The organism is Streptomyces sp. NPDC102258 (assembly GCF_055584685.1).
On sequence record NZ_JBVJLO010000017.1, the window covers coordinates 71,735 to 128,410 of the forward strand.

51 protein-coding genes (2 of these 51 only partly in view) are annotated in these 56,676 nt (G+C 72.4%); 33 read left to right on the plus strand and 18 right to left on the minus strand.

Features of this window, described 5'->3' with window-relative positions:
* From ACZ6ZT_RS25715 to ACZ6ZT_RS25730, 4 genes are all read left to right on the plus strand, one after another.
* On the plus strand, positions 1-632 hold the 3' end of the coding sequence (locus ACZ6ZT_RS25715; RefSeq protein WP_469722267.1) for a YifB family Mg chelatase-like AAA ATPase. The gene continues 997 nt to the left of window position 1, outside the view; 632 of the gene's 1,629 nt are visible here — the last part of the coding sequence; its start codon lies beyond the left edge, outside the window; the stop codon is at positions 630-632.
* Positions 633-844: 212 nt separating this feature from the next.
* On the plus strand, positions 845-2,089 hold the full coding sequence (gene dprA / locus ACZ6ZT_RS25720) for a DNA-processing protein DprA (RefSeq protein WP_469722356.1): 1,245 nt from the start codon (positions 845-847) through the stop codon (positions 2,087-2,089).
* Positions 2,090-2,298: 209 nt separating this feature from the next.
* Positions 2,299-3,135 (plus strand): RNA polymerase sigma factor WhiG, encoded by an 837-nt coding sequence (gene whiG, locus ACZ6ZT_RS25725; RefSeq protein WP_469722268.1) that lies wholly within the window; start codon positions 2,299-2,301, stop codon positions 3,133-3,135.
* A 70-nt stretch (positions 3,136-3,205) separates the two neighbouring features.
* Positions 3,206-3,772: a TetR/AcrR family transcriptional regulator gene (locus tag ACZ6ZT_RS25730; RefSeq protein ID WP_469722358.1), complete on the plus strand. Its 567-nt coding sequence runs from the start codon at positions 3,206-3,208 to the stop codon at positions 3,770-3,772.
* Here ACZ6ZT_RS25730 and ACZ6ZT_RS25735 read toward each other — a convergent pair.
* Positions 3,769-4,239, minus strand: a complete 471-nt coding sequence (locus ACZ6ZT_RS25735) for a M23 family metallopeptidase (protein WP_469722269.1) — start codon at positions 4,237-4,239, stop codon at positions 3,769-3,771. The genes ACZ6ZT_RS25730 and ACZ6ZT_RS25735 overlap by 4 nt on opposite strands.
* Positions 4,240-4,489: 250 nt before the next feature.
* Between ACZ6ZT_RS25735 and rpsB the strand changes: the two genes are divergently transcribed.
* The 9 genes from rpsB (at position 4,490) to ACZ6ZT_RS25780 (ending at position 14,387) form a co-directional block, all read left to right on the plus strand.
* Positions 4,490-5,440: a 30S ribosomal protein S2 gene (rpsB, locus tag ACZ6ZT_RS25740; protein ID WP_469722270.1), complete on the plus strand. Its 951-nt coding sequence runs from the start codon at positions 4,490-4,492 to the stop codon at positions 5,438-5,440.
* 139 nt (positions 5,441-5,579) lie between these two features.
* The gene (tsf, locus tag ACZ6ZT_RS25745; protein WP_469722271.1) at positions 5,580-6,416 is read left to right on the plus strand and encodes a translation elongation factor Ts; all 837 of its coding nucleotides are present in this window, start codon (positions 5,580-5,582) and stop codon (positions 6,414-6,416) included.
* 162 nt (positions 6,417-6,578) lie between these two features.
* Positions 6,579-7,358, plus strand: a complete 780-nt coding sequence (gene pyrH, locus ACZ6ZT_RS25750; protein WP_469722272.1) for a UMP kinase — start codon at positions 6,579-6,581, stop codon at positions 7,356-7,358.
* 96 nt (positions 7,359-7,454) lie between these two features.
* Positions 7,455-8,012 carry a ribosome recycling factor gene (gene frr, locus ACZ6ZT_RS25755; protein WP_008737589.1) on the plus strand — a complete coding sequence of 186 codons (558 nt, stop codon included), beginning with the start codon at positions 7,455-7,457 and terminating at the stop codon, positions 8,010-8,012.
* Positions 8,012-9,088: a phosphatidate cytidylyltransferase gene (locus ACZ6ZT_RS25760; protein WP_469722273.1), complete on the plus strand. Its 1,077-nt coding sequence runs from the start codon at positions 8,012-8,014 to the stop codon at positions 9,086-9,088. Before frr ends, ACZ6ZT_RS25760 begins: the two co-directional genes overlap by 1 nt.
* Positions 9,089-9,225: 137 nt before the next feature.
* Entirely contained in the window at positions 9,226-10,338 is a 1,113-nt protein-coding gene (rlmN, locus tag ACZ6ZT_RS25765; RefSeq protein WP_469722274.1) for a dual-specificity RNA methyltransferase RlmN, read from the plus strand.
* A gap of 250 nt (positions 10,339-10,588) precedes the next feature.
* A complete protein-coding gene (locus ACZ6ZT_RS25770; protein WP_469722275.1) occupies positions 10,589-11,689 on the plus strand; it encodes a thiamine ABC transporter substrate-binding protein in 1,101 nt (366 codons plus the stop codon).
* A 56-nt stretch (positions 11,690-11,745) separates the two neighbouring features.
* Positions 11,746-13,362, plus strand: coding sequence for an ABC transporter permease (locus ACZ6ZT_RS25775; protein ID WP_469722360.1), 1,617 nt, complete (start codon positions 11,746-11,748; stop codon positions 13,360-13,362).
* Positions 13,362-14,387, plus strand: coding sequence for an ABC transporter ATP-binding protein (locus tag ACZ6ZT_RS25780; protein WP_469722276.1), 1,026 nt, complete (start codon positions 13,362-13,364; stop codon positions 14,385-14,387). The genes ACZ6ZT_RS25775 and ACZ6ZT_RS25780 overlap by 1 nt, the downstream gene beginning before the upstream one ends.
* Positions 14,388-14,401: 14 nt before the next feature.
* On the opposite strand, the gene ACZ6ZT_RS25785 is transcribed toward ACZ6ZT_RS25780, so the two are convergent.
* The 10 genes from ACZ6ZT_RS25785 to ACZ6ZT_RS25830 form a co-directional block, all read right to left on the minus strand.
* Positions 14,402-15,649: a cytochrome P450 gene (locus ACZ6ZT_RS25785; RefSeq protein WP_469722277.1), complete on the minus strand. Its 1,248-nt coding sequence runs from the start codon at positions 15,647-15,649 to the stop codon at positions 14,402-14,404.
* A 9-nt stretch (positions 15,650-15,658) separates the two neighbouring features.
* Positions 15,659-17,053, minus strand: coding sequence for an NAD(P)/FAD-dependent oxidoreductase (locus ACZ6ZT_RS25790; RefSeq protein ID WP_469722278.1), 1,395 nt, complete (start codon positions 17,051-17,053; stop codon positions 15,659-15,661).
* The gene (locus ACZ6ZT_RS25795; protein ID WP_469722279.1) at positions 17,043-17,309 is read right to left on the minus strand and encodes a ferredoxin; all 267 of its coding nucleotides are present in this window, start codon (positions 17,307-17,309) and stop codon (positions 17,043-17,045) included. Before ACZ6ZT_RS25795 ends, ACZ6ZT_RS25790 begins: the two co-directional genes overlap by 11 nt.
* Positions 17,310-17,398: 89 nt before the next feature.
* Positions 17,399-18,004 (minus strand): hypothetical protein, encoded by a 606-nt coding sequence (locus tag ACZ6ZT_RS25800; protein ID WP_469722281.1) that lies wholly within the window; start codon positions 18,002-18,004, stop codon positions 17,399-17,401.
* A gap of 116 nt (positions 18,005-18,120) precedes the next feature.
* Complete coding sequence (locus ACZ6ZT_RS25805) at positions 18,121-19,026, minus strand: DMT family protein (protein ID WP_469722282.1); 906 nt, start codon at positions 19,024-19,026, stop codon at positions 18,121-18,123.
* 79 nt (positions 19,027-19,105) lie between these two features.
* Positions 19,106-20,197, minus strand: coding sequence for an LOG family protein (locus ACZ6ZT_RS25810; protein WP_469722283.1), 1,092 nt, complete (start codon positions 20,195-20,197; stop codon positions 19,106-19,108).
* A gap of 23 nt (positions 20,198-20,220) precedes the next feature.
* Entirely contained in the window at positions 20,221-21,303 is a 1,083-nt protein-coding gene (locus tag ACZ6ZT_RS25815) for a hypothetical protein (RefSeq protein ID WP_469722284.1), read from the minus strand.
* On the minus strand, positions 21,285-22,055 hold the full coding sequence (locus ACZ6ZT_RS25820; protein ID WP_469722285.1) for an ABC transporter ATP-binding protein: 771 nt from the start codon (positions 22,053-22,055) through the stop codon (positions 21,285-21,287). The genes ACZ6ZT_RS25815 and ACZ6ZT_RS25820 overlap by 19 nt, the downstream gene beginning before the upstream one ends.
* A 182-nt stretch (positions 22,056-22,237) precedes the next feature.
* Positions 22,238-23,599, minus strand: coding sequence for an aspartate aminotransferase family protein (locus tag ACZ6ZT_RS25825; RefSeq protein ID WP_469722286.1), 1,362 nt, complete (start codon positions 23,597-23,599; stop codon positions 22,238-22,240).
* A gap of 3 nt (positions 23,600-23,602) precedes the next feature.
* Positions 23,603-24,106, minus strand: coding sequence for an Lrp/AsnC family transcriptional regulator (locus ACZ6ZT_RS25830; protein WP_351818306.1), 504 nt, complete (start codon positions 24,104-24,106; stop codon positions 23,603-23,605).
* Positions 24,107-24,277: 171 nt separating this feature from the next.
* On the opposite strand from ACZ6ZT_RS25830, the gene ACZ6ZT_RS25835 reads away from it, so the two are divergent.
* From ACZ6ZT_RS25835 to ACZ6ZT_RS25845, 3 genes are all read left to right on the plus strand, one after another.
* Positions 24,278-25,717: a gamma-aminobutyraldehyde dehydrogenase gene (locus ACZ6ZT_RS25835; protein WP_469722287.1), complete on the plus strand. Its 1,440-nt coding sequence runs from the start codon at positions 24,278-24,280 to the stop codon at positions 25,715-25,717.
* 116 nt (positions 25,718-25,833) lie between these two features.
* The gene (locus ACZ6ZT_RS25840) at positions 25,834-27,012 is read left to right on the plus strand and encodes a polyamine ABC transporter substrate-binding protein (protein WP_469722288.1); all 1,179 of its coding nucleotides are present in this window, start codon (positions 25,834-25,836) and stop codon (positions 27,010-27,012) included.
* 98 nt (positions 27,013-27,110) lie between these two features.
* Entirely contained in the window at positions 27,111-27,584 is a 474-nt protein-coding gene (locus tag ACZ6ZT_RS25845; RefSeq protein WP_469722289.1) for a hypothetical protein, read from the plus strand.
* A 48-nt stretch (positions 27,585-27,632) separates the two neighbouring features.
* On the opposite strand, the gene ACZ6ZT_RS25850 is transcribed toward ACZ6ZT_RS25845, so the two are convergent.
* The 3 genes from ACZ6ZT_RS25850 to ACZ6ZT_RS25860 form a co-directional block, all read right to left on the minus strand.
* Positions 27,633-27,773: a hypothetical protein gene (locus ACZ6ZT_RS25850; protein WP_469722290.1), complete on the minus strand. Its 141-nt coding sequence runs from the start codon at positions 27,771-27,773 to the stop codon at positions 27,633-27,635.
* Between the two features lie 94 nt (positions 27,774-27,867).
* Positions 27,868-28,557: a glycerophosphodiester phosphodiesterase gene (locus ACZ6ZT_RS25855; RefSeq protein WP_469722292.1), complete on the minus strand. Its 690-nt coding sequence runs from the start codon at positions 28,555-28,557 to the stop codon at positions 27,868-27,870.
* 36 nt (positions 28,558-28,593) lie between these two features.
* Positions 28,594-29,622: an adenosine deaminase gene (locus ACZ6ZT_RS25860; protein ID WP_469722293.1), complete on the minus strand. Its 1,029-nt coding sequence runs from the start codon at positions 29,620-29,622 to the stop codon at positions 28,594-28,596.
* A 108-nt stretch (positions 29,623-29,730) separates the two neighbouring features.
* Here ACZ6ZT_RS25860 and ACZ6ZT_RS25865 point away from each other — a divergent pair, with 108 nt between their 5' ends.
* Entirely contained in the window at positions 29,731-30,513 is a 783-nt protein-coding gene (locus tag ACZ6ZT_RS25865) for a DUF4190 domain-containing protein (RefSeq protein ID WP_469722294.1), read from the plus strand.
* A 49-nt stretch (positions 30,514-30,562) separates the two neighbouring features.
* On the opposite strand, the gene ACZ6ZT_RS25870 is transcribed toward ACZ6ZT_RS25865, so the two are convergent.
* Both ACZ6ZT_RS25870 and ACZ6ZT_RS25875 read right to left on the minus strand, forming a co-directional pair.
* On the minus strand, positions 30,563-30,805 hold the full coding sequence (locus ACZ6ZT_RS25870; protein WP_469722295.1) for a hypothetical protein: 243 nt from the start codon (positions 30,803-30,805) through the stop codon (positions 30,563-30,565).
* Entirely contained in the window at positions 30,802-31,359 is a 558-nt protein-coding gene (locus tag ACZ6ZT_RS25875; RefSeq protein WP_469722296.1) for an NADAR family protein, read from the minus strand. The genes ACZ6ZT_RS25870 and ACZ6ZT_RS25875 overlap by 4 nt, the downstream gene beginning before the upstream one ends.
* A gap of 182 nt (positions 31,360-31,541) precedes the next feature.
* On the opposite strand from ACZ6ZT_RS25875, the gene ACZ6ZT_RS25880 reads away from it, so the two are divergent.
* The 8 genes from ACZ6ZT_RS25880 (at position 31,542) to ACZ6ZT_RS25915 (ending at position 41,336) form a co-directional block, all read left to right on the plus strand.
* Entirely contained in the window at positions 31,542-33,056 is a 1,515-nt protein-coding gene (locus tag ACZ6ZT_RS25880) for a gamma-aminobutyraldehyde dehydrogenase (RefSeq protein WP_469722361.1), read from the plus strand.
* Positions 33,057-33,103: 47 nt separating this feature from the next.
* Positions 33,104-34,354 carry a polyamine ABC transporter substrate-binding protein gene (locus ACZ6ZT_RS25885; protein WP_469722297.1) on the plus strand — a complete coding sequence of 417 codons (1,251 nt, stop codon included), beginning with the start codon at positions 33,104-33,106 and terminating at the stop codon, positions 34,352-34,354.
* 78 nt (positions 34,355-34,432) lie between these two features.
* Positions 34,433-35,584, plus strand: coding sequence for an ABC transporter ATP-binding protein (locus ACZ6ZT_RS25890; RefSeq protein WP_469722298.1), 1,152 nt, complete (start codon positions 34,433-34,435; stop codon positions 35,582-35,584).
* On the plus strand, positions 35,581-36,510 hold the full coding sequence (locus tag ACZ6ZT_RS25895) for an ABC transporter permease (protein ID WP_469722299.1): 930 nt from the start codon (positions 35,581-35,583) through the stop codon (positions 36,508-36,510). The genes ACZ6ZT_RS25890 and ACZ6ZT_RS25895 overlap by 4 nt, the downstream gene beginning before the upstream one ends.
* Positions 36,511-37,317, plus strand: a complete 807-nt coding sequence (locus tag ACZ6ZT_RS25900) for an ABC transporter permease (protein WP_469722300.1) — start codon at positions 36,511-36,513, stop codon at positions 37,315-37,317. It begins immediately after the preceding gene.
* Between the two features lie 30 nt (positions 37,318-37,347).
* Positions 37,348-38,766 carry an NAD(P)/FAD-dependent oxidoreductase gene (locus tag ACZ6ZT_RS25905; protein ID WP_469722301.1) on the plus strand — a complete coding sequence of 473 codons (1,419 nt, stop codon included), beginning with the start codon at positions 37,348-37,350 and terminating at the stop codon, positions 38,764-38,766.
* A gap of 203 nt (positions 38,767-38,969) precedes the next feature.
* Entirely contained in the window at positions 38,970-39,437 is a 468-nt protein-coding gene (locus ACZ6ZT_RS25910) for a hypothetical protein (RefSeq protein ID WP_469722302.1), read from the plus strand.
* An 87-nt stretch (positions 39,438-39,524) separates the two neighbouring features.
* Positions 39,525-41,336, plus strand: a complete 1,812-nt coding sequence (locus tag ACZ6ZT_RS25915; protein WP_469722303.1) for a chitinase — start codon at positions 39,525-39,527, stop codon at positions 41,334-41,336.
* On the opposite strand, the gene ACZ6ZT_RS25920 is transcribed toward ACZ6ZT_RS25915, so the two are convergent.
* Together ACZ6ZT_RS25920 and gabT are read right to left on the minus strand one after the other, a co-directional pair.
* Complete coding sequence (locus tag ACZ6ZT_RS25920) at positions 41,321-41,893, minus strand: phosphatase PAP2 family protein (RefSeq protein ID WP_469722304.1); 573 nt, start codon at positions 41,891-41,893, stop codon at positions 41,321-41,323. The two genes, ACZ6ZT_RS25915 and ACZ6ZT_RS25920, sit on opposite strands and share 16 nt — an antisense overlap.
* A gap of 382 nt (positions 41,894-42,275) precedes the next feature.
* Positions 42,276-43,610, minus strand: coding sequence for a 4-aminobutyrate--2-oxoglutarate transaminase (gene gabT, locus ACZ6ZT_RS25925; protein WP_469722305.1), 1,335 nt, complete (start codon positions 43,608-43,610; stop codon positions 42,276-42,278).
* A 237-nt stretch (positions 43,611-43,847) separates the two neighbouring features.
* On the opposite strand from gabT, the gene ACZ6ZT_RS25930 reads away from it, so the two are divergent.
* The 8 genes from ACZ6ZT_RS25930 to ispG all read left to right on the plus strand — a co-directional run.
* On the plus strand, positions 43,848-46,265 hold the full coding sequence (locus tag ACZ6ZT_RS25930; protein WP_469722306.1) for an ATP/GTP-binding protein: 2,418 nt from the start codon (positions 43,848-43,850) through the stop codon (positions 46,263-46,265).
* Between the two features lie 86 nt (positions 46,266-46,351).
* Positions 46,352-47,932 (plus strand): PucR family transcriptional regulator, encoded by a 1,581-nt coding sequence (locus ACZ6ZT_RS25935; protein WP_469722307.1) that lies wholly within the window; start codon positions 46,352-46,354, stop codon positions 47,930-47,932.
* Between the two features lie 168 nt (positions 47,933-48,100).
* Entirely contained in the window at positions 48,101-49,546 is a 1,446-nt protein-coding gene (locus ACZ6ZT_RS25940; RefSeq protein ID WP_469722308.1) for an aldehyde dehydrogenase family protein, read from the plus strand.
* A gap of 214 nt (positions 49,547-49,760) precedes the next feature.
* A complete protein-coding gene (locus tag ACZ6ZT_RS25945) occupies positions 49,761-51,713 on the plus strand; it encodes an acyl-CoA dehydrogenase family protein (protein WP_469722309.1) in 1,953 nt (650 codons plus the stop codon).
* A gap of 116 nt (positions 51,714-51,829) precedes the next feature.
* Positions 51,830-53,140 carry a hypothetical protein gene (locus ACZ6ZT_RS25950; RefSeq protein WP_469722310.1) on the plus strand — a complete coding sequence of 437 codons (1,311 nt, stop codon included), beginning with the start codon at positions 51,830-51,832 and terminating at the stop codon, positions 53,138-53,140.
* 12 nt (positions 53,141-53,152) lie between these two features.
* Positions 53,153-54,415 (plus strand): 1-deoxy-D-xylulose-5-phosphate reductoisomerase, encoded by a 1,263-nt coding sequence (gene dxr, locus ACZ6ZT_RS25955; protein WP_469722312.1) that lies wholly within the window; start codon positions 53,153-53,155, stop codon positions 54,413-54,415.
* Positions 54,412-55,713 carry a M50 family metallopeptidase gene (locus ACZ6ZT_RS25960; protein WP_469722313.1) on the plus strand — a complete coding sequence of 434 codons (1,302 nt, stop codon included), beginning with the start codon at positions 54,412-54,414 and terminating at the stop codon, positions 55,711-55,713. The genes dxr and ACZ6ZT_RS25960 overlap by 4 nt, the downstream gene beginning before the upstream one ends.
* A 175-nt stretch (positions 55,714-55,888) precedes the next feature.
* On the plus strand, positions 55,889-56,676 hold the 5' portion of the coding sequence (gene ispG / locus ACZ6ZT_RS25965) for a flavodoxin-dependent (E)-4-hydroxy-3-methylbut-2-enyl-diphosphate synthase (protein WP_469722315.1). 370 nt of this gene lie beyond the right edge of the window; the window shows 788 of its 1,158 coding nt (coding positions 1-788); the start codon lies at positions 55,889-55,891; the stop codon falls past the right edge of the window.

A 56,676-nucleotide genomic window follows, 5' to 3' on the forward strand; every position in this document is an offset into this window, starting at 1 on the left:
TCAGCGGCAAGGCGCTGGACGCCCTGCGGCAGCCCCTCGAAGCGGGGCACGTGGTCATCGCCCGGGCCGCGGGGGTGGTAAGGCTGCCGGCCCGCTTCCTGATGGTCCTCGCGGCCAACCCCTGTCCCTGCGGCCGGTACAGCCTCCAGGGGGCGGGCTGCGAGTGTCCCGCCTCCGTGGTCCGGCGCTACCAGGCCCGGCTGTCGGGGCCGCTGCTCGACCGGGTCGACCTCCGCGTCGAGGCGGAGCCGGTCACCCGCTCCGACCTGCTGGGGCGGGGTGGCCGGGGCGAGGCCACCGCCACCGTCGCGGACCGGGTACGCGAGGCCCGCGACCGGGCCGCCGCCCGGCTGGCCGACACCCCGTGGCGGCTCAACTCCGAGGTGCCCGGGCATGAGCTGCGCACCCGCTGGCCGGCCGGTCCCGGGGCGCTGGCCCTGGCCGAGCGGGACCTGGAGCGCGGACTGCTCACCGCCCGGGGGCTGGACCGGGTGCTGCGCGTCGCCTGGACCGTGGCCGACCTGCGGGGGCGCGACCGCCCCGACGCGCTGGACGTGGCCGTCGCACTGGAGCTGCGCACCGGCATCGCCCGCGGGGCGGTCCTGGCGACTGGAGCGGAGGCAACGCCATGACGACCGACGACGTCACCCGCGAGCCCGCCCCGGACGCCCTCACCCCACGGGCAGGGCCGGGCCAGCAGATGCCAGTGCGGCGGGAGAACGCCGGACCGGAGCCACCCGCCCACCCGGAAGAGCCCGGGCGGGAGGCGCCCGCGGGGGCAGAGGCCTTGCCGAAGCCGCTGGCCGGGGCGGAGCGACCCGGGCCGGAGGAGCCGGTGCCGGACGTGCCGGCCAGCGCGGATGGGGCCCGTGCGGGGACATCGGCTCCGGAGAAGGAGTGTGGGCCGGAGGGGGGCGCGGGGGAGGTGGGGGATGAGGGGCTTGCGCGGGTTGCGTTGACGCGGGTGTTGGAGCCCGGGGACGAGCATGGGGGGCGTTGGCTGCGTGAGTTCGGTGCCGTCGGGCTGATGCGTCTGCTGACCGGGCCCGGGGCGGAGTGCCGGGTGCTGACCGGGGTGGGTTCCGAGCGGCTCGCCGGGTACCGGAGACGGGCCGCCGTCGCGGACCCCCGGCGGGACCTGGCGGAGGCCGCCCGGGCGGGCTGCCGGTTCGTCTGTCCGGGGTCGGCGCAGTGGCCGACCCAGCTGGACGACCTCGGGGACGCTCGGCCCGTCGGGCTGTGGCTGCGGGGCCACCCCGACCTGCGGGCCTGGGCGCTGCGCTCGGTCGCCGTAGTCGGGGCCCGCGCGTGCACCCCGTACGGGGCCCACATGGCGCAGACCCTCGCCGCCGGGCTCGCCGAGCGCGGCTGGGTGGTGGTCTCGGGGGCCGCCTACGGGATCGACGGCGCCGCGCACCGGGGCGCCCTCGCCTCCGGCGGGGCCACCGCCGCGGTGCTGGCCTGCGGGGTCGACGTCTGCTATCCGCGCGGCCACGCCGGGCTCCTCGGCGGGATCGCCCGCGCGGGGCTGGTGCTGGGGGAGCTGCCGCCCGGCAGCCATCCCACCCCGAGCCGGTTCGTGCTGCGCAACCGGGTCATCGCCGCCCTGACCCGGGGGACCGTCGTCGTGGAGGCGGCCCACCGCAGCGGCTCACTGGTCACCGCCCGCCGGGCCCAGCAGCTCGGGCGCCTCACCATGGGCGTCCCCGGGCCCGCCACAAGCGGTCTGTCGGCCGGCGTCCACGAACTGCTGCGCGGCGGGGCGGAGCTCGTCACCGACGCCGCCGAGATCGTCGAACTCGTCGGAGCCATCGGCGAACTGGCCCCCGCCCGGCGGGGACCCGTACTCGCGAGGGACCTCCTGCACCCGGCCGCCGCACGGGTGCTCGAAGCCCTCCCGGCGGGCCGGGCCGCCGCACCGGAGGAGATCTCGCTCGCCGCGGGCACCGGCACCGATGAAGTCATCGGCAGACTGTACGAACTTCACTCCCTGGGGTTCGTCGAACGGCAGGGCGACGGCTGGCGGTTGACTCCGCGTACGCCGGGAGAGGGGGAGCAATCCCGGACCGACCGGCGGGGCGGTCGTTGACCTGGGGTGTTCCGGTGAAAGAGTGAAGGCGATGAGAGACGCGGTCTTCCCGGTGGCCCTAGCCGGGACCGAGCGCCAGGCGCCGGTCCCGGGCCGCCCGCGCGAGTCCGGGCGCCGCCCGGCCCCCGGGTCATCCCGTACTCTTCGCGCACCGCGACACTTCCGTCACGCTACGCTCCCAAGGAATCCCGCTCCGGCAAAGGCGAAGCATGCCCCAGCACACCTCAGGGTCCGACCGCGCTGCGGTGCCCCCCGCTGCCCGTGGCGGCGTGCGGTCCACCGCGCCCTCGTCCCTGGAGCTGCTCTGGCGCTCATACAAGGAGTCGGGTGACGAACGCCTGCGGGAGCAGCTGATCCTGCACTACTCGCCGCTGGTGAAGTACGTGGCGGGCCGGGTGAGCGTCGGCCTGCCGCCCAACGTCGAGCAGGCCGACTTCGTCTCCTCCGGGGTCTTCGGACTCATCGACGCGATCGAGAAGTTCGACATCGAACGCTCCATCAAGTTCGAGACGTACGCGATCACCCGCATCCGCGGCGCGATGATCGACGAGCTGCGGGCGCTGGACTGGATCCCGCGCTCGGTACGCCAGAAGGCGCGGGCCGTGGAGCGCGCCTACGCCACGCTGGAGGCCCAGCTGCGGCGGACCCCCACCGAGAGCGAGGTCGCGGGCGAGATGGGGATCGGGGTGGAGGATCTCCACACCGTCTTCAGCCAGTTGTCCCTCGCCAACGTGGTCGCCCTCGAAGAACTGCTGCACGCCGGCGGGGAGGGCGGCGACCGGCTGTCCCTGATGGACACCCTGGAGGACCACGCCGCCGACGACCCGGTGGAGGTGGCCGAGGACCGCGAGCTGCGCCGGCTGCTCGCCCGGGCCATCAACACGCTCCCCGAGCGGGAGAAGACGGTGGTCACCCTCTACTACTACGAGGGCCTCACCCTCGCCGAGATCGGCAACGTCCTGGGCGTCACCGAGAGCCGGGTCAGCCAGATCCACACCAAGTCGGTGCTCCAGCTGCGGGCCAAGCTCGCCGACGTCGGCCGCTGACCGCCGCACGGGCACGGACCTTGCGCGCCCTCCGTACAGTGGTGGCGTGCCCAGGATTCGAGCGGCCTCCGTGGCCGAGCACCGGTCGATGCAGCGCGGCGCCCTGTTGGACGCGGCGCGTTCCCTGCTGTCCGAAGGCGGGACCGACGCCCTGACCTTCCCCGCCCTCGCGGAGCGCACCGGGCTCGCCCGGTCGTCCGTGTACGAGTACTTCCGGTCGCGCGCGGCCGTCGTCGAAGAGCTGTGCGCGGTGGACTTCCCCGTCTGGGCCGCCGAGATCGAGGCCGCGATGGAGGCCGCGCGGACGCCGGAGGCCAAGATCGAGGCGTACGTGCGCAGCCAGCTGGGGCTGGTCGGGGACCGCCGCCACCGTGCGGTGGTGGCGATCTCGGCCAGTGAGCTGGACGCGGGGGCGCGCGAGAAGATCCGCGCCGCGCACGGGAGCCTGGTGGCGATGATCGTCGAGGCCCTGGGCGCCCTCGGCCAGGCGGAGCCGCGGCTGGCCGCGATGCTCCTGCAGGGCGTCGTGGACGCCGCCGTACGCCGCATCGAGCTCGGCGCCGCCGAGGATCCCGCGGTGGTGACCGAGACCGCCGTCGCCATGGCCCTGCGGGGCGTGCGGGGCGGCCCGTCCTAGCCGCCCGGTGCCGTCGGCGCGGGCAGCAGCCGGGGGGTGGGGCGGGGGAGCAGGGTGAGCGGGTCGAGGTAGACGTCCGCCCCGGTCAGCAGGCCCCAGTGCAGGCAGGGGCCCGGGCAGTGGGAGCCGTCCGTCAGCACCGCCACCTCCTGCCCCGCCGTGACCGCCTCCCCCTCCGCCACCAGCGGCCGCACCGGCTCGTACGTCGTACGCAGGCCTCCCGGAAGGGTGAGCGAGAGCACCCCGCGGCCCGCGACCTGCCCGGCGTAGTGCACCCGCCCGGGGCCGACGGCCCGTAGCCGCGCCCCCACCGGGGCCGACAGGTCCACCCCGCGGTGACCGGCCGCGTACGGCGTCGGCGGCGGGTCCCACCAGCGGGCGACGGACAGCGGCGCGGGCAGCGGCCGGACTCCCGGGAGGAGGGTCTGGGAGAGCGCCAGGATCACGGTGAGCAGCAGTGTCGTCATGCCCTCAGGGTCGCGCGCGGCCGGCGGCGGACGGCCGCGCCTGTGGATGACCGAAGGGGTGTGGACAACGGCGTCACCCGGCATACCGCCGGGTCCCGTACACTTCTTGTGGCGATCCGGGTCACCGGGTCGACTTCGCACGCCCCAGCATCGGCCGGAAACGGCCTGGTGAAAGCGTCTCTCGGTCCCTTCTGCGGGGCAGGGCGCGGCGGGGCGTCAGGAACCAAACCGAGAAAACAAGGAGATGGCCATGGCCGTCGTTACGATGCGGGAGCTGCTGGAAAGCGGCGTCCACTTCGGTCACCAGACCCGTCGCTGGAACCCGAAGATGAAGCGCTTCATCTTCACCGAGCGCAACGGCATCTACATCATCGACCTGCTCCAGTCGCTGTCGTACATCGACCGCGCCTACGAGTTCGTGAAGGAGACCGTCGCGCACGGTGGCTCCATCATGTTCGTCGGTACCAAGAAGCAGGCGCAGGAAGCCATCGCCGAGCAGGCGACGCGCGTCGGCATGCCGTACGTCAACCAGCGGTGGCTCGGTGGCATGCTCACCAACTTCTCCACCGTCTACAAGCGCCTCCAGCGTCTGAAGGAGCTTGAGGCGATCGACTTCGAGGACGTCGCCGCCTCGGGTCTCACCAAGAAGGAGCTCCTGGTCCTCTCCCGCGAGAAGATCAAGCTGGAGAAGACCCTCGGTGGTATCCGCGAGATGTCGAAGGTTCCCAGCGCCGTCTGGATCGTCGACACCAAGAAGGAGCACATCGCGGTCGGTGAGGCGCGCAAGCTGCACATCCCCGTCGTCGCGATCCTCGACACCAACTGCGACCCCGACGAGGTCGACTACAAGATCCCGGGCAACGACGACGCGATTCGCTCCGTCACCCTGCTCACCCGCGTGATCGCCGACGCCGTCGCCGAGGGCCTCATCGCCCGCTCCGGCGCTGCGACCGGTGACTCGAAGCCGGGCGAGAAGGCCGCCGCCGAGCCGCTCGCCGAGTGGGAGCGCGACCTGCTCGAGGGTGAGAAGAAGGCCGACGACGCCGAGGCCCCGGCCGCCGACGTCGACGCCGCCAAGGTGGACGCCGACGCCGCCGCCGAGGTCGCCGCCGAGGTCACCCCGGCCGCCGAGGCCACCGAGGCTCCGGCCACCGAGGCTCCGGCCGTCGAGGCTCCGGCCGCCGACGCCGAGCAGGCCTGACCCACCCACTGAGGGAGCCCGGCGTTCATCCGCCGGGCACCCGCAGCACGGACGATGACGGCGGGGGAGCCGCGCCACGAGCGCGACTCCTCCGCCGTTCACCCGTAGATCCACGACTTCGAGAGAGAATCACAGACTCATGGCGAACTACACCGCCGCTGACGTCAAGAAGCTCCGCGAGCTCACCGGCGCCGGCATGCTGGACTGCAAGAACGCGCTCGTGGAGGCCGACGGCGACGTCACCAAGGCCAACGAGATCCTGCGCGTCAAGGGCCTGAAGGGTGTCGCCAAGCGCGAGGGCCGTTCCGCCGAGAACGGTGCCGTCACCTCCCTGATCGCCGACGACGCCACCTCCGGTGTGCTCGTCGAGCTGAAGTGCGAGACCGACTTCGTCGCGAAGAGCCCGAAGTTCCTGGCCGTCGCCGACCAGCTCGCCGCCCACGTGGCCGCCTCCAAGCCGGCGGACATCGAGGCGCTGCTGGCGTCCGAGATCGAGCCCGGCAAGACCGTCCAGGCGTTCGTGGACGAGGCCAACGCCAACCTCGGCGAGAAGATCGTCCTGGACCGCTTCGCGGCGTACGAGGGTGCCTTCGTGGCCTCCTACATGCACCGCACCATGCCCGACCTGCCCCCGCAGATCGGTGTCCTGGTCGAGCTGGACAAGGCCGACGCCGAGCTGGCCAAGGGCATCGCCCAGCACATCGCCGCCTTCGCGCCGAAGTACCTCACCGCCGACGAGGTCCCGGCCGAGATCGTCGAGTCGGAGCGCCGCGTCGCCGAGGAGACCACCCGCGCCGAGGGCAAGCCCGAGGCCGCGATCGCCAAGATCGTCGAGGGTCGCGTCAACGGCTTCTTCAAGGACGCCACGCTGCTCGGCCAGCCGTACGCGCTGGACAACAAGAAGTCCGTCCAGAAGGTCCTGGACGAGGCCGGTGTCACCCTGAAGCGCTTCACCCGCATCAAGGTCGGCATCTGAGTCCGTCCGTACGCGACGGACACCGGACCCCGGTAGGGTCTGAAGCAGTCGTCCGCGTCCGCGCGAGGCGACCGCAGATCTGACGAGGAGGCCATTGCCGTAGAGGGAACCGCGAGGACCCACCGGCAATGGCCTTCTTCGTATGTGCACGAGGAGATCTCCATGAATCAGGGCGTGGACCCCCACACCGCTTCCCACGACAAGAGCGACCACGAGAAGAAGGGTCGCCGCTTCATGCTGAAGCTGTCCGGCGAAGCCTTCTCGGGCGGCGGCGGGCTGGGTGTCGACCCCGACGTCGTGCACGCCATCGCCCGCGAGATCGCGGCCGTGGTACGAGACGGCGCCGAGATCGCGATCGTGATCGGCGGCGGCAACTTCTTCCGCGGCGCCGAGCTGCAGCAGCGCGGCATGGACCGGGCCCGGTCCGACTACATGGGCATGCTCGGCACCGTCATGAACTGCCTCGCCCTCCAGGACTTCCTGGAGAAGGAGGGCATCGACAGCCGGGTGCAGACCGCGATCACCATGGGCCAGGTCGCGGAGCCGTACATCCCGCTGCGCGCCGTCCGGCACCTGGAGAAGGGCCGCGTCGTGATCTTCGGCGCCGGCATGGGCATGCCGTACTTCTCCACCGACACCACGGCCGCCCAGCGTGCCCTGGAGATCGACGCCGAGGCCCTCCTCATGGGCAAGAACGGTGTCGACGGGGTCTACGACTCCGATCCGAAGACCAACCCGGACGCGGTGAAGTTCGACGCGCTGGAGTACAGCGAGGTGCTGTCCCGGGACCTCAAGGTCGCCGACGCCACGGCCATCACGCTGTGCCGCGACAACGCGCTGCCGATCCTGGTCTTCGAACTGCTCGCCGAGGGCAATATCGCCCGCGCCGTCAAGGGTGAGAAGATCGGCACGCTCGTGAGCGACCAGGGCACCCGGGCCTGAGCCCCGCCGCGGCCCGGCTCCGGCCGGGCCCGGTCCGGGCGGCTCGCACCGCCCCGCCAGCCTGAACCATCCATATCTGACATGCAGGAGCACGTGGTGATCGAAGAAATCCTCCTCGAAGCCGAGGAGAAGATGGAGAAGGCCGTCGTCGTCGCCAAGGAAGACTTCGCCGCGATTCGCACGGGACGTGCGCACCCGGCGATGTTCAACAAGATCGTGGCGGACTACTACGGCGCCATCACGCCCATCAACCAGCTCGCGTCCTTCGCGGTGCCCGAGCCGCGCATGGCCATCGTGACGCCGTTCGACGCGTCCGCCCTGCGCAACATCGAGCAGGCCATCCGCGACTCCGACCTCGGCGTCAACCCGAGCAACGACGGCCGCATCATCCGGGTGACCTTCCCCGAGCTGACGCAGGACCGCCGCAAGGAGTACATCAAGGTCGCGCGCACGAAGGCCGAGGACTCCAAGGTCTCCATCCGCGCCGTCCGCCGCAAGGCCAAGGACGCCCTCGACAAGCTCGTCAAGGACAAGGAAGCCGGCGAGGACGAGGTGCGCCGCGCGGAGAAGGAGCTCGACGACACCACCGCGAAGTACGTCGCGCAGGTGGACGAGCTGCTGAAGCACAAGGAAGCCGAGCTGCTCGAAGTCTGATGAACGACTCTCCCTGGGCCGCGGAGCCGGTCGCGGCGGGTCCCGCATACGATGCGCTGGTGGGCCCGCAGACTCGGCCCATGCCCATCGTGCCCGATGCCGCCGGCCGTGACTTCGACGACCGGGAAGCACGCGATCGGGGGGCCGCCGCATTCGGCGGCCCCCCGTTCCGCGCCGAGACGCCGCCGCAGGAGCCCATGCCCAGCCCCCCGCCTCCGCCATCGCAGGCACCGCAGGACGCCTCCCCGCCACCGCCGAAGAAGCGCGCGGGCCGGGATCTGCGGGCCGCCATAGGGGTCGGTGTCGGCCTCGGTGCGGTGATCTTCGCTTCGCTGTTCATCGTCAAGGCGGTCTTCGTCGGCGTGATCGTCGTCGCCGTCGTGGTCGGCCTGTGGGAGCTCACCTCCCGGCTCCAGGAGAAGAAGGGCATCAAGGCCCCGCTCGTCCCGCTCGCGGTCGGCGGCGCGGCCATGGTCATCGCGGGATACGTCCGCGGGGCCGAGGGCGCCTGGGTGGCGATGGCGCTCACCGCGCTGGCGGTGCTCGTCTGGCGGATGACCGAACCGCCCGAGGACTACCTCAAGGACGTCACGGCGGGCGTCTTCGCGGCGTTCTACGTGCCCTTCCTGGCCACCTTCGTCGCGATGCTGCTCACCGCCGACGACGGCCCCCAGCGGGTCGTCACCTTCCTGGTGCTGACCGTGGTCAGCGATACGGGTGCCTACGCGGTGGGCTGGCGCTTCGGCAAGACCAAGCTGGCTCCGCGCATCAGCCCGGGGAAGACCCGCGAGGGCCTCGCCGGGGCGGTGGCCTTCGCGATGGCGGCCGGCGCGCTGTGCATGGAGTTCCTGGTCGACGACGGTGCCTGGTGGCAGGGCCTGCTGCTGGGCCTCGCGGTCGCGGTCAGCGCCACCCTGGGCGACCTGGGCGAGTCGATGATCAAGCGGGACCTCGGGATCAAGGACATGGGCACGCTGCTCCCGGGCCACGGGGGGATCATGGACCGGCTCGACTCGCTGCTGCCGACCGCCCCGGTGGTCTGGCTGCTGCTCGCGGCCTTCGTGGGCACCGGCTGACCCGCCGGACCCCATCGACCGGCTGCCCCGCCTGACCTGCCCGACCTGTGAAAAGGCGGCGTGATACGCCGGGCGGTTACCCTTGAAGGGCGCGCTGCTTCTGCGGCGCGCCTTTCGTCTTACAAGGAGTACCTGCCATGGCCCGCCCCGTTCCGGGTGAACTCACCTTCGTCGCGCCTCGCGGGGCCAAGAAGCCGCCCCGGCACCTCGCCGACCTGACCCCGGCCGAGCGCCGGGAGGCGGTGGCCGCGATCGGCGAGAAGCCGTTCCGGGCCAAGCAGCTCTCCCAGCACTACTTCGCCCGTTACGCGCACGACCCGGCCGAGTGGACCGACATCCCCGCCGGATCGCGCGAGAAGCTCCAGCAGGAGCTGCTGCCGGACCTGATGTCGGTGATCCGGCACATCTCGTGCGACGAGGACACCACCCGCAAGACCCTGTGGAAGCTGCACGACGGCACGCTCGTCGAGTCCGTGCTGATGCGCTACCCCGACCGGGTCACGATGTGCATCTCCTCGCAGGCCGGCTGCGGGATGAACTGCCCGTTCTGCGCCACCGGCCAGGCCGGTCTGGACCGCAACCTCTCCACCGCCGAGATCGTGCACCAGATCGTCGACGGCATGCGCGCCCTGCGCGACGGCGAGGTCCCCGGCGGCCCGGCCCGGCTGTCGAACATCGTCTTCATGGGCATGGGCGAGCCGCTGGCCAACTACAACCGCGTCGTCGGCGCCATCCGCCGCCTCACCGACCCGGAGCCCGACGGCCTCGGCCTGTCGCAGCGCGGCATCACCGTCTCCACCGTCGGCCTGGTCCCGGCCATGCTGCGCTTCGCCGACGAGGGCTTCAAGTGCCGCCTCGCGGTCTCGCTGCACGCGCCCGACGACGAGCTGCGCGACACCCTCGTCCCGGTCAACACCCGCTGGAACGTCCGCGAGGTCCTCGACGCGGCCTGGGAGTACGCGGAGAAGTCCGGCCGCCGCATCTCCATCGAGTACGCCCTGATCCGCGACATCAACGACCAGGCCTGGCGCGGTGACCGGCTCGGCCGGCTGCTCAAGGGCAAGCGCGTACACGTCAACCTGATCCCGCTGAACCCGACCCCGGGCTCGAAGTGGACCGCCTCGCGCCCCGAGGACGGCAAGGCCTTCGTCGAGGCCATCGCGCGGCACGGCGTACCCGTGACCGTACGGGACACCCGCGGTCAGGAGATCGACGGGGCGTGTGGCCAGCTGGCCGCCTCGGAGCGCTGAGTTCCGGCCAGGAACGGCCGCAATCGGCCGCGGGGTACCCTGTGGCCGGACAACTTCATCATTCCGACAGGGGAGCGCCACAGCGCTGAGAGTGCGGTAAGCATCCGCAGACCCTCTGAACCTCGCCCCGGTCATTCGGGGTAGGAAGTTCGGTCATCACTCAAGCTGTTGCGCCCTGCCCGGCGTCCGCTTCCGCGGAGCGCCGGGCGGGGCCGCGTCTTCTCCTGGACATCCCAGGAGGAATTCACCAGTGAGCACCACCAAGAAGATCGCGGGCGCCGCGCTCGCGGCGGCGCTGGGCGTCAGCACGCTCACCGCCTGCGGCGGCGGCGACGCCAAGGACAAGCCCGCGGGCGCGGGCGACGCCCCGAAGTCCAAGACGATCACCCTGGTCTCCCACGACTCCTTCAACGTGACCCAAGCGGTCCTCAAGGAGTTCGAGCAGCAGAGCGGCTACACCGTCAAGGTCCTGAAGTCCGGGGACGCCGGCGCCGCCCTCAACCAGGAGATCCTCACCAAGGGCTCCCCGCGCGGCGACGTCTTCTTCGGTGTCGACAACACGCTGTTCTCGCGCGCGCTCGACAACGGGATCTTCACCCCGTACCAGGCCAAGGGACTGGACCAGGTCAAGCCGGAGTTCCTGCTCGACCAGCAGCACCGCGTCACCCCGGTCGACTCCGGTGACATCTGCGTCAACTACGACAAGCAGTACTTCGCCGACAAGAAGACCGCCCCGCCGCAGACGCTGGACGACCTGGTCAAGCCGGAGTACAAGAACCTGCTGGTCACCGAGAACGCCGCGACCTCCTCGCCCGGCCTCGGCTTCCTGCTCGCCTCCGTCGGCAAGTACGGCGAGGACGGCTGGAAGGACTACTGGAGCAAGCTCAAGGCCAACGGCGTCGAGGTCGTCGACGGCTGGGAGCAGGCCTACAACGAGCGCTTCTCCGGCTCCGCGGGCGGCAAGAAGGCCAAGGGCGACCGGCCGCTGGTCGTCTCGTACGCCTCCAGCCCGCCGGTCGAGGTCCTCTACGGCGAGCCGCAGCCGGCCGAGGCCCCCACGGGCGTGGCCACCGGCACCTGCTTCCGCCAGGTCGAGTTCGCGGGCCTGCTCAAGGGCGCGAAGAACGAGGAGGGCGGCAAGGCCCTCATCGACTTCCTGGTGAGCAAGAAGTTCCAGGAGGACATGCCGCTCCAGATGTTCGTGAACCCGGTGGTCAAGGACGCGAAGCTGCCGGAGCTGTTCACGAAGCACGGCGTGGTCGTCGAGAAGCCGGAGACGGTCGCCCCCGACGCCATCGCCAAGAACCGTGAGCAGTGGGTCAAGGCATGGTCTTCGCTCGTCGTGAAGTAGCGCGGCAGGACTCCCCGAAGGAGGGCGGGCGCGCCACGGCCGTCCGGCTGGCCCTGATGGCCGTGCCGCTCGCCTTCTTCGGGCTGTTCTTCGCCTATCCCGTGGCCGCGATCGTCGGGCGCGGCCTGAAGACGGACGCGGGCTGGCAGTTCGGCCGGGCCGGCGAGGTGCTGACCCGGCCCGACATCGCCGGGGTGCTGTGGTTCACCACCTGGCAGGCGCTGGCCTCCACCGCGCTGACCCTGCTGATCGCGCTGCCCGGCGCGTACGTCTTCGCCCGGTTCGACTTCCCGGGCAGGCAGCTGCTGCGCGCCCTGGTCACCGTGCCGTTCGTGCTGCCGACCGTGGTCGTCGGCACGGCGTTCCTGGCGCTGGTCGGACGGGGCGGGCTGCTGGACGAGCTGTGGGGGGTGCGGCTCGACACCACCGTCTGGGCGATCCTGCTCGCGCACGTCTTCTTCAACTACGCCGTCGTCGTCCGGACGGTCGGCGGGCTGTGGGCCCAGCTCGACCCGCGCCAGGAGGAGGCCGCCCGGGTGCTGGGCGCGGGCCGCTTCGCCGCCTGGCGGCGGGTGACCCTGCCCGCGCTGGCACCGGCCGTGGCCGCCGCCGCGCTGATGGTGTTCCTGTTCACCTTCACCTCGTTCGGCGTCGTGCAGATCCTCGGCGGGCCCGCGTACTCCACCCTGGAGGTGGAGGTCTACCGGCAGACCGCGCAGCTCCTGGACCTGCCGACGGCCGCCGTGCTGACCATGGTGCAGTTCGCCGCCGTCGGCCTGATCCTCCTCGTGCACGCCCGGACCGTGCGCGGGCGCGAGAGCGCGCTGCGGCTCGTGGACCCGGCGCGCACCGCGCACCCGCCGCGCGGGTGGGCGCAGCGCGGCCTGCTCGGCGGGGTGCTGCTGACCGTGCTGCTGCTGATCGTGGCGCCGCTGGCGGTGCTGGTGGAACGGTCCTTCGACGCGCCCGGCGGATACGGGCTGGGCTTCTACCGGGCGCTCCAGGACGCGGGCGCCGGGGGCGGGACGTTCCTGGTGCCGCCGCTGGAGGCGATCTGGAACTCCCTCCAGTACGCGCTCGCCGCCACCGCCATCGCCCTGCTGATCGGCGCCCTCGCGGCCGCCGCGCTGACCCGGCGCGGGGGGAGGTTCGTACGGGGCTTCGACGCGCTGCTGATGCTGCCGCTCGGGGTGTCCGCCGTGACGGTGGGCTTCGGCTTCCTGATCACCCTGGACGAGCCCCCGCTGGACCTGCGGACCTCCTGGATCCTGGTGCCGCTGGCGCAGGCGCTCGTCGGCGTCCCCTTCGTGGTGCGCACCATGCTGCCCGTGCTGCGGGCCGTGGACGCCCGGCTGAGGGAGGCGGCGGCCGTGCTCGGCGCCTCGCCGCTGCGGGCCTGGCGGGAGGTGGACCTGCCGCTGGTGCGGCGGGCGCTGCTGATCGCGGCGGGCTTCGCCTTCGCGGTCTCGCTGGGCGAGTTCGGGGCGACGGTGTTCATCGCGCGGCCGGACCACCCGACGCTGCCGGTGGCGGTGGCCCGGCTGCTGGGGCGGGCCGGGGAGATGAACTACGGGCAGGCCATGGCCCTGAGCACGATTCTGATGCTGGTGTGCGCGGTGTCCCTGCTGGTGCTGGAGCGGCTGCGCCCGGCCACGACCTCGGGAGAGTTCTGATGACCCTGCTCCGGCTCGAAGGGGTGACGGTCCGCTTCGGCGACCGGGCGGTCGTGGACGCGGTGGACCTCGCGGTCGCCGAGCACGAGACCGTCTGCGTACTGGGGCCGAGCGGCAGCGGCAAGTCCACCCTGCTGCGGGTGGTGGCCGGGCTCCAGCCGGTGTCCGGCGGGCGGGTGCTGCTCGGCGGCGCCGACCAGGCCGCGGTGCCGGTGCACCGGCGGGGGGTGGGCCTGATGTTCCAGGACCACCAGCTGTTCCCGCACCGGGACGTCGGCGGCAACGTCGCCTTCGGGCTGCGCATGCGGGGGGTGGCGGGCGCGGCCCGGGCGGCCCGGGTCACCGAGCTGCTGGAGCTGGTCGGGCTGCCGGGCGCCGGGGGCCGGGCGGTGGCCTCGCTGTCGGGCGGCGAGCAGCAGCGGGTCGCCCTGGCCCGGGCGCTGGCGCCGTCGCCACGGCTGCTGATGCTGGACGAGCCGCTGGGGCAGCTCGACCGGGGGCTGCGGGAGCGGCTCGTCGTGGAACTCCGCTCGCTCTTCTCCCGGCTGGGCACCACCGTGCTCGCCGTCACCCACGACCAGGGCGAGGCCTTCGCGCTGGCCGACCGGGTCGTGGTGATGCGGGAGGGGCGCATCGCCCAGGCCGGCACCCCGCTGGAGGTGTGGCAGCGGCCGGCGTCGGAGTTCGTGGCGCGCTTCCTCGGCTTCGAGAACGTGGTCCCGGCGACGGTGGCGGCGGGCGCGGCGGCGACCCCGTGGGGCAAGGTGCCGGTGCCGGCCGGAGCCCCGGAGGGCGAGCGGCAGCTGCTGGTCCGCCCGGCCGGAGTGGTCCTCGGGCCGGACGGGCTGCGCTGCGAGGTGGTCTCCCGTACGTTCCGCGGCGCCCATGTGGCGCTGCTGCTGCGGCCGGAGAGCGGCCCCGTGCTGGAGGCCGAGTGTGAGCTGGCGGGGGCCCCGGCAGTGGGCGACCGGGTCTCGGTGGGGTTCCGCCCGGCCGAGGTGGTCGTCCTGCCCGGGGCCCCGTAACGCGGGGCCGGACGTCAGGGCCTGATGCCGTCGCAGGCGATCGGCAGGTGGCGCGGGCCGCGGAGCACCGCGTTCTGGCGGTACACGGGCGGGTCCGCGAGCAGCCGGGGGTTCTCCAGCCTGCGGGCCAGCTCGCTCAGGGCCAGCTGCGCCTCCTGCCGGGCCAGCGGCGCACCGAAGCAGCTGTGGATGCCGCTGCCGAGGCCCAGGTGCTGGACGTCCCGCCGGTCCGGGTCGAAGCGGTCGGGGTCCTCGAACCGCAGCGGATCGCGGTTTCCCGCGGCCAGGATCAGCCAGAGCGAGGCGCCCTTGGGCACCGTGACGCCCCGTACCTCGACGTCGGTGAGGGTGGTGCGCTGCGGGACCAGCTGCACGGGGGGCTCGTAGCGCAGCAGTTCCTCCACGAGCGGGACGGACAGTTCCGGGTCGTCGCGCAGCCGTTCCAGGACCTCGGGGTGGCGCAGCAGCGTCAGCATGCCGTTGGTGATCAGGTTGACGGTGGTCTCGTGACCGGCGATGAGCAGCAGCGCCGCCGTGCTCAGTACCTCCATCGTGGTCATCGTGCCGTCCGGGCCACTGCCGGTGGCCAGCTCCGAGAGCATGTCGCCGGTCGGGTGCTTGCGCCGCTCCTCGATCAGTCCCGACAGGTACATGCCGAGTTCCATACGGGAGTCGTGCGTACGCCTCTCGCGCTCCCTCGGGTCGGCGTCCGGATCCGGGTCCAGACTCGCCGCGAGGGTGTCCGCCCACACGTGGAACTTGGGCTCGTCCTCGCTCGGTACGCCCAGCAGCCGGCAGATCACCGTCACGGGGAAGGGGTACGAGAACTGCTCGACCAGATCGATCTCGCGCGCGTCGCCCGTCTGCTCGATCCGGTCGATCAGCCCCTTGACGATGTCGTGCAGCTCGCCGCGCATGTCGTGGATCCGGTGCGGGGAGTGCGGCGGTCCGAAGGGCCGGTTGGTCATGCGGCGCAGCCGGTCGTGCTCGGGCGGGTCGAGCTTGAGGAAGGACGGCGGCAGGACCGACTCCTCCTCCCCGCCCGGCTCGGCCAGCGGATCGTGCGCCGACGCGGCCAGGTTGCGGGCGTCGGAGCTGATCCGCGGGTCGTGCAGCAGGCCCTGGATGTCGTAGTACGTACTGACGACGAACGGCCCGGAGCCGTCGTGGTAGACCGGCGTCTTGCGGAGCTCCTTGTAGAGCGGGTACGGATCGGCCCGGTGGGAGTAGTCCAGGATCTGCCGCAGGATGTCTTGGGTCATGGGGGATCCTCAGTGACGGGCGGGCGTGAACGTGATGCGCCGGTCTGCGGGCGAGTAGCCCGAGAGCGTGATCGTCGGGCCGTGCGTGGGCACCGACGGGTCCGGGAAGTCCGCGGGCAGCGGCTTGTTGCCCTCGGGGCGCCGGTCCATCGTGGGGAACGGCGGCGGGAACGGCGCGGTCTCCTCGATCTGCCGCTCGTAGAACTGCAGCCAGCGGGAGTTGTCGAAGGTCACCGCCGCGATGACCCGGCCCTGGTAGCCGTAGACGCCGGTGAAGCGCCGCTCGTCCCGGGACCCCTGGGTGATGACGATCTCCGTGCCCATCGACGGGACCCCGACCGACTTGATGCTGACGCCGAACTGGGAGGACCAGAACGCCGGGACCCACAGGTGGGGCCGCCGGTCCACGCTCTCGCTGAGCATGTTGTGCGCGGCCGTCTCGGCCTGCGCGACGGCGTTGCCCCAGTGCTCCAAGGAGAGGAACTGGTAGCCGAACAGCGCGTGCGGGGAGCGTGCCACGTCACCCGCCACGTAGATGTCGTCCGTGACGATGCCCCGGATGTCGAACGCCCGGCAGCCGGCGTCGCAGGCGATGCCGCGCGGACCCGCCCCGAGGCCGGACCCGGCCAGCCATTCGGTGTTGCGCATCGCGCCGAGCGAGACGATGACCACGTCGGCTTCGAGCGAGGTGCCGTCAGAGAGGTGCGCCGCGCGGACCCGCCCCGAGGAGTCGCCCTCCAGGCCGGTCACCATGACCCCGGTCCGCAGGTCGACGCCGTGCTCCCGGTGCATCTGCGCCGCCACCTCGCCGATCACCCCGCCGAGCGCGCCGACCAGCGGCGCCGCCCCGCGCTCGGCGACCGTCACGGGGATGTCGCGCTCACGGCAGGCGGAGGCGATCTCCGAGCCGGTGAACCCGGCGCCGATCACCAGCACCCGGCGCGGGCCGGCCGCCAGCGCCCGCTCCAGGCCGACGGCGTCGTCGCGAGTGCGCAGTACGAAGACCCCGCGCAGCGACGCCTGGTCCTCGTGCGGCCACGGGCGGGCCCGTACGCCGGTGGCGATCAGCAGCCGGTCGTACTCCACCGCGTCGCCGTCGTCGAGCAGCACCGTGCGGGCCGCCATGTCCAGGCCGCTCGCCGGGACCCCGAGCCGCCAGGTGGCGTCGATGTCGCGGCGCCGGGGGAGCAGGGTCCGCTCCGCGGCGGCCTTGCCGAGCAGCACCTGCTTGGACAGCGGGGGCCGGTCGTAGGGCTCGTACGGTTCGTCGCCGATCATCGTGAGGGAACCGGCGAACCCCTTCTCGCGCAGGGTCTCGGCGGCCCGCAGACCGGCCAGCGAAGCGCCGACCACCACGATGCGCCCCTCGCGCCTGAGCCGCTCCAGGGTCCCGTCACCGGTCACGGTGCGCCTCCGGTGCGGACGGGGCCTGCGGTGCGGACGCGGCCTGCGGTGCGGAGAGGGATCCGTTGACCGCGTCGACCAGGATGGCCCGTACGGGGCAGGCGTGGACGGCGCGCTCGACGTTCTCCCGCTGCTCGTCGGCGGCCTGCGGATCGTAGAGCAGGGACTCCTCGCCGTGCATGGTGAACACCTCGGGCGCGAGGAACGCGCACTGCGCGTAGCCCTGGCAGCGGTTGAGGTCGACGACAAGCCTCATGAGGCATCAGCCCTTCCGTGGCCCGATCACCCCCGTCACCCCCGACTTCCAGCATGCACGGACCGGGCGGGGGCCGCCTGCCGGGAGCCCTACCGCCGGCTCGCCCGCAGGATGTACAGGCTGACGAGCAGCGACCAGGCCGGGAAGACCAGCTCGGACCAGGGCACCCGGGAGCCAGCGGCGAGCAGGACGAGTCCCACGGCGTAGCCCAGCAGGGCGAGCGGGCGCGGGAAGACGCCGAGGCGCCTGCCGATGGTCGAGGTCGCGAAGACGAAGACGGCCGCCATCCGCATCCCGTACGTCATCAGCACCGTGTACGCGAACGAGCGGCCGAAGCCGGAGGGCGCCGCGGTCTCCGCGAGGACGGTGCCGGCCGCCGCGGCGGCGACGAAGAGGGCGGCGGTGAAGACGAAGCCGCTGCCCAGGAAGACGGTGGCGACGAACCGGTCCTCGGCCGCTCCGGTGTGCGCCCGCAGCGCGCCCATGAACCACAGGAAGAAGATCCCGGCGAACGGGACGAGCTCCAGCGCCGTGCTCACCGCCCAGCGGCGGTCCGGGTCCACGGGGGCGTGGGCGGCGTCCGACGGGAGCGCGTAGCGCATCAGCACGATCGAGGCCGCCAGCAGCAGCGCGAAGACGACCCCCACCGCACCCGCGGCGCGTGGCGTCTCCATCCGGGCGGTCGTGGTGTCCATGCACCCAGCAAGCGCCGCCGGCCGCGGCCCCGCCACCCCGCACACCCCGTGAGAGTGAACGCGGGGGCCGGGCCGCGACCGCTCGTACGGGTCCGGCCGGCCCGGCCGCCCTCCGGTCAGGACACCGGCGCCGGAACCTGTTCCTCCGCCGCGGCTTCGGCCCCGTCGTGGTTGCCGTACCAGGCCACCGCCACCGCGCCCGTGACCGCCAGGACGAAGCCCAGCACCGCGAGCCAGGCCAGCCCCGGCCGGGAGGCGTCCCCGAGCCACAGCACGCCGATGGCCCCCGGCAGCACCGTCTCGCCGACGACCAGAGCCGCCGTGGCGCCGTTCACGGAGCCGATCTGCAGGGCCACGGTGTGCAGGTACATGCCGCCGGCCCCGGCCAGCACGATCGCGTACAGGGCCGGGTCCGCGAGCAGCGTGCCGAGCGCGAAGGGCTCCACGCCGTTCAGGATCCGCACCCCGACGCCCAGGGCCCCGAAGGCCAGCCCCGACAGCAGGCCCGCCAGGATCGCGGCCCGCGCCCCGAGGAACCGTACGGCGACCGTGCCGCCGACGATGATCAGCCCCGTCACGCCCAGCAGCCACCAGTGCGTGGCCATCGGGGCGTGATGGCCGCCCTCGTGGCCGGCCGCCGTGGCGAGCAGCACCAGCGCCGCGCAGACCACGCCGATGGAGGACCACTCCTTGCGGGTCAGCCGGATCCCGAGCAGCTTGACGCTCAGCACGGCCGTGATGACCAGGTTGGCGCTGATCACCGTCTGCGACAGGAACAGCGGGAGCAGCCGGGCGGCCAGCGCGCCCAGCCCGAAGCCGACGAAGTCGAGGACCGTGCCGACGATGAACTCCCACGTCATCGCGGCCTTGGCGGTGGAGGCCAGGTTCGGTCCGCCGTGCGCGGTCACCCCGGCGGCGGCCGGGGAGGTCCGGGCCGCCCGGCGGGAGCCCACGGCTTGCAGGACGGATCCCGTTCCGTAGCAGATGGACGCCGCGACAGCGGTCAGCAGGCCTATGAGCACAGAGGGCTCCGTTCACGTCTGGCAGGTTTTGCGTACCTCTGCCAGACGTGTGAACGGCCCCGGAAGTTGCCTGGGGGAGTCAGCGCATTGCGGCGAGGGCGGCCGGAACCTCGTCCACCGAGTCCACCAGGGCGATCCGCGACTCCATCGCGCGCCCGCGCGCCAACGCCTGGAGCAGGGGCCAGGCGGGCAGGTGCCCGGTCCAGTGGGCGCGGTCGACCAGGACCATCGGCGTCGGTTCGCCGCGCGAGGCGTAGTAGTTGGCCGTCGCGTTGTCGAATATCTCCTGCACCGTGCCCGCCGCGCCCGGCAGGAACACCACACCCGCCGTGCACCGGGCGAGCAGCCCGTCCTCGCGGGTGGCGTTCGCGAAGTACTTGGCGATCTGGCCCGCGAAGGCGTTCGGCGGCTCGTGCCCGTAGAACCAGGTCGGAATGCCGACCGAATCGCCGCCCGCGGGCCAGCGTTCCCGTACGGCGAAGGCGGCGCGCGCCCAGTCGGAGACGGACGGGGTGAACGAGGGGGCCTTCGCCAGCAGTTCCAGGGCTTCGGCGAGGGCCTCGTCGGGGGCGGGCGACAGGTAGGCGCCGAGGTTGGCCGCCTCCATCGCGCCGGGGCCGCCGCCGGTGGCCACCGTCAGGCCCGACCGGGCGAGGGTGCGGGCGAGTTCGGCGGCGCCCTGGTAGGCGGCGCTGCCGCGGGTCATCGCGTGGCCGCCCATCACGCCCACCACGGGGGCTCCGGCGAGGTGTTCGTCGAGGGCGTCGGAGACCGCGTCGTCGTGGATGGAGCGCAGCATCGAGGAGAAGACGTCGCCGTCGGCCTTCGTCTCCTGGAACCAGGCGTAGGCCTGGGCGTCCGGGGTGGCCTCGTAACCCTCGTCGAGCCCGGCGAACAGTTCGTCCGGCGTGTAGAGCAGACCCCGGTACGGGTCGAACGGCAGGTCCGGGACGGGCGGGAAGACGAGCGCGCCGTCCGCCCGGACCTTCGCCGACGCGTCGGCCTCCATCGCGCAGCCGAGGAAGACGGCGGCGGACGTGTCGGCGGACAGCAGGGCGAAGGTGCGTTCGAGCAGGTTGACCGACTGGACGCGGTACCCGCTCAGCGAACCCCGGGCGGCGACCCGGTCGAACTCCGCGAGCGTCTCGATCTCGATGTCTGCGTTGACCATTCGGCCCACCCTAAGGGCTCACCTCAGCGGGTCAACGCCAGTGAAGTGAGCTGCGCCACAGCCCAGCTGACCGGGAGGCACACGGCGAGCAGGGCGGCCGCCCGCAGGGTGACGGCCGTACGCAGCACCGTTCCCGGGGTTCCGAGGTCCAGCAGGGCCGCCCGGGCGGCGGCGCGGGAGCGGCGCGATTCGGCGGCCGATGTGAGAAGGGTCGCGGCCGCACAGAGGGCCACCAGCGCCGCGGCCGGCCCGGTCAGCGGGCCGAGCGGGACCGGCGGCCCGCCCTGGTCGCGCAGGGCCACCGCGGTGAGCGAGGCGGCCCCGACGGCGCACAGCACCCCGAGGGGCCGGCCGACCCGGGGCGCGTCCTCCTGGAGGGCCCGCCCGGCCAGCAGCCGCAGCGCGCCGGGGCGGGCGGCCTGCACCAGGGTCCCGCAGGCGTAGGCCAGACCCGGTCCGGCCAGGGCCAGGCCCGTCGCGGTCAGGATCCAGCCGGCCGGGAGGGCCGCCCCGCGCGGGCCGGCGGCGCTCTCGACGGCGAGCCCGCAGGCGGCGAGCGCCACCCCCCAGGGCACCCCGGCCTGCGGGCTGAGCCCGGCGTGCGGCGGCCGGGGGCGCAGGGCGAGGGCGGTGGCGGCGGAGGCGGTGAGCGGGATCAGGGCCAGCAGGGTGAAGGCGGCGGCGACCGGGAGCGGCCGGCCGGCGTGGAGCAGCCGGGCCCCGGCGCCGTCGAAGGGGAGGCCGGTCAGGTCGCCGCGCAGGTGCAGGAAGGCGGCCAGGGCCAGGGCGCTGCCCAGGGCGCAGGCGACGGCGGTGGAGACCGCGGCGGCCAGGGTGAGCCGTACGGGTCCCAGCCCGACGGCGTCGAGTCCCTCGCGGGGCCGGGTCGCCGGGTCGGTCCGGGCCACGGCCACCGCGAACTGGACGGTGGCGGCGAGCGGCACCAGCGCCCACAGCAGCCGCAGTGACGATCCGGCGGGCCGGGCCGTCGCCTCGGCGAGGACGTACAGCAGCAGGAAGCCGGTACCGGCGCAGGCGGCGGCGACGAGCAGTCGGCGCAGCTGGACCGCGGGGCGGGAGCCGCGGGTCAGGCGGAGAGCGAGCACGCGGCCTGGTCCTCCGTGGTCCGGGGGGAACCGGCGGCCGCGGTCGCGGCTCCGGCCGGGCGGCCGTCGAGCAGGCCCAGCGTACGGTCGGCCGCGGCGGCGGTCTCCTCGTCGTGGGTGGCCAGCACCACGGTGATCCCGTGCGAACGGGCGGCCGTGGTCAGCGTACGGAGCAGCAGGGTGCGTTCGGAGCGGTGCAGCGGGGCCGTCGGCTCGTCGGCGAAGAGCACGGCCGGCTCCGCGACCAGGGCCCGGGCGAGCGCCACGCGCTGGCATTCGGCCCGGGTCAGGGCGCCGGGGCGCTTGCGGGCGAAGCCGCCGATGTCGAGGCGGTCGAGCCAGGCGCGGGCACTGTGCCGGGCGGCGCGGCCGGGGGAGCCGGTGAGCAGCAGCGGCAGGGCGACGTTCTCCCACACCTTGAGCTCGGGCAGCAGCCGCGGTTCCGGGCCGATCCAGGAGAACCGGTCGCGGCGCAGCCGCTCGCGGGCCGACGTGCCCAGCTTGTGGAGGGGGACGCCGTCGAACCAGACCTCGCCCTGCTCGGGGACCAGCCGGCCGGCCAGACAGTGCAGCAGGGTGGACTTCCCGCAGCCGCGCGGGCCGGTCACCGCCAGGATCTCGCCGGGGCGCACGCCGGCGCTGACGCCGATGAGGCCGGGGGAGCCGTCGTGGGAGTAGTGCAGCGACCTGGCCCACAGCACGTCTTCTTCGGGTGGGGCCTGCTCCGGGGCACTGTCCGATGGAGCCACCATGGCGTACACCTCCGTCCGGGGGAACGAAGCGGAGCCCTTTTCGGTCACTGGCGCCGCACATGAGATGTAATGAGATAAACGTCTTGGATGCGGACGACACACGGCCCGGACCCCCGCGTTCTCACTCGAACGGGGGATCCGGGCCGTGTGTTCGGACCAGCGGACCGGCGTAGTGCTCCTGCTTACAGCTTGGTCCAGGCCTCGGTGAGGACCGAGCGCAGGATGCCCTCGATCTCGTCGAAGGTGCCCTGGTCCGCGATCAGCGGCGGAGCCAGCTGGATGACCGGGTCGCCACGGTCGTCGGCGCGGCAGTACAGGCCGTTGTCGAAGAGCGCCTTGGAGAGGAAGCCGTAGAGCACGCGCTCGGTCTCCTCGTCCGTGAAGGACTCCTTGGTGACCTTGTCCTTCACGAGCTCGATGCCGTAGAAGAAGCCGTTGCCGCGGACGTCACCGACGATCGGGAGGTCGTGCAGCTTCTTCAGGGTGTTGAAGAAGTTGCCCTCCTGATCCAGCACGTGCTGGTTCAGGCCTTCCTTGTCGAAGATGTCGAGGTTGGCCAGCGCCACGGCGGAGGACACCGGGTGTCCGCCGAAGGTGTAGCCGTGCAGGAAGGTGTTGTCGCCCTTGTAGAAGGGCTCCGCGAGGCGGTCCGAGATGATGCAGGCACCGATCGGGGAGTAGCCCGAGGTCATGCCCTTGGCGCAGGTGATCATGTCCGGCACGTAGTCGAACTTGTCACAGGCGAACATCGTGCCGAGACGGCCGAAGGCGCAGATCGTCTCGTCGGAGACGAGGAGCACGTCGTACTCGTCGCAGATCTCGCGGACGCGCTGGAAGTAGCCGGGCGGCGGCGGGAAGCAGCCGCCGGCGTTCTGCACCGGCTCCAGGAAGACGGCGGCGACGGTGTCGGCGCCCTCGAACAGGATCTCCTGCTCGATCTGGTCGGCGCACCAGCGGCCGTAGGCCTCGGGGTCGTCGCCGAAGATCGGGGCGCGGTAGATGTTGGTGTTCGGCACCTTGTGCGCGCCGGGGACCAGCGGCTCGAAGGGGGCCTTCAGGGCCGGCAGGCCGGTGATGGACAGGGCGCCCTGCGGGGTGCCGTGGTAGGCGACCGCACGCGAGATGACCTTGTACTTGGTGTGCTTGCCCTGGAGCTTGAAGTACTGCTTGGCCAGCTTCCAGGCGGTCTCCACGGCCTCGCCGCCACCGGTGGTGAAGAAGACCTTGTTCAGGTCACCCGGGGCGTAGTGGGCGAGGCGCTCGGCCAGCTCGACGGCCTTGGGGTGCGCGTACGACCAGATGGGGAAGAACGCGAGTTCCTGGGCCTGCTTGTACGCGACCTCGGCCAGTTCCTTGCGGCCGTGACCGGCGTTGACCACGAACAGTCCGGCGAGACCGTCCAGGTAGCGCTTGCCCTTGTCGTCCCAGATGTAGGTGCCCTCGCCCCGCACGATGGTGGGGACGGGGGAGTTCTCGTACGAGGACATGCGGGTGAAGTGCATCCACAGGTGGTCGTACGCGGTCTTGGAGAGGTCTTGGCTCACGGGCTATCGAGTTCCCCACATGTAGGTCTGCTTCTTCAGCTTCAGGTAAACGAAGCTTTCGGTTGATCGCACGCCGGGGAGCGTGCGGATCTTCTTGTTGATCGTTTCCAGCAGGTGGTCGTCGTCCTCGCAGACGATCTCCACCATCAGGTCGAACGACCCCGCGGTCATCACGACGTACTCGCACTCGGCCATGGCGGTCAGAGCGTCGGCCACCGGGTCGAGGTCCCCCTCGACGTTGATGCCCACCATGGCCTGGCGTCGCAGGCCCACGGTGAGCGGGTCGGTGACGGCGACGATCTGCATGACGCCCTGGTCGAGCAGCTTCTGTACGCGCTGGCGTACGGCCGCCTCGGAGAGGCCCACGGCCTTGCCGATCGATGCATAGGGACGGCGACCGTCCTCTTGCAGTTGCTCGATGATCGCCAGGGACACAGCATCGACCGAAGGGGACGGTTGTCTGTTCCTGGCATCTGCGCTTCGACTGACCACGACCTCACTGTGCACGAGGAGTCGTCTGTTCCGCAACCCGTAAGCGATGAAATTCGTTGTTGGGGATCTCGGATTGCACGGATTTCGCAGTTCCTGGCGTCTGGCTCTGTCGAAAGCGTCGGCCGAGGGGCTACTCTTGGCAGAGTCGTCTCAATCGTTGGACATGTGATCAGGAGAGTGGCTGGAGTGACCACCGAACTGCGTCGTCTGCGCAACTACATCGGCGGGGAGTTCAAGGACGCCGCCGACGGGCGGACCACCGAGGTGGTCAACCCCGCCACCGGCGAGGCGTACGCGACCGCGCCGCTGTCCGGCCAGGCCGACGTGGACGCCGCCATGGCCGCGGCCGCCGCCGCCTTCCCGGGCTGGCGCGACACCACCCCCGCCGAGCGGCAGAAGGCCCTGCTCAAGATCGCGGACGCCTTCGAGGCGCGCGCGGACGAGCTGATCGCCGCCGAGTCGGAGAACACCGGCAAGCCGCTGGCCCTGACGGCCAGCGAGGAACTGCCGCCGATGGTGGACCAGATCCGCTTCTTCGCCGGCGCCGCGCGCCTGCTGGAGGGCCGCTCGGCCGGCGAGTACATGGACGGGATGACCTCGATCATCCGCCGTGAGCCGGTCGGCGTCTGCGCGCAGGTCGCGCCGTGGAACTACCCGATGATGATGGCCGTGTGGAAGTTCGCCCCGGCGATCGCCGCGGGCAACACCGTGGTCCTCAAGCCCTCGGACACCACCCCGGCCTCCACCGTCCTGATGGCGGAGATCATCGACTCCGTCCTGCCCAAGGGCGTCTTCAACGTCATCTGCGGTGACCGCGAGACCGGCAAGGCCATGGTCGAGCACCCCACCCCGGCGATGGCCTCCATCACCGGCTCCGTGCGCGCCGGCATGCAGGTCGCCGAGAGCGCCTCGAAGGACGTCAAGCGCGTCCACCTGGAGCTCGGCGGCAAGGCCCCGGTCGTGGTCTTCGAGGACGCCGACCTGGCCAAGGCCGTCGAGGACATCGCGGTCGCCGGCTACTTCAACGCCGGCCAGGACTGCACGGCCGCCACCCGGGTGCTCGTGCACGAGTCGATCCACGACGAGTTCGTGGCCGCGCTCGCCAAGGCCGCCGCCGACACCAAGACCGGCCAGCCGGACGACGAGGACGTGCTCTACGGCCCGCTGAACAACCCGAACCAGCTGAAGCAGGTCGCGGGCTTCATCGAGCGCCTCCCCGCCCACGCCAAGGTCGAGGCGGGCGGCCACCGGGTCGGCGACAAGGGCTACTTCTACGCCCCGACCGTCGTCTCCGGCCTCAAGCAGGACGACGAGATCATCCAGAACGAGGTCTTCGGCCCCGTCATCACCGTCCAGTCGTTCACGGACGAGTCCCAGGCCCTGGAGTACGCGAACGGCGTCGAGTTCGCCCTCGCCTCCTCCGTGTGGACCAAGAACCACGGCCGCGCGATGCGGATGTCCAAGAACCTCGACTTCGGCTGCGTGTGGATCAACACCCACATCCCGCTCGTCGCCGAGATGCCGCACGGCGGCTTCAAGAAGTCCGGCTACGGCAAGGACCTCTCCGCCTACGGCTTCGAGGACTACACGCGCATCAAGCACGTGATGACCTCGCTCGACGGCTGATCCGCGCACGCCGCCGCGGTGGCGTGCGCGCACTGAGCACCGCAGGCCGCTGAAGGGGCGGGCAGTAGACATGATGTCTATTGCCCGCCCCTTCGCGTTGGCCCGAGGCTGTGCCCATGCCTGAACTCGCCTTCTCCCGCCGCTCGGCGCTGCGCGGCCTCGGTGCCGCGGGCCTGCTGGCCGCCCTCACCGGCTGCGGTGTGCCCGCCGCCTTCGTCCCGGAGGACCGGCGAGAAGGCCTGGACCTCTCGGACCGGGACCGGAGCCTCGCCTTCTCCAACTGGCCGCTCTACATCGACACCGACGACGAGGACGAGGAGAGCCGTCCGACCCTGGACGCCTTCACGGAGAAGACCGGGATCGAGGTCCGGTACACCGAGGAGATCAACGACAACGACGAGTTCTTCGGCAAGATCAGCCCGGCCCTCATGAACCACCAGCCGACCGGCCACGACCTCGTGGTGATCAGCGACTGGATGGCCGCCCGCTTCGTCCACCTGGGCTGGGTCCAGAAGATGGACCGCTCGGCGCAGGCCAACGTGGCCCGCCACCTCGACCCCCAGCTGCGGTCCCCCGCCTTCGACGAGGGCCGGCTGCACACCGTCCCCTGGCAGTCGGGCATCACCGGCATCGCCTACAACCGCAAGGCACTGGGCCGGGAGATCAAATCCGTCAAGGACCTCTGGGCACCGGACCTGGCGGGCAAGGTGACGCTCTTCTCGGGCCTCGACGAGTCCTTCGCCCTGCTGCTGCAGGGCGAAGGCGTCGACGCCACGCGGTGGACCGAGTCCGAGTTCCACCGGATGTGCGACCGGGTCGAGAGCATGGTGCGGAAGAAGCACATCCGCCGCTTCACCGGCAACGACTACACCTCCGATCTCAGCAAGGGCGACGTCCTGGCCTGTCAGGCCTACTCCGGCGACGCCATCCAGCTCCGGGCCGACAACCCCGACATCGAGTTCGTCGTCCCGGAGGAGGGCGCCGAGCTCTGGGCGGAGAGCCTGCTCATCCCCAACCTCGCCCGGCACAAGGCCAATGCCGAGGCCCTGGTGGACTACTACTACGACCCCGCCGTGGCCGCGCAGCTGGCCGCCGCGGTCAACTACGTCTGCCCGGTGCCCGGCGCCCGCGAGGTGCTGGCCGCCTCCCCGGACAAGGAGACCGCGGCACTCGCCGAGAACCCGCTGATCTTCCCGGACGACGACATGCGCAAGCGCCTGGCCCTGGCCCGGGACATCTCCTCGGCCGAACGACCGTCCCTCGCCAAGCGCTGGAACGCCATCGTCGGCCTCTGACCGGGCGCCCCCGCCGTGCGACAGCGGCAGCCCCCTCGTCGCTGAACACGTTCAGGAATTTGGCTGAACGTGTTCAGTTCTGGGCGTAGGCTGTCCCCATGAGCGAGAGAAGCGCCCTCGAACGGCGGATCCGTGCCTGGCTGTTGCTGTTCGTCGTCTGCCTGGTCCTCAGCGGCCTCACCGCCTTCCCCCTGGTCACCGAGCTCCACTGGCTCAACACCCTGATCGCCAACGACTGGCTGCGGCGCGTGGCCGACGGGCTCGACCGGGCCGACGCCGACTACCCCTTCCTCCTCTACGGCACCGACTGGCTCGCCTTCGCCCACCTGGTGATCGCGGTCTTCTTCTACGGGGTCCACCGCGACCCCGTCCGCAACATCTGGATCGTCGAGGCCGGCCTGATCGCCTGCCTCGGGATCATCCCGCTGGCCCTCCTCTGCGGCCCGGTCCGGGGCATCCCCTTCACCTGGTCACTGATCGACATGTCGTTCGGCGTCTTCGGAGCGATCCCCCTGCTGGCCCTGCGCCGCATGATCAAGCGACTGGACGCCCTGCCCGGCCGGCCCGCCTGACCGAGCCCGCCAGGCGGCGCGGCCGCTACCGGGCGAAGGCCGCCGCCACTACACCGCGCCCTCCGCGACCACCCCGAACAGGGCCGCCACCGGAGCCCGTCGCCGCCACACCAGGGGCAGGTTGCCGAGTGAGGTCAGCAGGTACGCCGCCCAGGTCGCGGGCGAATCGCGCGGGTCGCGGGGCACCACGAACGGGATGGTCGCCGCACCTGCACCAGCAGCGCCAGCCCCAGGTCCCGCCAGCGCGGATCGGCGGCCCGCAACCGCTCCCCCCACGCCCGTATCACCCGCCGAGCTCGGCCCGTACGGCGCTCAGCGCGTCCACCCGGTTCGTGGTCACGGAGTCCACGCCCGCCCGGATCAGGGCGCGCATCGACCGCTTCGTGTCCGCCGTCCAGGCCGACACCAGCAGCCCGTCGCGGTGCAGGGCGTCCGTCAGCTCCCGGCTGACCAGGCCGAAGCGGTAGTTGAGCCAGCGCGGGGCCACCGCGTCGGTCAGCACCCGGCGCGGCGGCGAGAGGGTCGTCCAGGTCAGCGCGATCTCCGCGCCCGGATCGGCGGCGCGGACCGCGAGCATGGTGTTCGGCCCGGCGCAGTAATACACGCGCTCGCGCGCCCCGCACTCGCGCACCAGGCCGACGACGCTCTTGACGGCCTCGTACGAGGCCCCCGGCAGGTCGAGCATCAGCCGCCCCGCCTCGGCGGCCATCAGGGCGTCGCGCAGCGTCGGGATCCCGCCCTGCGTCAGCTCCTTCAGCTGCGGGGCCGTGACGGCGTCGAGCCGTACGTCGTGGCCCCACAGCCGCTGGAGGGTGTCGTCGTGGAGCAGGACGGGGACCCCGTCGCGGGTCAGTCGTACGTCGATCTCCACCGCGTCCGCTCCGCGCGCGAAGGCGGACCGGACGGAGGCGAGGGTGTTCTCACGGACGCGGTAGGGATCGCCGCGGTGGCCGACGGCAGTCAGGGTGCTCATGCGCCCATTCTCGCGGGTCGGCCGGCCGACGGGAGGTCAGCGGGCCAGCCATTCGGCGGTGTACGCGTCGATCTCGGCGGTCAGCTTCGCCTTGCCGGCCGGGTCCAGGAAGGAGGCCTCGACGGCGTTCTTCGCGAGCTGGGCGAGGCCGCGCTCGTCGAGGCCGAGGAGCCGGGCGGCGACCGCGTACTCGTTGTTGAGGTCGGAGCCGAACATCGGCGGGTCGTCGCTGTTGATGGTGACGAGCACGCCCGCGGCGACCATCTCCTTGACGGGGTGGGCGTCGAGGTCCGTCACGGCGCGGGTGGCGATGTTGGAGGTCGGGCAGACCTCCAGCGCGATCCGGTGCTCGGCGAGGTGGGCGAGGAGTTCGGGGTCCCGGGTGGCGCTGGTGCCGTGGCCGATGCGCTCGGCGCCCAGTTCGCGCAGGGCGTCCCAGATGGTCTCCGGGCCCGTCGTCTCGCCGGCGTGCGGCACGCTGTGCAGGCCGGCGGCGCGCGCCTGGTCGAAGTACGGCTTGAACTGCGGGCGCGGCACGCCGATCTCCGGGCCGCCCAGGCCGAAGGAGACCAGGCCCTCGGGGCGCAGGTCGACGGCGAGGCGGGCGGTCTCGGCGGCGGCCTCCAGGCCGGCCTCGCCGGGGATGTCGAAGCACCAGCGCAGGATGACGCCCAGTTCGGCCTCGGCGTCCTTGCGGGCGTCCTCGATGGCCGCCATGAAGGCCGTCTCGTCGATGCCGCGCCGGGTGGAGGAGTAGGGGGTGATGGTGAGTTCGGCGTAACGGATGTTCTGCCGGGCCATGTCGCGGGCCACTTCGTACGTGAGGGTGCGTACGTCGTCGGGGGTGCGGACCAGGTCCACGACCGAGAGGTAGACCTCGATGAAGTGGGCGAAGTCGGTGAAGGTGAAGTAGTCGGCGAGCGCCTCGGGGTCCGTGGGGACCTTCGAGTCGGGGTGCCGGGAGGCGAGTTCGGCCACGATGCGGGGGGAGGCGGAGCCGACGTGGTGGACGTGCAGTTCGGCCTTGGGCAGCCCCGCGATGAAGGGGTGCAGGTCGTCGGGCATGGGGGGCCTCCGGGAGGACGGGGTGCGGGTGGTTCGGCTTCATCGTAGGCAGGCCGGTGGGGTGTTGGCGGCAGCGCATAGCATGGCTGTACGAGAGGGGGGCGCCGTATGACCGACCAGAGCCCTGAGCCGAGGGACCCGTGGGCGCCGCCCGAGAGGCCGGCCGTCGAGCTAGGCAAACCGGCCGGGGGTCAGGCGGCCGCGCCGCCGCCCGCAGCGACCCCGCCCCCGGCGGGAATCCCGGCCGGGCAGGCCGCGCAGGCACCGGCGACCCCGACGGAACCGGCCGCGTTCGCACAGGCCCCGCCGGGCCAGGCCCCGCCCGCGCCGGGTGTGCCCGCGGGGCAGGTGCCGTACGGGCACGTGCCGCCCGGGCAGGCGCCGTACGGGCCGCCGCCGGGCGGTATGCCCGGGGGGACGCCGCCCGCGTACGGGTATCCCGCGCAGCCGGCGCCCGGGGCGTACGCGTACCCCGGCCCGCCGCCGGCTCACGGATACCCGGGAGCCCCCGGTCATCCCGGGTATCCGGGCTACCCCGGCTACCCGGGTGCCTACGCCCCGCCCGCCAGCAACGGCTTCGGAATCACCGCGCTGGTGCTCGGAATCATCGCGGTGTTCGCGTGCGGCTCGGTGATCGGGGGCATTCCCCTCGGCATCGCGGCGGTCGTTTTTGGCGTGCTCGGCCGGGGCAAGGCGAGCCGGGGCGAGTCGACCAACGGCGGGATGGCCCTCGCGGGGATCATCCTCGGCGCGGTGGGCATTCTGGTCGGCATCGTGATGACGCTGCTCGTCATCCTCGTGCCCTACCTGGACAAGTCCGACGAGGACACCGTCCCCCACGGCCCCCCGTCGATATCCCACGTCGAAGCCCCGCAGAGCGAACGGGTCTGACGCCCGGCCGGCGCCCCCCGGTTCCCGGCCCACCCCGCCGCCCGGCCCCTCAGGGAGCCGTCGCGGAGAGGAGGACCGGGACCATGTACGGGCCGTCCGGGGCGGCGCGGGCGAGCGGGACCCAGGTCAGGCCGACCATGCGGGGGCAGTCGCAGGCCAGATCCGGGTCCACGCCCAGCACCGGCTCCCCGGCGGCGGTCTCCACCCGGAAGCAGGTGGTCCAGCCGGAGGGATACGGAGCCCCGAAGGCGCGGCGCACCGACAACGCCCGCAGCCGCTCCGTCCCGCTCATGCCACCGGCTCTTCCCGGAGCCGCTCCCGTGCCTCCATCAGCGCGAAGCCCAGCAGGTTCAGCCCGCGCCAGCGTGCCGGGTCGAGGGCGCGCTCGTCGTCGGCGGCCAGTCCGATGCCCCAGATCCGGTCCACGGGGCTCGCCTCCACCAGCACCCGCGACCCCGTCCCCAGCAGATACGACCGCAGCGCGGGGTCGGAGCCGAACTTGTGCACGCTGCCCTCCACGACCAGCGCGAACCGCTCCCGCTCCCACACGCTGTCCTCGAACCCGCGCACCAGCCGCCCGGCCTTCTTCGCCTGCGCCGGGGTCGCCGCCTCCAGCGCGGCCCGCTCGGCCTCCGCATCCCCGAACAGCCGGGCCTTGCCGGCCATCATCCAGTGCTCCGCGGTGGCGTACCGCACGTCACCCACAGTGAAAGCGGACGGCCACCACTGGCTCAGACAACTCGGCCCGAGGCCCCCGCCGGCCAGCGGCCGGTGTCCCCAGAAGGGCAGGAACTTCACCCGTTCACCACGGCTGACCTGCTCTGTCAAGGTGTCGATGATCTCCATGCACGCGAGTCTCGCAGCCACCACTGACACTTCGTACGGGATTTCGGTTGCGCCTCGACATATGGTCGACCGATTCCGTCGCGTAATCAAAAGGCAACAACGGAATCCCTTGGCGGAGGGGAAGCCCTCTGTCAGGATCGGCAATCAATTCGAGCTGTAGCTACGGAGAGCGTGAGAGCGTGATGGGTAACCGCTTCCAGGTCAAGGACCGCTTCGCGGACGGCGCGCAGTACATCGACGGCCGGCTCCGGTCCGGTACCTCGGGTCGCTCGCACACCATCGTCGACCCCGCGACCGGCCAGGAGGTGCTGACCTACGAACTGGCCGGCCCCGCGGACGTGGACGAGGCCGTCGCCGCCGCCAAGCGGGCCTTCCCCGCCTGGTCGGCCGCCACCCCGGGGGAGCGGTCGGACGCGCTGCACCGGCTGGCCGCCGTACTGGCCGGGCAGGCCGAGGACTTCGCGTACGCCGAGTCCCTGCAGTGCGGCAAGCCGCTCAAGCTGTCCACGGAGTTCGACGTACCGGGGACCATCGACAACACCGCCTTCTTCGCGGGCGCGGCCCGTCACCTCCAGGGCCAGGCGGCCGGGGAGTACTCCGGCGACCACACCTCGTACGTGCGCCGTGAGGCCATCGGCGTCGTCGGCTCGATCGCCCCCTGGAACTACCCGCTCCAGATGGCCGCCTGGAAGATCCTCCCGGCCGTCGCCGCGGGCAACACCATCGTCCTCAAGCCCGCCGAGCTGACCCCCCTGACCTCCCTGATGTTCGCCCAGGCGGCCAAGGAGGCCGGGCTGCCCGACGGGGTGATCAACATCGTCACCGGTGCCGGGCGGGACGCGGGCGAGCACCTGGTCGGCCACCCCGACGTGGTCATGACCTCCTTCACCGGCTCCACCGCCGTCGGCAAGCGGGTCGCCGAGATCGCCACGGCCACCGTCAAGCGCCTCCACCTGGAGCTCGGCGGCAAGGCCCCGTTCCTCGTCTTCGACGACGCCGACCTGGAGGCCGCCGCCCACGGCGCCGTCGCCGCCTCGCTGATCAACACCGGCCAGGACTGCACCGCCGCCACCCGTGCGTACGTGCAGCGCCCGCTGCACGACGCCTTCGTCGCCCGGGTCGCCGAGCTGATGGAGACCGTACGGCTGGGCGACCCCTTCGCGGCCACCACCGACCTCGGCCCGCTGGTCTCGCACGCCCAGCGCGACCGGGTCGCCGCGTTCGTCGAGCGCGCCCGCGCGTACGCCACCGTCGTCACCGGTGGCGAGAGCCCGGGCGGCGAGCTGGCCGAGGGCGCCTACTACCGGCCGACCCTGATCTCCGGCGCGGCCCAGGACAGCGAGGTCGTGCAGTCCGAGATCTTCGGCCCGGTCCTGGTCGTCCTGCCCTTCGACACCGACGACGAGGGTCTCGCTCTGGCCAACGACACCCCCTACGGGCTCGCGGCCTCCGCCTGGAGCCGCGACGTGTACCGGGCGGGCCGCGCCACCCGCGAGCTGAAGGCGGGCTGCGTCTGGGTCAACGACCACATCCCGATCATCAGCGAGATGCCCCACGGCGGCTACAAGGCCAGTGGCTTCGGAAAGGACATGTCCGTGTACTCCTTCGAGGAGTACACGCAGGTCAAGCATGTGATGTACGACAACACCGCGGTGGCGGCCAAGGACTGGCACCGCACGATCTTCGGGGACCGATAGCCGACCACCGCCCGACCGGCGGTCCACCTCCCGAAAGGGCACAGTCCATGGAGCATTTCGAGCCCGGCCCCCTCTCCGCGGTGCAGATCGCGGCGATGCGGCGCAGCCTCACCGGCGGGCGCGGGGCCCTCACCCGCCGTTCGCTGCTGCGCGCCTCCGGCGTCGGGGCGCTCACCCTCGGCGGCCTGGCCGCCCTGACCTCCTGCGGCATCCCGCCCGCCAAGCGCGAGGGCGGGGCGGCGGCGGCCTCCGACGACCACTCGGAGCAGGAGAAGGAGCTCACCTTCTCCAACTGGACCGAGTACATGGACACCAGCGAGGACGAGAAGTCGCGTCCCACGCTGGAGGAGTTCACCAAGCGGACCGGGATCCAGGTCAAGTACACCGAGGACATCAACGACAACGTCGAGTTCTTCGGCAAGATCCGCCCCCAGCTCGCGGCCGGCCAGGACACCGGCCGCGACCTGATCGTCGTCACCGACTGGCTCGCCGCCCGCATCATCCGCCTCGGCTGGGCGCAGAAGCTGGACCCGGCCCACCTGCCGCACGCCTACGCCAACCTCTCCCCGCAGTTCCGCAGCCCCGACTGGGACCCGGGCCGCTCCTACAGCTATCCCTGGACCGGCATCTCGACCGTCATCGCCTACAACTCCAAGGCCACCGACGGCCGGAAGGTCGACTCGGTCACCCAACTGCTCGACGACCCCTCCCTCAAGGGCCGGGTGGGCTTCCTCACCGAGATGCGCGACACCGTCGGGATGACGCTGCTCGACCAGGGCAAGGACCCGGCGAGCTTCACCACCGCGGACTTCGACGCGGCCCTCGGCCGGCTCCAGAAGGGCGTGGACACGAAGCAGATACGCCGCTTCACCGGCAACGACTACACCGCCGACCTCGACAAGGGGGACCTCGCGGCCTGCCTCGCCTGGGCGGGCGACGTCATCCAGCTCCAGGCCGGCAACCCGGACATCAAGTACGCCGTCCCGGCGGCCGGGTACATCACCTCCAGCGACAACCTGCTGGTCCCCGCCAAGGCCCGGCACAAGACCAACGCCGAGCGGCTCATCGACCACTACTACGAGCTGCCGGTGGCCGCCAAGCTCGCCGCGTTCATCAGCTACGTCTGCCCCGTCGACGGGGTCAAGGACGAGCTCGCCAAGATCGACCCGGCGCTCGCGGAGAACACGCTGATCGTCCCGGACAAGGCGATGACCGCCAAGTCCCACGCCTTCCGCTCGCTCAGCAGCGAGGAAGAGACGGCGTACGAGGAGAAGTTCACCAAGCTCATCGGCGCCTGAAGCCACCCGTCCTCGCCGCCCCCACACCCCCCCCGCGCTCCCGCACCCTTCCGACACCACCACCGAAGGCCGCGACCCATGACTGACAAGACCGCGAGCGGCGACGTCCGCCTCGCCGGGATCAGCAAGCACTACGGTTCCTTCACCGCCGTGCACCCGCTGGACCTCACCATCCCCCAGGGCTCCTTCTTCGCCCTGCTCGGCGCATCGGGCTGCGGGAAGACCACCACCCTGCGCATGATCGCCGGCCTGGAGGAGCCCTCCACCGGCACCGTCAGCCTGGGCGAGCGCGAGGTGACCCACCTGCCGCCGTACAAGCGGCCGGTGAACACCGTCTTCCAGAGCTACGCGCTGTTCCCGCACCTGAACATCTTCGAGAACATCGCGTTCGGGCTGCGCCGCCGCGGCATCAAGTCCGTCAAGAAGCAGGTCGACGACATGCTGGAGCTGGTGCAGCTCGGCCAGTTCGCCCAGCGCAAGCCGCACCAGCTCTCGGGCGGCCAGCAGCAGCGCGTCGCCGTCGGCCGCGCCCTGATCAACCACCCCCAGGTGCTCCTGCTCGACGAGCCGCTGGGCGCCCTCGACCTCAAGCTGCGCCGCCAGATGCAGCTGGAGCTCAAGCGCATCCAGACGGAGGTCGGCATCACCTTCGTGCACGTCACGCACGACCAGGAGGAGGCCATGACCATGGCCGACACGGTCGCGGTGATGAACGGCGGCCGCGTCGAGCAGCTGGGCGCCCCCGCCGAGCTGTACGAGAACCCGAAGACCACCTTCGTCGCCAACTTCCTCGGCACCTCCAACCTCATCGAGGCCGAGGTCCTGGAAGCCGGCGGCACGGACGTGGTCGTCGGCGCCGCGGGCACGAAGCTCCGGCTGCCCGGCCGGCGATGTTCGACCACGCCCCGCGCGGGCGAGAAGCTGCTGGTCGGCGTGCGCCCGGAGAAGATATCCCTGGTCCACGCGGACGACGAGGACACCGTCGCGGCCGGCCGCAACAAGATCACGGGCCGGATCGCCGACTCCTCCTTCATCGGCGTCTCGACCCAGTTCGTCATCGACAGCCCGGTCTGCCCGGAGCTGGAGGTGTACGTGCAGAACATCGAGCGCGACGCCCGCCTGACCCCCGGCGCCGAGGTCGTCCTCCACTGGAACCCCGAGCACACCTTCGGGCTGGACGCGGCCCAGGACATCGAGGCGGGCATCGAGACCGTCGAGGAGAGCGCGTGACCGCCGTCGCCGCGCCGCCGGAGGCGGCCGCCGAGACCGGGCCCCCGGTGCACAAGGCGTCCCTGCGCAAGCGCCTGATCCCGTACTGGCTGCTGCTTCCCGGCATCGTGTGGCTGCTCGTCTTCTTCCTGCTGCCGATGGTCTACCAGGCCTCGACCTCGGTGCAGACCGGCTCCCTCGAAGAGGGCTTCAAGGTCACCTGGCACCTCCAGACCTACTGGGACGCCTTCACCGGCTACTACCCGCAGTTCCTGCGCTCGCTGCTCTACGCGGGCACCGCGACCGCGCTCTGCCTGCTGCTCGGATACCCGCTGGCGTACCTGATCGCCTTCAAGGCGGGCCGCTGGCGAAACGTTTTGCTGATCCTGGTCATCGCCCCGTTCTTCACCAGCTTCCTGATCCGCACCCTGGCCTGGAAGACGATCCTGGCCGACGGCGGCCCGGTGGTCGGCGCCCTCAACGCCGTCGGTTTCCTGGACGTCACCAGCTGGCTCGGCATGACCGAGGGCGACCGGGTGCTGGCCACGCCGCTCGCGGTCGTCTGCGGCCTCACGTACAACTTTCTCCCCTTCATGATCCTGCCGCTGTACACCTCGCTGGAGCGCATCGACACCCGCCTCCACGAAGCGGCCGGGGACCTGTACGCGCGCCCCGCCACGGTGTTCCGGAAGGTGACCTTCCCGCTCTCGATGCCGGGCGTGGTCTCCGGGACCCTGCTCACCTTCATCCCGGCGAGCGGCGACTACGTCAACGCCGAACTGCTCGGCTCCACGGACACCCGGATGATCGGCAACGTCATCCAGTCGCAGTACCTGCGCATCCTCGACTACCCGACGGCGGCCGCGCTGTCCTTCATCCTCATGGCCATCGTGCTGATCATGGTGTCCATCTACATCCGCCGAGCGGGGACGGAGGACCTGGTCTAAATGGACAAGCCCCTTGGCTGGCTCCGCCGCAACGCCGTCGTCATCGCGGGACTGGGCACGCTGGCGTACCTGATCCTGCCGAACGTCGTCGTGACGGTCTTCTCCTTCAACAACCCCGCCGGGCGCTTCAACTACGCCTGGCAGGAGTTCTCGCTCGACGCCTGGAAGGACCCCTGCGGGGTCGCCGACCTGTGCGGATCCCTCTCGCTGTCCCTCCAGATCGCCCTCTGGGCGACCATCGGGGCGACCGTCCTCGGCACGGCCATGGCCTTCGCGATGGTCCGCTACCGGTTCCGGGGGCGCGGCGCGGTCAACTCGCTGATCTTCCTGCCCATGGCCATGCCCGAGATCGTGATGGCGGCCTCGCTGCTCGCGCTCTTCCTCAACATGGGCATCCAGCTGGGCTTCTGGACGATCCTGATCGCCCACGTGATGTTCTGCCTCAGCTTCGTCGTCGCCGCCGTCAAGGCACGCGTCCTGTCGATGGACCCGCGACTGGAGGAGGCCGCCCGCGACCTCTACGCCGGACCGGTGCAGACGTTCCTGCGCGTCACCCTGCCGATCGCCGCCCCCGGCATCGCGGCGGGCGCGCTGCTGTCCTTCGCGCTCTCGTTCGACGACTTCATCATCACCAACTTCAACTCGGGCAACACCGTCACCTTCCCCATGTTCGTGTGGGGATCGGCCCAGCGCGGTACGCCCGTACAGATCAACGTCATCGGCACGGCGATGTTCGTCATCGCGGTCCTGGTGGTGCTCGCCGGCCAGTGGGCCGGCAACCGCCGCAAGAAGGCACAACCGAAGTAATCAGTTCAGTTCCGTAGGGAGTTGGAAGCCATGGCCCCAGTCGCCATGCGTAGTGTCGCGAAATCCCTTTCCGAAGCGAAGCCGGTCGCGTACTGGCTGGACGACCCCGGCAAGCCGGCCGCCGAGCCGGCCCTCACCTCAGACGAGCGCTGCGACCTGCTCGTCGTCGGCGGCGGCTACAGCGGCCTGTGGACCGCGCTGATCGCCAAGGAGCGCGACCCGGGCCGGGACGTGGTCCTGATCGAGAGCAAGGAGGCGGGCTGGGCCGCCTCCGGCCGCAACGGCGGCTTCTGCGCCGCCTCGCTCACCCACGGGCTCGCCAACGGCATCGCCCGCTGGCCCGGCGAACTCGCCAAGCTGGAGGAGCTGGGCGCCCGCAACCTCGACGAGATCGAGGCGGCGGTCGCCCGCTACGGCATCGACTGCGACTTCGAGCGCACCGGCGAGATCGACGTGGCCACCGCACCCCACCAGGTCGAGGAACTGCGCGAACTCCACGAGGAGGCGCGCCGGCTCGGCCTGGCCGACGGCTCCGAATGGCTGGACCGGGACGCGCTGCGCGCCGAGGTCGACTCGCCGACCTTCCTCGCCGGCCTCTGGGACCGCGACGGCGTCGCCATGCTCCACCCGGCCAAGCTCGCCTGGGGCCTCAAGCGGGCCTGCCTGGAGCTGGGCGTACGGATCTACGAGAACACCCGCGGCCTGAAGATGTCCCAGGTCGGCGCCGGGATGGCCGTCACCACCCCGTACGGCACGATCCTCGCCCGCCGGGTCGCGCTGGGCACCAACATCTTCCCCTCGCTGGTCAAGCGGATCCGCCCGTTCACGGTCCCGGTGTACGACTACGCGCTGATGACGGAGCCGCTGACCGAGGAGCAGCTCGCCGCCATCGGCTGGAAGCGGCGCCAGGGCCTGGGGGACAGCGCCAACCAGTTCCACTACTTCCGGATCACCAAGGACCACCGGATCCTGTGGGGCGGCTACGACGCGATCTACCCGTACCGGGGGAAGCTCGACTCCGAGTACGACCACCGTCCGGAGACCTACCTCACGCTCGCGGAGCACTTCTTCACCGCGTTCCCGCAGCTGGAGGGGGTGAAGTTCAGCCACGCGTGGGGCGGCGCCATCGACACCTGCTCCCGCTTCTCGGCCTTCTTCGGCACGGCCCACTCGGGCCGGGTCGCCTACGCGGCGGGCTTCACCGGCCTCGGCGTCGGCGCGACCCGCTTCGGCGCCGACGTGATGCTGGACCTGCTGGACGGGGTGAGCAGCGAGCGCACGCGGCTGGAGATGGTGCGCAGCAAGCCGATGCCGTTCCCGCCGGAGCCGTTCGCCTGGACCGGGATCACCCTCACCAAGTGGTCGCTGGCCCGCTCCGACGCCCGCGGCGGGCGCCGCAACCTCTGGCTGCGCACGCTGGACCGCTTCGGGCTCGGCTTCGACAGCTGACGGCGGCGCGGCCGTACCCCCGTACCCCTGTGCCCCCGTGCCCCGCTGAGCTGGGCCACCGCGCGCCCCCGGCGCACGCCCGCTCGGATTCCGTGACCCGGTTCACCACCACGGGGTGACGGAACCCGCGTCATACCGTCGCCCGGCCCCGCTCTCTCCCGGTGAGAAGTTTTCACCGCACACGAGAGAACGGAGGCCGGGCCATGACGTTCCCGGGGGCCAAGACGGCAGTGGAGTGGCTGGTATCGGTGGCGCCGGATCCCGAGGCGTGCCGGTGGGAATGGGAGCGCAACCCCCTCGGGACCGCCCTCCTGCCCGCCGGCCGGCGCTGGGACGTGCTGATCCTGCCAGGGGCGCTGGGGCGGGGCACGCTCGACGTACTGCACCTGCTCACCGCCCGGCCCGGCCCGGTGCTCTCCGACTCCGGGGACACCCGGGTGGGCTTCTTCGTGCCCCCGGGCACGGCCTCCCGCTGGCTCGGTACGGGCGTACGGGGAGCGGGGCGCGGGAGCTGGATCGTGGTCCCGTACCCGGGCCGGGCGGCGGGCGGGGTGCGCTGGCTGGTGACCCCGGACGGCGAGGGGACGCTCAACGACCCGGTGGCGCTGGAGCTCGCGATGCACGAGGCGGCGGCGGCCGGCGTACGGACGGGTGAGGACCGGACCCCTTGACACCGGCATTGGTCTGGACCATCTTGGGCGCCGCCGCCGCTCCCGCGCCAGGGGTCCGGCGCATCTCCCCATGACCCGGAGGCAGTCGTGCGCAGAGTGCTCCCCCTCCTGACGGCCGCCGCTCTGGCGGTGGCCGGACTCCTCACCTCGGGCCCGCCCGCGGCGGCCGCGGACGCCGACCTCGTCCGCAACGGCGGCTTCGAGGCCGGCCTCGACGGCTGGAGCTGCACCGGCGCGTCCGGAGCCGTCGTCAGCGCCCCCGTCCACGGCGGGAGTTCGGCCCTCAGGGCCACCCCGGCCGGCCAGGACAACGCCCGGTGCTCCCAGACCGTCACCGTCGCACCCGACGCGACGTACATTCTCGCCGCCTGGGTGCAGGGCTCCTACGTCTACCTCGGCGCGAGCGGCACCGGCACCACCGACGTCTCCACCTGGACCCAGACCCCGGGGGCCTGGAAGCAGCTCACCACCAGCTTCCGCACCGGCCCCGCCACCACCTCCGTGACCGTCTACACCCACGGCTGGTACGGCCAGGGCGCGCACCTCACCGACGACGTCACCCTGATCGGCCCCGACCCCGGCGGGACCGGCCCCGGCCAGCCCCGCCCCCCGGCCGCCCCCACCGGCCTCACGGGCTCCGCCACCTCGGCCACCACGGTGGCGCTGACCTGGGCGGCGGTCACCGGGGCGACCTCGTACAAGGTCTACCGCGACGGGGCCGCCCCGCTGACCGCCACCACCGCCTCGGCCACGGTCGACGGCCTCACCGCGTCCACCCCGTACGCCTTCCGGGTCTCTGCCGTGAACGCGGCGGGGGAGTCGCCCCAGAGTCCGCCGCTCACCGTCACCACCCCCGGTGGCGGTGGCCCGGGCGGTCCGGGCCTGCCCGCGCACGCCCTCGTCGGCTACCTCCACAGCAGCTTCGCCAACGGCTCCGGCTACGTCCGCATGGCCGACGTCCCCGCCTCCTGGGACGTCATCGACCTCGCCTTCGGCGAACCCACCTCGGTCACCTCCGGCGACATCCGCTTCCGGCTCTGCCCGGTGAGCGAGTGCCCGAACGTCGAGTCGGCCGCCGAGTTCAAGGCGGCCATCAAGGCCAAGCAGGCCGCCGGCAAGAAGGTGCTGATCTCCATCGGCGGCCAGAACGGCCAGGTCCAGCTCGCCACCACGGCCGCGCGCGACGCCTTCGTCCGTTCCGTCGGCGCGATCATCGACGAGTACGGGCTCGACGGCCTCGACATCGACTTCGAGGGCCACTCCCTCTCCCTCGCGACGGGAGACACCGACTTCCGCGCCCCCACCACCCCGGTGATCGTCAACCTGATCTCCGCCGTGAAGACCCTGAAGGCCCGGTACGGGCCGGACTTCGTCCTGACCATGGCCCCCGAGACCTTCTTCGTCCAGCTCGGGTACCAGTTCTACGGCTCCGGGCCCTGGGGCGGCCAGGACCCGCGCGCGGGCGCGTACCTCCCGGTCATCCACGCCCTGCGCGACGACCTCACCCTGCTGCACGTCCAGGACTACAACTCGGGCCCGATCACGGGCCTGGACGGCCAGTACCACTCCATGGGCGGCGCCGACTTCCACGTCGCCATGACGGACATGCTGCTCACCGGCTTCCCGGTCGCGGGCGACACCTCCCGCGTCTTCCCGCCGCTGCGCCCCGGCCAGGTCGCCATCGGCCTGCCCGCCACCCCCAACGCGGGCAACGGCCACACCCCGCCCGCCGAGGTGGACAAGGCCCTGGACTGCCTGACGAAGCGGACGAACTGCGGCACCTACCAGCCGCACGGCACCTGGCCCGCGCTGCGCGGACTGATGACGTGGTCGATCAACTGGGACCGCTTCGGGGGCGGTGAGTTCAGCCGCAACTTCGACGCCTACTTCGGCGGCTGAACCCGCTCGCTCCGCCCGCGCCGTCCGCGCGACGCGCTCGCGCGGACGGTGGACAGCAGCGGCGCGCACAGCAGCAGGCTGGCCAGGACGTCCAGGGGCCAGTGGAAGCCGCGCAGGACCAGCCCCGCCGCGGTGAGGGCCGTCAGGAGGCCGGCCAGGGCGAGGGGCCAGGGGCGGCGCGTGTCGGGGGCGACGAGCAGGGCCGCGCCGGTGTAGGCCATCAGGGCCGTGGCCGTGTGCCCCGAGGGGTAGTAGCCGGCCGCCCAGGGCTCCAGGGGTCCCGGGCGGGCGGTCCACTCCTTGAGGGGGACGATCAGCGCCGGTACGAGGGCCATCGCGAGGCCCGCCACGAGCGCGGCCCGGCCCCGGCCGCGCCAGGCGGCGTACGCCATCGCCAGGGCCAGGACGGGCACGGCGACCGGGATGTTCCCGAGGTCCGCGAGGCGTTCGGTGACGGAGTCGGGGACGGTGCGCACCAGGGCGCGGCTCAGCGCGCGGTCCGGGACCAGCAGCGGCCCCGACACCAGGACCTGCCAGGTGATCAGGGCGAAGAGCACGGCGCCGAAGGCGGTGCCCAGGGCCGCGAGGGCGGCGGGGGAGAAGGGGGAAGTGGCCGGCCGTCCCGGAACAGGGGGGATGGTTCCGGGACGGCCGCCCGGATCGGGTTGCCGTGCGCCCCGGGGGGTTTGGGGCGGACGGCCGTCCGATCTGAGAGGAGTGTGCGCGAACGCATGCCCAGTACGGCGCTGGGGAAGCCCGGTACCGGTATCGCCCCCGGTCTCCCGGGAACGGTCTGTCTCACTCATCTGCAGAAACCGTACGCCAGCGAAAGGGGGACCGACAGCGGGAAAGCGCTCCCGCCATCGGCCCCCCACACGTTCTTCACAGCGCCCGCCCGTTACCGTCGGTAGAGAGGGGCCCCTGTGTTCGGACGCTCGATCAGATGCCCGCGAACGCGGCCTCGATGATGTCCAGGCCCTCGTTCAGGAGGTCCTCGCCGATGACGATCGGCGGCAGGAAGCGGAGCACGTTGCCGTAGGTGCCGCAGGTGAGGACGAGCAGGCCCTCGGCGTGGCAGGCCTTGGCGAGCGCGCCGGCCGCCTCCGGGAACGGGGTCTTGGACGCCGGGTCCTTGACGAGCTCGATCGCGATCATGGCGCCGCGGCCGCGGATGTCGCCGATGATGTCGTACTTCTCCTGCATGGCCGTCAGGCGGGTCTTCATGACGGACTCGATCTTCTTCGCCGCGGCGTTGAGGTCGAGCTCCTTCATGGTCTCGATGGAGCCGAGCGCGCCGGCGCAGGCCACCGGGTTGCCGCCGTAGGTGCCGCCCAGGCCGCCCGCGTGGGCGGAGTCCATGATCTCGGCGCGGCCGGTCACGGCGGCGAGCGGCAGACCGCCGGCGATGCCCTTGGCGGTGGTGATCAGGTCCGGGACGATGCCCTCGTCCTCACACGCGAACCACTGGCCGGTGCGGCAGAAACCGGACTGGATCTCGTCGGCGACGAAGACGATGCCGTTGTCGTTGGCGAACTTCACGATCGCCGGGAGGAAGCCCTTGGCCGGCTCGATGAAGCCGCCCTCGCCGAGGACCGGCTCGATGATGATCGCGGCGACGTTCTCGGCGCCGATCTGCTTGGTGATCTGGTCGATCGCCTGGGCGGCGGCCTCGGGGCCGCAGTTCTCGGCGCCGGTGGGCCAACGGTAGCCGTAGGCGACCGGGACGCGGTAGACCTCGGGGGCGAACGGGCCGAAGCCCTGCTTGTACGGCATGTTCTTCGAGGTCAGCGCCATCGTCAGGTTCGTCCGGCCGTGGTAGCCGTGGTCGAAGACGACGACCGCCTGGCGCTTGGTGTACGAACGGGCGATCTTGACGGCGTTCTCGACGGCCTCGGCGCCCGAGTTGAAGAGGGCCGACTTCTTGGCGTGGTCGCCCGGGGTCAGCTCGGCGAGGGCCTCGCAGACCTCGACGTAGCCCTCGTAGGGGGTGACCATGAAGCAGGTGTGGGTGAAGTCCGCGAGCTGCGCGGAGGCGCGGCGCACGACTGCCTCGGCGGAGGCGCCGACGGAGGTCACGGCGATGCCGGAACCGAAGTCGATCAGGCGGTTGCCGTCGACGTCCTCGATGATGCCGCCGCCCGCGCGGGCCGTGAAGACGGGCAGCACGGAGCCCACGCCGCCGGCCACGACGCCGAGCCGGCGGGCCTGCAGCTCCTGCGACTTGGGGCCGGGGATCGCGGTGACGATGCGGCGCTCCTGCGGGACAGCGGTCATAGGGGGCTCCTGGGGGGTGTTTTCGGACGCACTTGTGTCTTTGTCCGCAGGCTAGGCCCGGGGAAGGGGGGAGGGCATGCGCCGTTCGGGAGTGGTGGGGGCGTGTCGTTGTCCGTGGTGGCCATAGGAGGGGCGGGGGGCGCGGGTGCGCCGATCATGCGGGGGTGCGGGGCGCCGGGGCGGGGCGGGCACTAGATTGAGCGCCGCAGCGCTGGGCACGGGCAGGGGGCAGGGTTCATGAGCACCGAGGACACGCACGACGGACGCACGGCCCACACAGGCCACGTCCCCCACCCGTCGGGCCCGCCGATGCCCGCGGCGGCCCCTCCCCGGCCGCGCCATGCCCCGGGGCAGCCCACCGGTGATCCGGATTCCGGGCTGCTGCGCTGGCTGCGCACCGCTCGCCCCGCGGCCGAGCCCGGGATCTGGCGGTTCGGTTACGTTGCCCGTACGACGGCCGGGGCCGCGAAGGACACCGACCGGGCCCTGCTCAATGCGGCCGCTCTGTCGTTCCTCGGGTGCGTGTTCATCTGGTCCCTCATGCGCAGGGGGTACCTCCCCCTGTGGGATCTCCCCCTCAAGCTCTTCACCCCCGACAGCTGGTATGCGCCCGGTGCCGGAAGGTGGTGGATGCCGACCTCGGGCGAGCCCATCCCGGGGACGGGCGGTGTGAGTGCCAAGCCGATTTACGAACTTCTCTTCGACGTGGCTCTGCTCTACGGCTTCGGCCGCCTCGGGAGCTGGCGCACCGCCTGGAACCGGCTCGTCGTCGCACGGGGCGCCCGCGTACAGGTCCTCGCGGCCGCACTGCTCGCGTCACTGACGCTGCTCCTCGTCCATTCGCTTCAGCTTCCGCTCCGCAGCGTCGTGGAATCCTTCATGACCTTCGACGGGACGATGGAGCAGAACCTGGCGTTGCAGGACAACTCCCGCGCGATGGTCGACGCCGTGGTGATCCTCGCCTTCGTCTGGCTGGGTCTCGGGTCACGCCTGCTGCGCCGTATGTCCGCCACCCCCCACGCGACGGGGCCGGCAGGGCGCGGACCGCGCAGGGTCGCCGCGCCGACCGCCGACGGCCCGTCGGACGATGTCGTCCTGTACGCGGAGGCACGCGCCGCCGGGGCGGGCGAGGTCGCCGACCGGCTGGAGACGGAAGTGGCCTCCGGGCGGATGAATGACGTGGACTTCGCGCGGATTCGGCGGGCCTGGGACACCGTGCGGGCCGACCCGTCGCGGCTGCGGGCCTTCGCCGAGGCCGTCATGGCCGACGGGGGCGGTGCCTGTGTGCATCCCTCCGGGGAGCGGGACCTGCCGCGGCGGGGGGCCCGGCACGACCTGCTGGTGCGCCAGGTGCTGCTCGGGACCGTCGAGGACGCGGAGCGCAACCCGTACGCCCGCCGCGGCACCCCCCTCGCGCTCGACCCCGAGGTGCTCGGGACCTCGCTGCTGGCCGTCGGGCCGTCCGGGGCCGGCAAGACCGCCCGCCTGGTGCGCCCCGTCGTGGAGTCGCTCGCGCTCCAGGCGCTGGCCGGCCAGGCCGCCGTCGTCGCCGTCGGTTCCGCCGGGGCCCGGCTCGGCCCGGACGCCGCCTACGACGTCGTCGTCCGCGTCGGCGACCCCGCCTCCGTCCACGACCTCGACCTCTACGGCGGCGCCACCGACCCCGACGAAGCCGCCACCCTCCTCGCCGAGGCCTTCGTCGGAGACCTCCCCGGCGCCGACGTCCGCCGCGCCGCGACCGCCCTCGCGCAGCTCCTCGGCCCCTTCCGGGCGGCGCACGGCCGCTTCCCCGGCGTGCCCGAGCTGCGCGAGCTGCTGGACGGGCTGCCGGCCGCCCTCGACGCGCTGCGCCTCGCGCTCGAAGGCACCGGGCAGCAGGCCATGCTCCGCGAGCTCGACGCGCGCGTGCGCCAGTACGGGGCCCCCGCCGACCCCGGCCCGGCCCTCGCCGACCGGCTCGCCCTGCTGGACCGGCCCGCCTTCGCCGGCTTCTTCGACCCCACCGGCCAGGGGCGGCCCTTCTCCATGCGCGCCCTGGAACACCCCGTCCGGGTCCGCATCGACCTCCCCGAACGCGGCCACGCCGACGCCTCGCGGATGCTGGCCCGCCTCCTCCTCGCGCAGTTCAACGCCTGCGCCGCCGCCCGCGCCGACCGCTCGCTGTTCGCCTTCCTCGCCCTCGACGACGCCTCGCACACCCTGACCCCGGAGACCGTCCGGGGCGTGCAGCGGCTCCGCTCGGCGAACGCCGGGGTCCTGCTGACGCTGCGCGCGCTGGACGACGTACCGGAGGCCCTGCGGACGCCGCTGCTCGGCGCGGTCGGCTGCCGGATGGCCTTCTCCGGGGTCACCACCTGGGACGGGAAGCGGTTCGCCGAGGCCTGGGGCACCGAGTGGGTCGAGACCCGGGACGTCACCCACCGCACCGTCTTCGCCGACCAGCCGCTGACCCGGGCCATCCACGCCTTCCGCAAGCTGGTCACCGGCAAGGCCGTCACCACCGACGCGGTGACGGTGCGCCAGGTGGAGCGCGAGCGCTGGTCGGCCTCCGACCTGGCGCACGCCGTACCGCCCGGCTGCGCCGTGCTCTCCCTCACCTCCGTCACCGGCGAGCGGGCCGCCCCGCTGCTGGTCCGGCTGGCCGCGAGCGGCTGAGCGGACCCGTACGGGGTGGCAGAATCGGAAGGGGCCGTTCATACGACACGGCGAAATCCCGACCGACCGAAGGCACCTGGTACCCGATGCCGCTCACCCTCGCCTCCCTCCTCCAGCACTCGGCGCTCAAGCTCAGCGTCCGCGCCGGCGAGGGCCGCCTCGACACCCCCGTGCGCTGGGCCCACGTCAGCGAGCTCGCCGATCCGGTCCCCTACATGGAGGGCGGCGAGCTGCTGCTCGTCACCGCCATGAAGCTGGACGCCGAGGACCCCGGGGAGATGCGCCGCTACGTACGCCGCCTCGCGGCCGCCGGCGTGGTCGGCATCGGCTTCGCCGTCGGCGTGAACTACGACGAGGTCCCGCAGGCGCTGGTCGACGCCGCCCGCGAGGAGGACCTGCCGCTGCTGGAGGTGCCCCGGCGCACCCCGTTCCTCGCCATCAGCAAGGCCGTCTCGGCGGCGCTCGCCGCCGACCAGTACCGGGCCGTCACCGCCGGCTTCGAGGCCCAGCGGGAGCTGACCCGGGCCGCGCTCTCCGCCGACGGCCCCGCCGACCTGCTGGCGAAGCTGGCGGCGCACGTGCACGGCTGGGCCGCGCTGTACGACACCTCGGGCGCCGTCGTCGCCGCCGCCCCCGACTGGGCCGCCCGCCGGGCCGCCCGGCTCACCCCCGACGTGGAGCGGCTGCGCGAGCGGCCCGCGCCCGCGAGCGCCGTGGTCGGCGGCTCCGAGGACCGGGTCGAGCTCCAGTCGCTGGGCACCGGGCGCCGGGCCCGGGGCGCGCTGGCCGTCGGTACGGGGGCCCCGCTGGGCACCGCCGAGCGGTACGCGGTGCACTCCGCCGTCGCCCTGCTCACCCTCACCACCGAGCGCTCCCGGTCGCTGCACGAGGCGGAGTCCCGGCTCGGCGCCGCCGTGCTGCGGATGCTGCTGGAGGGGCAGGCCGAGCACGCGCGGGCCGTGGCCGGGGACCTGTACGGGGCGCTGCTGGAGGCGCCGTTCCGGATCGTCGTCGCGGAGCCGGCGCTGCCGGGCACCGCGCAGCCGGAGGGGCTGGCACTGCTGGCCGACGCGGTGGAGTCGGCGGCCGCGCGGACCGGGGAGGCGCTGCTGGTGGTGCCGGAGGACGGGCGGCTGGTGGTGCTGGCCGCCGACGGGGGCTCGGCGGTGCGGGCGTGCGCGGACCACGCGGAGGCGCTGGAGTCGCGGCGCGGCCGGGACGCGACCGGGCCCGAGCCGGACGAACTGGTGGTCGGACTGTCGGCGGCGGCCGTACCGGCGGGCGTGGCGGCGGCCCTGAAGCAGGCCGACCAGGCCCTCGCGGTGGCCCGCCGCCGGGGGCGGTCCATGGTCGAGCACGAGGACCTCGCGGCGGGCTCCGTTTTGCCGTTGCTGGCCGACGACGCGGTACGGGCCTTCGCGGACGGCACCCTGCGGGCCCTGCGGGAGCACGACGCGACCGGCCGGGGCGACCTGGTGGCCTCCCTCCAGGCGTGGCTGTCCCGGCACGGCCAGTGGGACGCGGCGGCGGCCGACCTGGGCGTGCACCGGCACACCCTGCGTTACCGGATGAAGCGGGTCGAGGAGATCCTCGGCCGCTCCCTGGACGACCCGGACGTGCGCATGGAGCTGTGGCTGGCCCTGAAGGCGGGCTCCACCACCCCGTGACGCCCGCGCGCGGCCCCGCCCGCACGAGCGGTCCCGGCCGCGACAGTGACAAAGCGGCGCAGCGCGGGCGGGTGGCGCTCCACCCCGGATAAACACCGATGGCCCGGTCGAGTCCTACGGTGGTGGGGACAACGACCCACCGCACACATTCGAAGGGCCGGGATTCGCATGACTTCCACCCACGCCTTCTGGCTCGCCGGCCGCCTGGCCACCGGCGAGGACAGCTTCGACGTCCACAACCCGTGGGACGGCCGCCTGGTCGGCAGCGTCAGCGTGCCGACCGACGCTCAGGTCGAAGAGGCCGTGGCCGCGGCGCACGCCGTGACGGCGGAGTTCTCCGCGACGCCCGCCCACGTACGGGCCGCCGCCCTGGACCACGTGTCCAAGCGGCTCGCGGAGCGCACCGAGGAGATCGCCCAGCTGATCTCCGCCGAGAACGGCAAGCCCGTCAAGTGGGCCCGCGGTGAGGTCGGCCGTGCGGTGTCCGTGTTCCGCTTCGCCGCCGAAGAGGCCCGCCGGTTCAACGGCGGAGAGGCCCAGCGCCTGGACACCGACGCCGGCGGCGTCGGCCGCCTGGCCCTGACCCGCCGCTTCGTCAAGGGTCCCGTGCTCGGCATCGCGCCGTTCAACTTCCCGCTGAACCTGTGCGCCCACAAGGTGGCCCCGGCCATCGCCGTCGGCGCGCCGATCATCCTGAAGCCGGCCCCGGCCACCCCGCTCTCCGGTCTGATCCTGGGCGAGCTCCTCGCCGAGACCGACCTCCCGGCCGGCTCCTGGTCGGTTCTGCCGGTCGCCAACGAGAAGATGCCGGCCCTGGTCAAGGACGAGCGCCTGCCCGTCATCTCCTTCACCGGCTCCGACACCGTCGGCTACGCCATCCAGCAGTCCGTGCCCCACAAGCACTGCACGCTGGAGCTCGGCGGCAACGCCGCGGCCGTGGTCCTCGCCGACTGGTCCTCCGAGGCCGACCTCGACTGGGCCGCGACCCGTATCGCGACCTTCTCGAACTACCAGGCCGGCCAGTCCTGCATCTCCGTGCAGCGCGTGATCGCCGACGCCTCCGTCTACGACCGCCTCGCCGAGAAGGTCGTCGAGAAGGTCCGGGCGCAGGTCACCGGCGACCCGTCCGACGACGCCACCGACGTCGGCCCGCTGGTCTCCGAGGACGCCGCCCGGCGCGTCGAGGCCTGGGTCACGGAGGCCGTCTCGGCCGGCGCCAAGCTGCTCACCGGCGGCGGCCGCCAGGGCGCCACCGTCGAGCCGACCGTCGTCGCGGACGTCCCGGCCGGCGTGAAGCTCGCCACCGAAGAGGTCTTCGGCCCGGTCCTGACCCTGCTGCGCGTCGAGAACACCGACGAGGCCTTCGCCGCCGTCAACGACTCGAAGTTCGGCCTGCAGACCGGCGTCTTCACCCGCGACGTCCAGGTGGCCTTCCGCGCCCACCGCGAGCTGGAGGTCGGCGGCGTGATCATCGGCGACGCGCCGTCCTACCGCGCCGACCAGATGCCGTACGGCGGCGTCAAGCAGTCCGGTGTCGGCCGCGAGGGCGTCCGCTACGCGATGGACGACTACACCTACGAGCGCGTCCTGGTCCTCACGGGCCTCGACCTCTGACCTGCTCGTACGGTCCCAGACCGACGGCCGGAGCCCACTGTGCGGGGGCTCCGGCCGTCCCCCTTTTCCCCGCTCTGCCCGGCCGTTTCCGGCCGGGAGGGCGGGGCGTCGGAGAAGGCACCCGACCGGGTCTTTTCCCGGGGGTCCGAAACGGGTACGACTCCGGAGTAGCACCGACCGGTAGTCCCCGATGCGCGGTGAGGTGAGCCCCCGGATGTCAGCGACGCAGCCCGCACAGCCCGTACAGCCCAAGGTGACCGAGCGCGAGGCACGCCAGGTCGCCGAGGCGGCCCGGGAACAGGACTGGCGCAAGCCCAGTTTCGCCAAGGAGCTCTTCCTCGGGCGGTTCCGGCTCGACCTGATCCACCCCCACCCGCTCCCCGACGCCGAGGACGTCCGGCGCGGCGAGGCCTTCCTGGCCCGGCTCAGGGTCTTCTGCGAGACGCGGATCGACGGCGCCCGCATCGAACGCGAGGCGCGGATCCCCGACGAGACGGTGCGCGGGCTCAAGGAGCTCGGCGCCCTCGGCATGAAGATCGGCACCGAGTACGGCGGCCTCGGCCTGACCCAGGTCTACTACAACAAGGCCCTCGCCCTCGTCGGCTCGGTCAGCCCCGCCATCGGCGCGCTGCTCTCCGCCCACCAGTCCATCGGCGTCCCGCAGCCGCTGAAGATGTTCGGCACCAAGGAGCAGAAGGAGGCCTACCTGCCGCGCTGCGCCACCTCCGCGATCAGCGCCTTCCTGCTCACCGAGCCCGACGTCGGCTCCGACCCGGCCCGGCTGGCCACCACCGCCGTACCCGACGGCGAGGACGCGTACGTACTCGACGGGGTCAAGCTGTGGACCACCAACGGGGTCGTCGCCGACCTCCTCGTCGTCATGGCCCGGGTCCCGAAGAGCGAGGGACACCGCGGCGGGATCACCGCCTTCGTCGTCGAGGCCGATTCGCCGGGGATCACCGTAGAGCACCGCAACGCCTTCATGGGCCTGCGCGGCCTGGAGAACGGCGTCACCCGCTTCCACCGGGTCCGGGTGCCCGCCGCGCAGCGGATCGGCGCCGAGGGGGCCGGCCTCAAGATCGCGCTGACCACCCTCAACACCGGCCGGCTGTCCCTGCCCGCCATGTGCGTCGGCGCCGGCAAGTGGTGCCTGAAGATCGCCCGCGAGTGGAGCGGCGTACGCGAGCAGTGGGGCCGCCCGGTCGCCCGCCACGAGGCCGTCGGAGCCAAGATCTCCTTCATCGCGGCCACCACCTTCGCCCTCGAAGCGGTCGTGGACCTCGCCTCCCAGATGGCCGACGAGGACCGCAACGACATCCGCATCGAAGCCGCCCTCGCCAAGCTCTACGGCTCCGAGATGGCCTGGCTGATGGCGGACGAGCTGGTCCAGATCCGCGGCGGCCGCGGCTTCGAGACCGCCGAGTCCCTCGCCGCGCGCGGCGAGCGGGCCGTGCCCACCGAGCAGCTGCTGCGCGACCTGCGCATCAACCGGATCTTCGAGGGCTCGACGGAGATCATGCACCTGCTGATCGCCCGCGAGGCCGTCGACGCCCACCTCTCCGTCGCCGGTGACCTCATCGACCCCGACAAGCCGCTGGCCGACAAGGCGAAGGCGGGCGCCCGCGCCACCGGTTTCTACGCCCGCTGGCTGCCCAAGCTCGCCGCCGGGCCCGGCCAGGTCCCCGGCGCCTACCGCGAGTTCCACCCCGCCGGCCACCCGGACCTCGCCACCCACCTGCGCTACGTCGAGCGCGGCGCCCGCAGGCTCGCCCGCTCCACCTTCCTCGCGATGGCCCGCTGGCAGGGCCGCATGGAGACCAAACAGGGCTTCCTCGGCCGGATCGTCGACATCGGCGCCGAACTCTTCGCGATGAGCGCCGCCTGCGTCCGCGCCGAGCACCTGCGGGCCACAGGCGACCACGGCCGCGAGGCCTACCAGCTCGCCGACGCCTTCTGCCGCCAGTCCCGGATCCGGGTCGAGGAGCTCTTCGGCCGCCTCTGGTCCAACACCGACGACCTCGACCGCAAGGTCGTCGAAGGGGTCCTCGGCGGCACCTACACCTGGCTGGAGGAGGGCGTCCTCGACCCCTCGGGCGACGGCCCGTGGATCGCGGAGGCCGCCCCAGGCCCCTCCGCGCACGAAAACGTGCACCGTCCCCTGCGCTGACCTGCCATCATCGGCAGCAGGACCGGACAGCTGTACGAGTACGAGTGACGAGTACGGGCACGGGTACGGGCACGGGTACGGCACGGGTACGCAGGAACGCGAGGCGGACGAGAACGATGGCGACGGCCGAGCAGGACCGGGCCAGCCGGCGGCTGGCGTGGTGCGTGGCGCACCTGTTGCGCCACGCACCGCACCAGGTGGTCGCCGCCCTGCTCGACCGGCTCGACGGGCCGGCCCGCAAGTACCTGTGCCGCGACCAGTGGCTGTCCGCCTCGGCCGTCACCCTGCTGCTGCGCCACGGCACCGAGGAGGACCGGCACTACATCGCCCGCAACCCCCACGTCGTCGGCCGCCCGCTGCCCGGCCTGCCCGGCCCCGCCCGGTACGCCGCCCGGCCCGGCCCCTCGCCGGAGCTGCTCCGCGAGGTCGGCCCGGGCCCCTTCGCCCCCGGCGAGCTGATCGGCCTGCTCCGCCGCCACGGCCGCCGCCCCCGCGTCCCGCTGACCCTGCTGCGGATGCCGCACCTGCTGGACGCCGGGCCGCTGCTGAGCGAGCACGCCCGCGCCCCGCTGCCCTCAGGCGCGGTCGAGGCGCTGCTGCTGGCCGGCGCGCTGCCCCGGGAGGCGTGCGCCGCGCTGCTGGACGCGCGCACGGGGCAGACGTACGGGCCCCGCTGGTACCGGCCCGCCGTACGCGCCGTCCGGATGGGCCTGCTGACCTGCGACGAGCTCGTCGCCCACGTGGCCCCCGCGCCCCGGACCCTGCTGCTGGGCCACCTCCCCGCCGTCCCCGGGCTGCGCTGGACACTGCCCGAACAGGCCGAGATGCAGTCCGCCGTCCAGCGCGCCCTGCGCCCCGCCCTCGGCGCGGACCCGCGGCTGTGGGCGGAACTGCCCGGCCGGGCCGCCGCCTTCACCGGCACCCTGCCCGAGCTCGCGGCGGCCCTCGCCGCGGGAGCGCCGCCCGGGCCCGGCGACGTACGGCACGACCCGGCGCTCGCCCGCGCCGTGCGCCACCTGGCCCCGGACCCGGGCACGGCCGAGCCGACCGGCGGGTGGGAGAGGGAGCTGGCCCTGGTCAGCCTGGGCGTACCGATGGACACCGTCGAGGAGGACGTCCGCTGGGTCCGCGACTGCCTCGACCGCTCCCTGCTCACCGGCGCCGACGTGATCCGGCACAAGCTGCCCGCCTGCTGGGCCCTGGACGAGGACCAGTGGCTCGGCGCCACCGGCCACCCCGACCGGCACGACCGGCCCGCCGCCGTGCTCGCCGCCCGTGCCGAGGCCGACCGGCTGTTCGCGCTGACCCTCGGCGAGGACCCGGAGGCCTGGTGGCGGGTGGCCCGCGCGCTGCCCGACTTCGCCGGAACGCTGCCGCACCTGCTGCTGCGCGTCACGGACGGGGACTCCGTGTCCAAGCGCCCCTGAGTTGCGGCAACAATGGGGGGCATGAGCGACAGTCCAGCCCCCCTCGCCGACCCGCACCTCATCTTCGACGCCGCGGCCGGCCGCCGGGACATCGTCATCCTCGGGTCGACCGGCTCCATCGGCACCCAGGCCATCGACCTGGCCCTGCGCCACCCCGACCGCTTCCGGGTCACCGCGCTGTCCGCGGCCGGCGGCCGCGTCGCGCTGCTGGCCGAGCAGGCCCGGCGGCTGCGGGTGCGCACGGTGGCCGTCGCCCGCGAGGACGTCGTAGCGGCCCTGAAGGAGGCGCTGGTCGCCCAGTACGGGCCCGGTGAGCCGCTGCCCGAGATCCTGGCCGGACCCGACGCCGCGGCCGAACTCGCCGCCTCCCCCTGCCACACCGTCCTCAACGGCATCACCGGTTCCATCGGCCTCGCGCCCACCCTGGCCGCGCTGCGCGCCGGACGCACCCTGGCCCTGGCCAACAAGGAGTCGCTGATCGTCGGCGGCCCGCTGGTCAAGGCACTCGCGAAGCCCGGCCAGATCGTCCCCGTGGACTCCGAGCACGCGGCCCTCTTCCAGGCGCTCGCCGCCGGCACCCGGGCCGACGTCCGCAAGCTCGTCGTGACCGCCTCCGGCGGCCCCTTCCGCGGCCGCACCCGCGCGGAGCTGGCCTCCGTCACGGTCGAGGACGCCCTCGCGCACCCCACCTGGGCCATGGGCCCGGTGATCACCGTGAACTCCTCGACCCTGGTCAACAAGGGCCTGGAGGTCATCGAGGCGCACCTGCTCTACGACATCCCCTTCGAGCGCATCGAGGTCGTCGTCCACCCGCAGTCCTACGTGCACTCCATGGTCGAGTTCACCGACGGCTCCACCCTCGCCCAGGCCACCCCGCCGGACATGGGCGGCCCCATCGCGATCGGCCTGGGCTGGCCCCAGCGGGTCCCGGACGCGGCCCCCGCCTTCGACTGGAGCAAGGCCTCCACCTGGGAGTTCTTCCCCCTGGACACCGAGGCCTTCCCATCGGTGGGCCTGGCCCGCCACGTCGGTACCCTGGGCGGCACGGCGCCCGCGGTGTTCAATGCGGCGAACGAGGAGTGCGTCGAGGCCTTCCTGGCCGGTCGGCTGCCGTTCACAGCAATCATGGATACCGTCTCCGCAGTGGTCGACGAGCACGGGACGCCGGAATCGGGAACTTCCCTGACGGTGGCGGACGTCCTCGAAGCGGAGACCTGGGCCAGGGCCCGGGCACGGGAGATGGCGGCGCGGGCCGCCGTGGAGGCGGGCGCATGACGCTGGTGCTGAACCTGATCGGTGTGCTCGTCTTCGTGGGCGGGCTGCTCTTCTCCATCGCCTGGCACGAGCTCGGCCACCTCTCCACGGCCAAGCTCTTCGGCATCCGCGTGCCCCAGTACATGGTCGGCTTCGGCAAGACCATCTGGTCGCGCAAGAAGGGCGACACGGAGTACGGGATCAAGGCCATCCCCATGGGTGGCTACATCCGCATGATCGGGATGTTCCCGCCCGGCGAGGACGGCCGGGTCTCGGCCCGCTCCACCTCGCCGTTCCGCTCCATGATCGAGGACGCCCGCTCGGCGGCCTACGAGGAGCTCCAGCCCGGGGACGAGTCGCGGCTCTTCTACACGCGCAAGCCCTGGAAGCGCGTCATCGTGATGTTCGCGGGCCCCTTCATGAACCTGGTGCTCGCGCTGGCCCTCTTCTTCGGCGTCTGGATGACCTTCGGGGTCAACCGGACGACCACCCAGATCTCCGGCGTCTCGCCCTGCGTCATCCAGCAGAGCGAGAACCGCGAGGTCTGCAAGAGCACCGACCCGGTGGCTCCGGCGAAGCAGGCCGGACTGCGGGCCGACGACCGGATCGTCGCCTTCGACGGCCGTGCCGTCACCGACTGGGCCACCCTCCAGAAGAAGATCCGCGACACCATCGGACCCGCCACCCTCACCGTCGTGCGCGACGGGCAGAAGACGACCGTCCCGGTGAACCTGATCGAGAACCGGGTCGCCAAGACCGACGGCCACGGCGGCTACGTCAAGGGCGAGTACGTGACGGCGGGCTGGCTCGGCTTCAGCCCGAAGACCGAGATCGCGGCCCTGACCTTCGGCGAATCCCTGGACCACATGTCCGAGATCGCCGAGGGCAGCGTCCAGGGCCTGGTCAAGCTCCCCGCCAAGATCCCCGCCCTGTGGAACGCGGCCTTCGACGGCGCCGAGCGCGAGCCCGACTCCCCGATGGGCATCGTCGGCGCGGCCCGCATGAGCGGTGACATCGCCGCCCTCGACCTGCCCGGCGAGCAGAAGTTCTCGATCCTGCTCAACGTCCTCGGCATGTTCAACCTGTCCCTGTTCCTGTTCAACATGCTGCCGCTGCTGCCCCTGGACGGCGGGCACATCGCGGGCGCCCTGTGGGAGTCCCTGCGCCGCAGCGTCGCGAAGCTCTTCCGGCGCGCCGACCCCGGCCCCTTCGACGTGGCCCGGCTGATGCCCGCCGCGTACGTGGTCGCCGGCGTCTTCGTCTGCTTCACCCTGCTGGTGCTCGTGGCGGACGTGGTGAACCCGATCAAGATCACCTAGCCGCTCCGGCGGTTACACGACGCGTACGGGAGCCGGGCACACATCGTGCCCGGCTCCCTACGTTCGGGTGGCGCACCCCCGCGGATGCGGGGGGAACGCGCTGATTGGCGTAATCTCGAAGGCTGGAGCCCGCCGATCTCGGGACCTTGATCCACACCTTGGGGTTGCACAGCAGATGACTGCCATCTCTCTCGGAATGCCGTCCGTGCCGACGAAGCTCGCCGACCGCCGGGTCAGCCGCAAGATCCAGGTCGGCTCCGTGGCCGTCGGCGGCGACGCACCCATCTCGGTGCAGTCGATGACCACCACCCGCACCTCCGACATCGGCGCCACGCTCCAGCAGATCGCCGAGCTGACCGCCTCCGGCTGCAACATCGTCCGCGTCGCCTGCCCGACCCAGGACGACGCCGACGCCCTCGCCGTCATCGCGAAGAAGTCGCAGATCCCGGTCATCGCCGACATCCACTTCCAGCCGAAGTACGTGTTCGCCGCGATCGACGCCGGCTGCGCCGCGGTCCGCGTGAACCCGGGCAACATCAAGCAGTTCGACGACAAGGTCAAGGAGATCGCGCGCGCCGCCAAGGACGCCGGCACCCCGATCCGGATCGGTGTCAACGCCGGCTCGCTCGACGCGCGGCTGCTGAAGAAGTACGGCAAGGCCACCCCCGAGGCGCTGGTCGAGTCCGCGCTGTGGGAGGCCTCCCTCTTCGAGGAGCACGGCTTCAGCGACATCAAGATCTCGGTCAAGCACAACGACCCGGTCGTCATGGTCAACGCCTACCGCCAGCTCGCCGCCGCCTGCGACTACCCGCTGCACCTCGGCGTCACCGAGGCCGGCCCCGCGTTCCAGGGCACCATCAAGTCCGCCGTCGCCTTCGGCGCGCTGCTCTCCGAGGGCATCGGCGACACCATCCGCGTCTCGCTCTCCGCCCCGCCGGTCGAAGAGGTCAAGGTCGGCATCCA

Coding starts and splice junctions, on each gene's coding strand:
- whiG (WP_469722268.1), top strand. CDS start 2,299: ATGCCCCAGCACACCTCAGGGTCCGACCGCGCTGCGGTGCCCCCCGCT.
- ACZ6ZT_RS25735 (WP_469722269.1), bottom strand. CDS start 4,239: ATGACGACACTGCTGCTCACCGTGATCCTGGCGCTCTCCCAGACCCTC.
- rpsB (WP_469722270.1), top strand. CDS start 4,490: ATGGCCGTCGTTACGATGCGGGAGCTGCTGGAAAGCGGCGTCCACTTC.
- tsf (WP_469722271.1), top strand. CDS start 5,580: ATGGCGAACTACACCGCCGCTGACGTCAAGAAGCTCCGCGAGCTCACC.
- pyrH (WP_469722272.1), top strand. CDS start 6,579: ATGAATCAGGGCGTGGACCCCCACACCGCTTCCCACGACAAGAGCGAC.
- ACZ6ZT_RS25760 (WP_469722273.1), top strand. CDS start 8,012: ATGAACGACTCTCCCTGGGCCGCGGAGCCGGTCGCGGCGGGTCCCGCA.
- rlmN (WP_469722274.1), top strand. CDS start 9,226: ATGGCCCGCCCCGTTCCGGGTGAACTCACCTTCGTCGCGCCTCGCGGG.
- ACZ6ZT_RS25775 (WP_469722360.1), top strand. CDS start 11,746: ATGGCCGTGCCGCTCGCCTTCTTCGGGCTGTTCTTCGCCTATCCCGTG.
- ACZ6ZT_RS25780 (WP_469722276.1), top strand. CDS start 13,362: ATGACCCTGCTCCGGCTCGAAGGGGTGACGGTCCGCTTCGGCGACCGG.
- ACZ6ZT_RS25785 (WP_469722277.1), bottom strand. CDS start 15,649: ATGACCCAAGACATCCTGCGGCAGATCCTGGACTACTCCCACCGGGCC.
- ACZ6ZT_RS25795 (WP_469722279.1), bottom strand. CDS start 17,309: ATGAGGCTTGTCGTCGACCTCAACCGCTGCCAGGGCTACGCGCAGTGC.
- ACZ6ZT_RS25800 (WP_469722281.1), bottom strand. CDS start 18,004: ATGGACACCACGACCGCCCGGATGGAGACGCCACGCGCCGCGGGTGCG.
- ACZ6ZT_RS25810 (WP_469722283.1), bottom strand. CDS start 20,197: ATGGTCAACGCAGACATCGAGATCGAGACGCTCGCGGAGTTCGACCGG.
- ACZ6ZT_RS25820 (WP_469722285.1), bottom strand. CDS start 22,055: ATGGTGGCTCCATCGGACAGTGCCCCGGAGCAGGCCCCACCCGAAGAA.
- ACZ6ZT_RS25840 (WP_469722288.1), top strand. CDS start 25,834: ATGCCTGAACTCGCCTTCTCCCGCCGCTCGGCGCTGCGCGGCCTCGGT.
- ACZ6ZT_RS25845 (WP_469722289.1), top strand. CDS start 27,111: ATGAGCGAGAGAAGCGCCCTCGAACGGCGGATCCGTGCCTGGCTGTTG.
- ACZ6ZT_RS25855 (WP_469722292.1), bottom strand. CDS start 28,557: ATGAGCACCCTGACTGCCGTCGGCCACCGCGGCGATCCCTACCGCGTC.
- ACZ6ZT_RS25860 (WP_469722293.1), bottom strand. CDS start 29,622: ATGCCCGACGACCTGCACCCCTTCATCGCGGGGCTGCCCAAGGCCGAA.
- ACZ6ZT_RS25865 (WP_469722294.1), top strand. CDS start 29,731: ATGACCGACCAGAGCCCTGAGCCGAGGGACCCGTGGGCGCCGCCCGAG.
- ACZ6ZT_RS25870 (WP_469722295.1), bottom strand. CDS start 30,805: ATGAGCGGGACGGAGCGGCTGCGGGCGTTGTCGGTGCGCCGCGCCTTC.
- ACZ6ZT_RS25875 (WP_469722296.1), bottom strand. CDS start 31,359: ATGGAGATCATCGACACCTTGACAGAGCAGGTCAGCCGTGGTGAACGG.
- ACZ6ZT_RS25880 (WP_469722361.1), top strand. CDS start 31,542: ATGGGTAACCGCTTCCAGGTCAAGGACCGCTTCGCGGACGGCGCGCAG.
- ACZ6ZT_RS25885 (WP_469722297.1), top strand. CDS start 33,104: ATGGAGCATTTCGAGCCCGGCCCCCTCTCCGCGGTGCAGATCGCGGCG.
- ACZ6ZT_RS25890 (WP_469722298.1), top strand. CDS start 34,433: ATGACTGACAAGACCGCGAGCGGCGACGTCCGCCTCGCCGGGATCAGC.
- ACZ6ZT_RS25900 (WP_469722300.1), top strand. CDS start 36,511: ATGGACAAGCCCCTTGGCTGGCTCCGCCGCAACGCCGTCGTCATCGCG.
- ACZ6ZT_RS25905 (WP_469722301.1), top strand. CDS start 37,348: ATGGCCCCAGTCGCCATGCGTAGTGTCGCGAAATCCCTTTCCGAAGCG.
- ACZ6ZT_RS25910 (WP_469722302.1), top strand. CDS start 38,970: ATGACGTTCCCGGGGGCCAAGACGGCAGTGGAGTGGCTGGTATCGGTG.
- gabT (WP_469722305.1), bottom strand. CDS start 43,610: ATGACCGCTGTCCCGCAGGAGCGCCGCATCGTCACCGCGATCCCCGGC.
- ACZ6ZT_RS25930 (WP_469722306.1), top strand. CDS start 43,848: ATGAGCACCGAGGACACGCACGACGGACGCACGGCCCACACAGGCCAC.
- ACZ6ZT_RS25935 (WP_469722307.1), top strand. CDS start 46,352: ATGCCGCTCACCCTCGCCTCCCTCCTCCAGCACTCGGCGCTCAAGCTC.
- ACZ6ZT_RS25940 (WP_469722308.1), top strand. CDS start 48,101: ATGACTTCCACCCACGCCTTCTGGCTCGCCGGCCGCCTGGCCACCGGC.
- ACZ6ZT_RS25945 (WP_469722309.1), top strand. CDS start 49,761: ATGTCAGCGACGCAGCCCGCACAGCCCGTACAGCCCAAGGTGACCGAG.
- ACZ6ZT_RS25950 (WP_469722310.1), top strand. CDS start 51,830: ATGGCGACGGCCGAGCAGGACCGGGCCAGCCGGCGGCTGGCGTGGTGC.
- dxr (WP_469722312.1), top strand. CDS start 53,153: ATGGGGGGCATGAGCGACAGTCCAGCCCCCCTCGCCGACCCGCACCTC.
- ACZ6ZT_RS25960 (WP_469722313.1), top strand. CDS start 54,412: ATGACGCTGGTGCTGAACCTGATCGGTGTGCTCGTCTTCGTGGGCGGG.